30 protein-coding genes (1 of these 30 cut by a window edge) are annotated in these 57,671 nt (G+C 41.9%); all 30 read left to right on the top strand.

The window, feature by feature from the left end; all coding sequences use genetic code 11:
- Window positions 1-297 carry part of the coding region annotated (locus B3139_RS11040; RefSeq protein WP_293882934.1) for a trehalase family glycosidase on the top strand (this coding region is incomplete at its 5' end). Its footprint begins 521 nt before the window's first position, so 297 of the 818 annotated nt are shown.
- Entirely contained in the window at window positions 275-3,463 is a 3,189-nt protein-coding gene (locus tag B3139_RS11035; protein WP_293882932.1) for a glycoside hydrolase family 2 TIM barrel-domain containing protein, read from the top strand. The genes B3139_RS11040 and B3139_RS11035, both read left to right, overlap by 23 nt.
- Window positions 3,464-3,616: 153 nt before the next feature.
- A complete protein-coding gene (locus B3139_RS11030) occupies window positions 3,617-7,018 on the top strand; it encodes a glycosyl hydrolase (RefSeq protein ID WP_293882930.1) in 3,402 nt (1,133 codons plus the stop codon).
- Between the two features lie 7 nt (window positions 7,019-7,025).
- Window positions 7,026-9,044, top strand: coding sequence for an aceric acid hydrolase (locus tag B3139_RS11025; RefSeq protein WP_293882928.1), 2,019 nt, complete (start codon window positions 7,026-7,028; stop codon window positions 9,042-9,044).
- A 19-nt stretch (window positions 9,045-9,063) separates the two neighbouring features.
- Window positions 9,064-10,485 (top strand): sialate O-acetylesterase, encoded by a 1,422-nt coding sequence (locus tag B3139_RS11020; protein ID WP_293882925.1) that lies wholly within the window; start codon window positions 9,064-9,066, stop codon window positions 10,483-10,485.
- A gap of 6 nt (window positions 10,486-10,491) precedes the next feature.
- Window positions 10,492-12,816: a DUF5703 domain-containing protein gene (locus B3139_RS11015; RefSeq protein WP_293882922.1), complete on the top strand. Its 2,325-nt coding sequence runs from the start codon at window positions 10,492-10,494 to the stop codon at window positions 12,814-12,816.
- Between the two features lie 271 nt (window positions 12,817-13,087).
- The gene (rhaT, locus tag B3139_RS11010) at window positions 13,088-14,164 is read left to right on the top strand and encodes an L-rhamnose/proton symporter RhaT (protein WP_209578225.1); all 1,077 of its coding nucleotides are present in this window, start codon (window positions 13,088-13,090) and stop codon (window positions 14,162-14,164) included.
- Between the two features lie 18 nt (window positions 14,165-14,182).
- A complete protein-coding gene (locus B3139_RS11005) occupies window positions 14,183-16,291 on the top strand; it encodes a bifunctional aldolase/short-chain dehydrogenase (RefSeq protein ID WP_293882917.1) in 2,109 nt (702 codons plus the stop codon).
- Between the two features lie 80 nt (window positions 16,292-16,371).
- On the top strand, window positions 16,372-17,646 hold the full coding sequence (locus tag B3139_RS11000) for a TIM barrel protein (RefSeq protein WP_293882914.1): 1,275 nt from the start codon (window positions 16,372-16,374) through the stop codon (window positions 17,644-17,646).
- A 13-nt stretch (window positions 17,647-17,659) separates the two neighbouring features.
- On the top strand, window positions 17,660-19,030 hold the full coding sequence (locus B3139_RS10995; RefSeq protein WP_293882938.1) for an FGGY-family carbohydrate kinase: 1,371 nt from the start codon (window positions 17,660-17,662) through the stop codon (window positions 19,028-19,030).
- A gap of 239 nt (window positions 19,031-19,269) precedes the next feature.
- On the top strand, window positions 19,270-20,574 hold the full coding sequence (locus B3139_RS10990; protein ID WP_293882910.1) for a rhamnogalacturonan acetylesterase: 1,305 nt from the start codon (window positions 19,270-19,272) through the stop codon (window positions 20,572-20,574).
- A 242-nt stretch (window positions 20,575-20,816) separates the two neighbouring features.
- Complete coding sequence (locus B3139_RS10985) at window positions 20,817-23,030, top strand: fasciclin domain-containing protein (protein ID WP_293882907.1); 2,214 nt, start codon at window positions 20,817-20,819, stop codon at window positions 23,028-23,030.
- A gap of 13 nt (window positions 23,031-23,043) precedes the next feature.
- Complete coding sequence (locus B3139_RS10980) at window positions 23,044-26,304, top strand: SusC/RagA family TonB-linked outer membrane protein (RefSeq protein ID WP_293882904.1); 3,261 nt, start codon at window positions 23,044-23,046, stop codon at window positions 26,302-26,304.
- Between the two features lie 9 nt (window positions 26,305-26,313).
- Complete coding sequence (locus tag B3139_RS10975; RefSeq protein WP_293882901.1) at window positions 26,314-27,771, top strand: RagB/SusD family nutrient uptake outer membrane protein; 1,458 nt, start codon at window positions 26,314-26,316, stop codon at window positions 27,769-27,771.
- A gap of 3 nt (window positions 27,772-27,774) precedes the next feature.
- On the top strand, window positions 27,775-29,583 hold the full coding sequence (locus B3139_RS10970) for a fasciclin domain-containing protein (protein ID WP_293882898.1): 1,809 nt from the start codon (window positions 27,775-27,777) through the stop codon (window positions 29,581-29,583).
- An 11-nt stretch (window positions 29,584-29,594) separates the two neighbouring features.
- Complete coding sequence (locus B3139_RS10965; protein WP_293882895.1) at window positions 29,595-31,064, top strand: fasciclin domain-containing protein; 1,470 nt, start codon at window positions 29,595-29,597, stop codon at window positions 31,062-31,064.
- 14 nt (window positions 31,065-31,078) lie between these two features.
- A complete protein-coding gene (locus tag B3139_RS10960; protein WP_293882892.1) occupies window positions 31,079-34,264 on the top strand; it encodes a SusC/RagA family TonB-linked outer membrane protein in 3,186 nt (1,061 codons plus the stop codon).
- Window positions 34,265-34,278: 14 nt separating this feature from the next.
- Window positions 34,279-36,114 (top strand): RagB/SusD family nutrient uptake outer membrane protein, encoded by a 1,836-nt coding sequence (locus B3139_RS10955; RefSeq protein ID WP_293882890.1) that lies wholly within the window; start codon window positions 34,279-34,281, stop codon window positions 36,112-36,114.
- A 196-nt stretch (window positions 36,115-36,310) separates the two neighbouring features.
- Window positions 36,311-38,839 (top strand): alpha-L-arabinofuranosidase C-terminal domain-containing protein, encoded by a 2,529-nt coding sequence (locus B3139_RS10950; protein WP_293882888.1) that lies wholly within the window; start codon window positions 36,311-36,313, stop codon window positions 38,837-38,839.
- Window positions 38,840-38,916: 77 nt separating this feature from the next.
- A complete protein-coding gene (locus B3139_RS10945; protein WP_293882886.1) occupies window positions 38,917-39,858 on the top strand; it encodes a glycoside hydrolase family 43 protein in 942 nt (313 codons plus the stop codon).
- 408 nt (window positions 39,859-40,266) lie between these two features.
- On the top strand, window positions 40,267-43,086 hold the full coding sequence (locus B3139_RS10940; RefSeq protein ID WP_293882883.1) for a glycoside hydrolase family 2 protein: 2,820 nt from the start codon (window positions 40,267-40,269) through the stop codon (window positions 43,084-43,086).
- A gap of 745 nt (window positions 43,087-43,831) precedes the next feature.
- Window positions 43,832-45,154 (top strand): rhamnogalacturonidase, encoded by a 1,323-nt coding sequence (locus tag B3139_RS10935; protein WP_293882880.1) that lies wholly within the window; start codon window positions 43,832-43,834, stop codon window positions 45,152-45,154.
- Window positions 45,155-45,192: 38 nt separating this feature from the next.
- Window positions 45,193-47,043, top strand: coding sequence for a rhamnogalacturonan lyase (locus B3139_RS10930; RefSeq protein WP_293882877.1), 1,851 nt, complete (start codon window positions 45,193-45,195; stop codon window positions 47,041-47,043).
- A gap of 57 nt (window positions 47,044-47,100) precedes the next feature.
- A complete protein-coding gene (locus B3139_RS10925) occupies window positions 47,101-47,871 on the top strand; it encodes a rhamnogalacturonan acetylesterase (RefSeq protein ID WP_293882874.1) in 771 nt (256 codons plus the stop codon).
- 8 nt (window positions 47,872-47,879) lie between these two features.
- Complete coding sequence (locus B3139_RS10920; RefSeq protein WP_293882872.1) at window positions 47,880-48,659, top strand: rhamnogalacturonan acetylesterase; 780 nt, start codon at window positions 47,880-47,882, stop codon at window positions 48,657-48,659.
- 1 nt (window position 48,660) lies between these two features.
- The gene (locus tag B3139_RS10915) at window positions 48,661-50,271 is read left to right on the top strand and encodes an arylsulfatase (RefSeq protein WP_293882870.1); all 1,611 of its coding nucleotides are present in this window, start codon (window positions 48,661-48,663) and stop codon (window positions 50,269-50,271) included.
- Window positions 50,272-50,290: 19 nt separating this feature from the next.
- The gene (locus tag B3139_RS10910; RefSeq protein WP_293882867.1) at window positions 50,291-51,445 is read left to right on the top strand and encodes a glycoside hydrolase family 88 protein; all 1,155 of its coding nucleotides are present in this window, start codon (window positions 50,291-50,293) and stop codon (window positions 51,443-51,445) included.
- A 1-nt stretch (window position 51,446) separates the two neighbouring features.
- Window positions 51,447-54,404, top strand: coding sequence for a sugar-binding domain-containing protein (locus B3139_RS10905; RefSeq protein ID WP_293882864.1), 2,958 nt, complete (start codon window positions 51,447-51,449; stop codon window positions 54,402-54,404).
- A 41-nt stretch (window positions 54,405-54,445) separates the two neighbouring features.
- Window positions 54,446-54,757, top strand: coding sequence for an L-rhamnose mutarotase (gene rhaM, locus B3139_RS10900; RefSeq protein ID WP_209578238.1), 312 nt, complete (start codon window positions 54,446-54,448; stop codon window positions 54,755-54,757).
- A gap of 12 nt (window positions 54,758-54,769) precedes the next feature.
- A complete protein-coding gene (locus B3139_RS10895) occupies window positions 54,770-57,511 on the top strand; it encodes a glycosyl hydrolase (protein ID WP_293882860.1) in 2,742 nt (913 codons plus the stop codon).
- Window positions 57,512-57,671 lie beyond the last annotated feature (160 nt).

The following is a 57,671-nucleotide window of genomic DNA, read 5'->3' as shown; positions in this document are numbered from 1 at the left end:
AAGTATTATCTTGGTGTACAACCAACGGCTGCGGGTTATTCGCAGTACGAAATCAAGCCCTATTTGGCATCCTTAGCATGGATGGAGGGAAAAATACCAACACCAAAGGGTGAGATTGAACTTTACGTGTCGAAAAACAAGATCAAGGTAAAATCACCTGTTGGAACAGGGACATTAAAACTGCGGAGCAAGGTTGTTCCACGCGTGAAACAAGGTCAAGTAAAACATATCTCAGGAAACGACTATGAACTCGTTTTGGAAAAAGGAATAGCATATGAAGTCGATTACAAATACTAGGTTATATAAAAAAATAGTCGTATCCAAGCTGAGTGTTGCCCTGTTGCTGTCGATGTCTGCGATTTCAGTACAGGCACAAACGGTTGACGGTAAACCGGCGGTCATCCCACCGGTGCCGAATGGTCATATTGCCGCGCCTTGGGAAAATCCGATGATTACTTCCATCAATAGAGACCCCTCACGTGCGACAGGATACTCTTATGCCACGATTGAAGAAGCCTTGAAGAATGAAAGGGTAACAAACAAACGGATGCTTTTTTTGAATGGAGAATGGGATTTTAAATTTGCCTTTAAACCGGCCGATGCACCGCAAGATTTTCATTTATCCGAGGTCAGCGGATGGGACAAAATCCAGGTTCCTTCCAATTGGGAGATGAAAGGTTATGATATTCCCATTTACCGTTCGGCAGTCTATCCATTTAGCCCAATTGATCCGCCGCGCATTCCCAAAGATTACAATGGTGTAGGATCGTATCAAAAGACATTCGAATTGCCCGGATCTTGGGATGGAATGAATATTACCTTACATTTTGGAGGGGTTATCTCTGCCTATCAGTTGTGGATTAATGACAAATACGTAGGTTATGCGGAAGACTCCTGCTTGCCATCTGAATTTAATGCCACACCCTATCTTAAAAAAGGTAAAAATCGCATCTCTATCCAAGTCTTGCGTTGGAGCGATGCTTCCTATCTAGAAGATCAAGATCATTGGCGCATGAGCGGTATTCACCGCGAGGTATTTTTGATGGCCGAGCCAAAAGTTCGTATTGCTGATTTTCATTGGCAGGCAACTTTAGATGCTGATTATCAAGATGCCAAATTCTCGCTTCGTCCAAAAGTTGATAATTTTTCGGGCGACAGCATCAACGGTTTTACNNTCAAAAATCCAAAGAAATGGTCCCCGGAAGAACCTAATCTCTACCGTTTGGTACTGACGCTTTACGACAAAGAAAATCGTTTGCTCGAAGCGAAGACCTGTCAAGTAGGATTTCGGAGCATCGCTTTCTCTCCAAACGATAGCAAACTTCTGATCAATGGTAAAACGACCTACCTCTATGGTGTCAACCGTCATGATCACCATCCTGAACGGGGGAAGGCATTGACACGGGAAGATATGGAAGCGGATATTCGCCAAATCAAACAATTTAATTTTAATGCGATCCGGACTTCTCATTATCCGAATGATCCCTATATCTATGAGCTCTGTGACCGTTATGGTATTATGGTGATGGATGAAGCTAATATGGAGACCCATGGACTTGGTGGAAAACTCATGAACGATCCCTCCTGGCTGGCGGCACTTCAGGAACGTGTCACACGCATGGTGGAACGGGACAAGAATCATCCTTCCATTATCATCTGGTCGTTGGGAAATGAATCTGGAAGAGGTCCGAATACAGCCGCGATGGCTGCCTGGATCCATGATTTCGACATCACACGTCCTGTACATTACGAACCAGCTATGGGGAGCCATCAGTTGCCGGGCTATATTGACCCTTCAGATTCTCGTTATCCAAAATCCAACGATCACGCGCATCGGATTCAAAATGTAAAGGATCAGTATTACGTGAACATGGTCTCTCGATTTTATCCAGGCATTTTCACTCCATCATTACTCTTAAATCAGGACAATGGTGACCATCGCCCGATCCTCTTTGTTGAATATACCCATTCCATGGGCAATTCGACTGGTAACATTCGTGATTTTTGGGATATTTTTCGTGCCCATCCACGTTTGATTGGTGGTTTTATCTGGGACTATAAGGATCAGGCCTTGATTCGCAAAGATTCCGTTTATGGTAAAGTGCTGGCTTATGGTGGCGATTTTGGTGAAAAGGTGCATAATGGAGCTTTTAGCCTGAATGGCATTACCGACGCTTGGGGACGTCCAAAAGCGGCGATGTACGAAAATAAGCGCATCTATCAGCCTGCAGAGGTCACTTTGGTTGATCCAGAAAAGGCCACGGTACAAGTCAAAAATAGATCAGCGGTGCTCAACCTCAACCATTATGATGCTGTCTTATTATTCCGCAGAAATGGGCTGCTGGTAAAAGAAGTGCCGATATCGGCCATGAATCTGGCCGCAGGCGATTCTGCGCAGGTAAGCTTTGCCAAATATTTACCTTTCAAGCGTGCCGCAGATCAGGAATATCAGCTTGATATCCAATTCCGTCTACGCGAAGCGACTGCATGGGCTCCAGTTGGATTTGTGGTCTCTTCATCGCAAGTACGCTTGCAGGAACAATCCAATGTCCTACGACCTTTATCATACAAAGGAGGTCAATTGATCAAAACAGAAACTGCCGATAAGTATCAGATCGCAGGCAAAAACTTTCAGGTTAGCTTTGACAAATCGACTGGAAGTTTGACTGCGTTTAATTACAAGGGACAGGAAATAATCAAAGATGCCATTCGCCCAAACTTTACGCGGCCGGCTACGGACAATGACCGCCGGGGCTGGAAACCGGAGAAAAAACTAAAATACTGGTATGGCACACCAAAAGTAGTGTCGGTAAACGCGCAGGAAAAAGATCAAGGGTATGAAATACAGACACTGTATGCCCTTGCAGCTGATTCTGCACAGGTAAAAGTGATCTATACGGTGAAAAATCCAGGTATTGTGTCAGTAAACTACCAGTTGCAGGTGAAGGCTGGATTACCTAATATCCCAAAAGTTGGGCTCCAAATGGGTATCAATCCGACATTTGACGATATCCAATATTATGGCCTAGGGCCAATGGAAAACTACCCTGATCGTGCTTATGGATTTGATCTTGGTGTTTATCACATGAATATCGATCAATTGATGGAGCACTACCTTTATCCGCAGGAGAATGGAAATCGGATGGATGTACGTTGGATGCACCTCAAAAATAGAAATTCGGGTCTTTTGGTTGTCGGCAAACAGCCATTGCATATGAGTGCATGGCCTTATTCACAAAAAGCGATTGTCGAAGCAAAGCACTGGTTTAAATTGAAAAAGGAAGATAAAATTACCTTAAATGTCGATTTAAAACAGATGGGGGTCGGTGGAAATGATACTTGGACAGATGTGTCGCAACCGTTGGAAAAATATCAGATTCCAGCACAAGACTACAATTATTCCTTTTATTTGATTCCGACAGATTTGAATCAATCGATCGAGGATTTTGTAAAATCTAATTAAATAAATGAAGATTAGCAGGAAGATATCCAGTAAGTAAAGTTAAACCCTGTAGGTGTCGACTAGTTGAAATGACGTGATAAGGGAGATAAATTTAAAAGTGAAAGAAATAGGCTGTCCAACCTTTTTGGATAGCTTTAAAGAACAAGATAAGATATGACGAGGATTAAGTTGCTATTAGGGACAAGTCTTCTTTTTGGCTGTTTGAACAGCAGTGCACAGATTAAAGGTATTCCAACGGCATTAGTTCCTTTGGATCAGCGTTCGTTTGAACAGGCAAAACCTTGGGTGTTTTGGTACTTTATGCATGCCAGTTATTCCAAGGAAGGGATTGCAGCAGATTTGAAAGCGATGGCTGAAAATAAGATCGCAGGAGCCTATCTAGCACCGATCAAGGGCAAAACCAATCCGCCGCTTTTCAATCCGCCAACAGAGTCTTTGACACCCGAATGGTGGGATATGTTTGGATACATCGTTGCCGAGGCAAAAAAATATGGATTAAAGATCGCTTTGTTACCTAATGATGGATTTGCGACCGCTGGTGGACCATGGATTAGTCCAGAAAAATCGATGCAAAAATTGGTTTATGCAGATACCGTAGTCAATAGCAAGGGCGGGCGATCACCTGGTATTCAATTGCCACAACCCCAAACGCAACAAGGCTATTACGAAGATATCGCTTTATTTGCGATGCCATTGACCCACTCGCCGCGAAAGAGCTTTACAGAGCTGGTACAGGTAACCAATAGCTATGGCGAAGATCTAAAACGATTGGCTGAAAGGGGCAACAAACAAAATTTTGCAGCAGCTGCGCCAGGATGGATTCAATATGCTTTTGAGCGGCCCTTCCCTTGCAATTCATTGAAAATTGAATGGACAGCATCCAATTACCAAGCGAATCGTCTGCAAGTTTGGGCCAGCGATGATGGCTTAAATTTTCGGAAGATTACACAATTAGAATCCCCAAGAATGGGCTGGTTGGATTGGGATAATGGTGTAACACATCTGATTCCCTACACCAAAGCGAAATATTTTCGCTTCGTATACGATCCCACAGGAAGTGAGCCCGGAGCCGAAGACCTTGATTCTGGTAAATGGAAGCCTTCCCTAAAATTGAATGGTATCAGTCTGTTTGAAGAAGCGCAGGTTCATCAGATCGAAGGCAAGACAGGTGAAATATGGCGTGTTGGCAAAAAGTCCGACCCAAGCGCTGTTGTGCCGAAAGCTATTATTGGACAGCAACAGCTTATCCGTTTGCCTAAGCCGGATCAAGCGGGTCGTGTCGACCTGACATTACCTGCAGGAAGGTGGAAAATATTACGGGTGGGACATACCTCTACTGGCCATAAAAATGAAACTGCTGGTGCAGGAAAGGGCCTAGAATGTGATAAGTTGGACGCAGCTACTGTCGCTTTTCAATTTGATCAGTGGTTTGGAGCAGCCAAAAAGCATGTAGATCCACACTTGTCTAAAGAAGTTCTCACGGTATTTCATATTGATTCTTGGGAATGTGGTAGTCAAAACTGGACCCGTAGTTTTCCGGATGAGTTTTTAAAACGCCGGGGCTATGACCTGACTAACTATCTCCCGGTTTTAGCAGGTTGTTTTGTGAATAGTGTGGAAGATTCCGAAGCCTTTTTGCAAGATTACAGACAGACCATCAGCGAACTGTTACAAGAGAATGGCTATGCGACATTACGTCGAAAAGCGGATGAATACGGTGTTGAATTTACAGCAGAAGCCACTGCTCCTGTGATGGTCGGTGATGGTTTGGCACATTTTGCTTCAACCGACCGTCCAATGGGCGAATTTTGGTTCCGAAGCCCTTCGCACGATAAACCAGCGGATATCTTGGATGCCATTTCGGGAAGCCATATTTATGGTAAGCGCGTTACCATGTCGGAGGCTTTTACCCAGATCCGTGCACAATGGGATGAACATCCGCGGCTTCTGAAAAGTCTTCAGGACCGAAATTACGCCTTGGGCATCAACAATCTGGTCTACCATGTGTATGTGCATAATCCCTGGATGGACCGTAAACCTGGTATGACCATGGACGGTATCGGAACCTATTTTCAGCGCGATCAAACGTGGTGGAAGCCTGGTAAGGAATGGGTTAATTATGCAATCCGTTCACAGCAGCTACTTCAATATGGAGTACCCGTACGAGATGTGGCTGTGTTTATTGGGGAGGAGATTCCAAGAAGGTCTGTACTCCCAAGTGCTTTGATCGATTTCTTACCCGGTATTATTGGTGAAGCCCGTGTTCATCGGACAGATTCTTTGTTGGCCAATGTCGGCCTACCCTTACAAAAAGTTGCAGGTGTGACTACAGGAGCCAATATGTATAGACCCGAAGATTGGGTCGATCCACTACGCGGCTATGCCTACGATTCCTTCAATCCCGATGCGCTTTGGAATCAGACTAGCGTACAGGACGGTAAGGTGATTTTTGCGAATCATATTGCTTATGCTTTACTTGTGATGCCTGGAGAAACAGCATTAAATCCGAATGGTAGCCAATATTCCCTTCGTACGCTAGAACGCATCAGGAGTCTTGTCAATCAAGGGGCTACGGTGCTCTTCCAAGATATTCCACAGACATGGCGGGGCAAACTGACCGATGACAAAGTACAACAGTATCGCATTTTGCTTGATGAGTTATTCACTGGGCTAGAGCCATTCACAAATACAACATTACAAACGAAGCAGATCGGCAAAGGTCGCGTACTTGTTGGAAACTATAAATCCAAAGATTTTAGTCCTCTCAATATTGCTCCCGATGTGCTGATTAACGAAGGGCACAATCCACATATTTCTTGGAACCATCGCCGTTTCGATGGTGGTGATTTGCTTTTTGTAGCCAATCAAGATAGTTTAGCGCAAAAGGCAACTTTATCTTTACGGACAAAAGAAAAATATGCCTACCGTTACGATCCTGTAAGCGACAAACTAGCGGTTTTACCGTTTAAAGTGATCAACGATAGGACCGTTATCGAACTTTCGTTTGATGCGTATCAATCTAGCTTTGTATTGACCAGCGATAAAAAAATAGATATACCGACCTATCAATACTCCGGAAAAACAGCTTTGACAGGACCCTGGTCATTTACGGCTGATGGGTTATCCGGCAAGCAAGCAATTAAACAGCAAGAGCCTCAGTTTTGGACAGCCAGTGCAGACGATGACATTAAATATCATGCTGGAGCAGGAAGTTATCAAACGACCATTCATATCCAAAAAATAGCTGAAAAGCAACGCGCTCATTTACAATTTTCGGCCATTGAATCTATGGCAGAAATCTTTGTCAATGGACAATATGCTGGGGTTGTCTGGACAAAACCTTATCAGATCGATGTAACTGATTTTATCCGGCAAGGTGATAATAAAGTACAGGTCAAGGTCTATAATATATGGGGGAACCGTTTCCTTTATGAAAAAGAGAATACAACAGTAGAAAAGAAAATACAGACAACAGCGTCAGACAAGTTCCTCAAAGGCTTATTACCTTCCGGATTACAAGGGAAAGTTGACTTACTGTGGTTAGATGCAAAATAAAGAAATCATGAATACGAAGCACAAACTAATGATCCTGGGGCTCTTCTTCGCGACGGCCTGTCAAGTCCAGGCCCAGGAAAAGTCTATTACCAATACGGGGTCGAGTCCCCAAGCTGTTCAAAACGCAGTTGATATGGGCGACGTGAAATGGACGAAAGGCTTTTGGGCGGATCGTACCAAATCGTGTTATGAGCAGATGGTACCGCAACTCTGGCACGTTTATACCGATGCCTCCATTAGCCATGCTTATCGTAATTTTGAAATCGCCGCGGGATTGGAAAAGGGTGAGCATAGCGGACCATCTTTTCATGACGGCGACTTCTACAAAACATTAGAAGCAGTCTGTGCACTATATGCCCAGACAAAAGATAAAAAGCTGCTTCGGATGATAGATGAAGTGACTCCTGTGATCCGAAAAGCACAACGTACTGATGGCTACATCTATACGAAAGCGACAATTGATCAGGAACGTTCGGGAAAAAATATTGAATTTCAAGATCGTTTGAGCTTTGAGTCTTATAATATTGGACATTTAATGACGGCCGGATGCATACATTACCGGACAACGGGACAACGGGAACTATTGGATATTGCAATAAAGGCAGCGGATTATCTGTATGGGTTTTATAAAAAGTCCAATCCAACTTTAGCCCGAAATGCAATCTGTCCCTCTCATTATATGGGGACCGTCGAGCTTTATCGGACGACCAAAGACCCAAAATATTTAGAATTAGCCAAGCATTTAATTGATATTAAAGGTGAAATCGAAGATGGAACGGATGATAACCAAGATCGCATTCCATTCCGTCAGCAACATAAAGCTACGGGACATGCCGTAAGGGCGAGCTATCTTTATGCAGGTGTAGCAGATTTATGCGCTGAAATTGCAGATACAACGTTGAGCAACCGCCTTTTTGAAATTTGGGACGATGTCACGAAGCACAAGATGTACATTACAGGCGGTCTGGGATCGCTGTATGATGGTACCTCACCTGACGGAACTTCCTATAATCCTAGTGAGGTACAGAAAATCCATCAGGCATTTGGGCGGGATTATCAATTGCCCAACTTAACGGCGCATAATGAGAGCTGCGCAAATATTGGCAATATGTTGTGGAATTGGCGCATGGCAAATTTCACGGGCGATGCAAAATACATCGATGTATTGGAACTGGCACTCTATAACAGTGTGCTGTCTGGGATCAGTTTAGATGGTGACAAATTTTTGTACACCAATCCATTGAGTTATTCATCCGATCTCCCTTTCCAGCAGCGCTGGTCCAAAAAGCGAGTTCCTTATATCTCGTTGTCTAATTGTTGTCCACCCAATATCGTTCGTACGATTGCAGAAGTAGCCAACTATGCTTACGGACTATCCAAAGATGCTGTTGCAGTCAACTTGTATGGCGGAAATGAATTGAATACAACATACCAAGGCAAACATATTTACATTGTACAAGAATCCAGCTACCCATGGGAAGGATCCGCCACCTTTATCCTAAAAGAATTTCCTTCCAGTTATACCCTGAAACTCCGGGTGCCGGGTTGGGCTGGGAAGGTTGAAATATGGAAAAACGAAACGAAAATCGAAGCACCGATGGAGAAAGGCTATGCCATATTAGCTGGATTGTGGAAGAAAGGTGATCGCGTTACCGTCAAACTGCCGATGGAGGTTGCTCTGATGGAGTCAAATCCACTTGTTGAGGAAACGCGTAACCAGGTTGCAGTCATGCGTGGACCGATCGTGTATTGCCTAGAGAAGCAGGATGTGGCTGCGGATGTCAATATCTTTGATCTGAAAATGAAACAGGGTGAACAGTTTGTGCCGAAAAATGAAAATATCTTAGGGCAGGATATTGTCTTGTTGGAAGGAAAAGCCTATCGTACAAATAGCACGAAATGGAATTCACTATACCGTAAAACTTCCGATGGAAAGCCTGAAACTATCCCTGTGCGTCTGGTACCCTATTTTGCTTGGGGAAACCGTGCATTTGGTGATATGAGCGTTTGGATGCCAGTATTTTAATGGGATAAATCGTATGAAGATGAAAACTTATTTTTTTATGATCGTATTCCTATTGGCACAATTGGAGAGCCAGGCGGAAGTCCGTTTATCGGCGCTCTTTACCGATGGAATGGTGCTGCAGCAACAAAGCAAAGTCCCTTTTTGGGGCTGGGCAGAACCGCAGGCAACAATAACCGTACAGACCTCCTGGAATGGGCAGAAATATCAAGCGAAAGCAGATAAACTTGGCAAATGGAAAATTGTAGTACAAACACCTGTAGCAGGCGGTTCTTATCAGATCAAGGTCTCAGAAAAGAATAGCATTGAACTCCATGATATTTTAATTGGTGAAGTTTGGTTATGTTCGGGCCAGTCGAACATGGAAATGCCTTTAAAAGGCTATCCAGGGCAACCGATCCTCGGTAGCACCGAAACGATGATGGATTCCAAAGACGATCAACTGCGTATCTATACCGTGCCTCGCAATCCACAGATTCAGCCCGCAGCTGACAGTAAACCAAGTGTTTGGAAGAAAGCTGAACCGCAATCCGTGGTCGGTTTTAGTGCAACGGCCTACTATTTCGGACGGCAATTGCGCAAAACTTTAGGGGTGCCTGTTGGTTTGATTCATAGCAGCTATGGTGGTTCAACTATTGAAGCCTGGATGGAGGCATCCTGGTTGGCAGATCAGAAAGGTCTGCAGATCCCTAAAGAAGAAGAGGGACTGAAAGATAAAAACCGTATTCCGACCATGTTGTACAATGGTATGATCCATCCTATTGCAGGATACGGTATCCGTGGCATGATTTGGTACCAAGGAGAATCTAACTACGATCGTCCAGAGCAATATGAAATACTATTCCCCCGGATGGTTGAAAAATTCCGTGCGTTATGGGGAAATAATAAACTTCCGTTTTATTTTATGCAAATTGCACCATTTGATTATGCTTCATTGCCGCCTTATCATGTTGGGGGAAAATACAATTCGGCCTATCTACGCGATGCACAACGTAAATCTTTGGATAAAATTCCGTATTCTGCAATGGCCGTCACCTTGGATTTGGGCGAACAGAATTGCATCCACCCATCACATAAACAGCAAAGTGGCGAACGATTGGCCTACCTTGCACTGCATGATAGCTATGGTTTTGAGACGTTAAATCTCAAAAGCCCCCTATATGAAACGTTGGAAATTAAAGGCAGTACAGCGATACTTTCTTTTAAGGATGCACCATTGGGGCTAACATCATATGGTAAAAAAGTGGAGACTTTTGAAATTGCGGGTAAAGATCAGGTTTTTTATCCTGCAGAGGCTGTTTTTAAGGGAAAGAGTATTGTGCTCGTGTCGCCAAAAGTTAGTGAACCAGTGGCTGTGCGTTATGGTTTTAAAAATTTCGTTGTCGGAGATGTGTTTGGAGCCAATGGCTTGCCCTTAAGCTCTTTCCGTACGGATGATTGGTAAATAGAAATGATGATTGAAAAACGTATTATAGGCGTCCTATTTCTAGTAGCAACCTTCTTAAATCCAGCCTGGGCGCAGGAGTTCAACTGGAAGGACTACAATGTAACTTGGTCCAGGCAAAGCAAGAATTCATCTGAATCCATGCCTGTAGGAGGTGGAGATATTGGATTGAACGTTTGGATGGAGAACGGTGAACTACTTGTGTATTTAGGGAAGACCGGGGCATTTGACGAGAACAATACCCTGTTGAAGCTTGGCCGTATTCGACTTCGTCTCTATCCCAACCCGTTTTTGGACGGAAAATTTCAACAGGAATTGCAGTTGGAAAAGGGACACATTGTTCTGAAAGGGGAGAACAGAGGAGTGAAGGCTGAAATATTGGTTTGGGTGGATGTTTTCAATCCTAATGTCCATCTTGAAGTGAGCAGCAACCGGAAGGTTAAGGTGGAAGCAGCTTACGAGAGCTGGCGTTTTCAGGATCTGTTTCCTAAGAAGAAGGAAAATAATGCGAATTCTTGGAAGTGGGCACCGCCAAAACCAGTGGTGACGCCTAAAGATCAGATTGTGGCAGAAGCAAACAATATTATTTTCTATCATCAAAATCAAGCGACTACAGCGTTTGACCTTGTCGTCGATCAACAAGGCCTGACAACCATTAAAGATTCGTTATATAATCCCTTGAAAAATAGGATTTCAGGCGGTCTTTTAAAAGGAGAAGATTTTGTATACGCCGGTGAGCGTGCCGGAACCTATATGAATACACCATATCAAGCTTGGGTACTCAAAAGTAAAGCCGCAAAAACCAATCATGCACTTCAAGTTACGCTTCACGTAGGACAGCAAGCAGACCTAAAGCACTGGAAAGCAGAACTGGAAGATCTGGCTACGCCCAAACCTAGCTTTGTGTCGCTCAAACGGGCGACGGAATCCTGGTGGAAATCTTTTTGGGATAGAAGTCATATCGTTATCCAGCCTGGCTTAAAAGATCCCCATAATGAAGCTTGGCAAGTCGGCCGAAACTATCAGTTGTTTCGATTTATGCTAGCTTGTAATGCTTACGGAGATTATCCAACAAAATTTAATGGCGGTTTATTTACCTACGATCCTGTCACGATCGATAGTACGTTTACGTTCACACCGGATTTTCGGAATTGGGGTGGAGGTACCCATACCGCACAAAATCAGCGCTTAGTGTATTGGCCATTATTGAAGAGCGGTGATTTTGATCTAATGCCGGCGCAGTTTAAGTTTTATCAACGCCTTTTGAAGAATGCCGAATGGCGATCCAAATTTTATTGGGGGCACGCTGGTGCCAGTTTTACAGAACAGATCGAAAATTTTGGTTTACCCAATCCTGCTGAATACAATTGGAAACGGCCCAAAGATTTTGATAAGGGCCTCGAATATAATGCCTGGCTGGAATACGAGTGGGATACGGTGCTGGAGTTCTGCATGATGATACTGGAAACAGAACGTTATAATAAGTCCGATATTCAGACTTATATTCCGTTGATAGAAAGTTGTCTGCGTTTTTTTGATGAGCATTATCAATACCGGGCTCGGCAACGGGGTAGCAAGGTATTGGATGATGCAGGTCATCTTGTACTATATCCTGGCTCTTCTGCGGAAACCTATAAAATGGCCTATAATTCGGCAAGTACAATTGCTGCTTTACAGCAGGTAACCAAGGGATTGCTGGCATTGCCCAAGGGGTATATCAACGCTGAGTCGCGTGGTTATTTTCAGGGGTTTTTAACCAGAATCCCACCTTTGCCACAGCGTGAAATCGGGGGCAAAAAAATGCTGGCTCCAGCGCAGCTATGGGCCCGGATCAACAATACCGAATCCCCGCAGCTCTATCCTGTATATCCTTGGGGAATTTATGGTATCGGTAAAGCAGATATCGATATTGCCCTCAATACGTACACCTATGATCCCGATGTGCTTAAATTCAAAAGCTATGTTGGCTGGAAGCAGCATAATATCTTTGCTGCACGCCTTGGGTTGACCGACGAAGCGAAGCAATTGACCCTCTCGAAACTAAAAAATGCAGAACGGCGATTCCCCACCTTTTGGGGGCCAGGTTTTGATTGGGTTCCGGATCATAACTGGGGTGGTTCGGGCATGATCGGCTTGCAGGAAATGCTTTTGCAGGTAACAGATGATAAAATTTATCTTTTTCCAGCTTGGCCCAAAGATTGGAATGTGGATTTTAAACTACATGCGCCAGGGCAGACTACCGTTGAAGGAAGATTAAAGGACGGTAAATTATTGGAGCTAAAAGTTTTTCCAAAAGAAAGAGAAGCGGCAATTGTCAACCTATTGCAATAGCCGCTTCGAAATTGTTAGCGAAACAACGTCGCGTATTAACCCATTGTAACCATTAAATTGAGCGCTGAAAAACAAGAAAATAGACGTTTGATGCCTTGACTCCTAGGTCAATACACACGATGTCTAAAATATTAATAAAGGGGCTATCCAAGAAGATTGGATAGCCCCTTTTGTTTTTTTTTATACAAAATCGGGTCGTTCATAACAGTGCATAACAGTTCTGAAAAACCAAAGAATTATCTTAGTTGCTAAGAACCTAAATAACGTTTATATGAATGCAGTTTTCGGAGTTATATTTCATTTCATAGGCGGATTCGCTTCTGGAAGTTTTTATGTGCCGTACAAGAAAGTAAAAGGATGGTCCTGGGAATCCATGTGGATTCTAGGCGGACTTTTTTCGTGGATTATTGTTCCGCCCATAGCGGCGATGTTGACGATACCCAATTTTATTGAGATTATTAAAAGTGCGAATAACACGATATTAGGTTACACATTTTTGTTTGGTTTGCTTTGGGGCATCGGCGGTTTAACTTATGGTCTTGGTGTACGCTATCTTGGAGTATCCCTGGGTAGCAGTATTATTTTGGGCCTGAGTATGGTGTTTGGTTCTTTAATGCCCAGCATTTATTATTTTTTTAATAAAGCAGAAGGCAAGCATGGCATAGATTATTTTTTTACAACCCAATCCGGTATTTGTATTCTCCTTGGTCTTTTAGTCTGTGTGCTTGGTGTATATCTATGTGGTAAGGCAGGTGTTTCTAAAGAGAAACATATAACCTCCCTATCCACAGCGAGCAAATCCGATTATAATTTTGGTTTAGGAATTGTAGTAGCTATTGTTTCAGGGATACTAAGTGCTTGTTTCAATTTCGGGATTGAAGCCGGAAAACCCATGGCCGATGTGGCAAATACATTGTGGAAGTCTGTTAATCCAAACCAAGGCGAATTTCTTTACCAGAATAATGTCACCTACATTGTGATACTTTGGGGTGGGTTTACAACAAACTTCCTATGGTGCCTTTATTTGTTGATTAAAAACAAAACGTTTTCGGATTATACGAAATCAAAAGCACCGAGAGGCAAGAATTTCCTTTTATGTGCTTTAGCAGGAACCACCTGGTATTTACAGTTTTTCTTTTACGGTATGGGAGAAAGCCGTCTTGGAAACGGCGCTAGCTCTTGGATCCTACACATGGCCTTTATCATTCTTATTTCCAATGCATGGGGCGTAGTGCTCAAGGAATGGAAAGGTGTCGATCGTTCGACGTATCGTTCAATCATAGGAGGAATTCTAACCATTATCATCTCTATTTGCATTGTAGGGTTTGCGAAGACATTAGAAAATTAATATTTAAATATAGAAGCAGTGAAAACGTACAAACATGTCAATTATTTATGGGACGATGAGAAAGCTCAGGCACTAAGGGGTGATGAAGTAGCTTTGTTATTATATCGTTCAAATATTCTAGGTGCAGATTTAAGAATTACAAATTATGGTGGAGGGAATACATCTTGTAAAGTAGTGGAAAAAGATCCCTTGACGGGAGAAGAAGTAGAGGTGATGTGGATTAAAGGGTCTGGTGGAGATATCGGAACGTTGAAAAAGTCAGGTCTGGCAGCGCTTTATTTACAACGTCTTCGCAATTTGGAAAATGTCTATCGTGGTCTTGAACATGAAGATGAAATGGTTGAGTTATTTAACCATTGTATCTATGATTTAGCATCAAAAGCCCCTTCTATCGATACACCTTTACATGGGTTTCTGCCGTTCAAACATATAGATCACCTCCATCCAGACGCTGCAATTGCGATTGCTGCGGCAAAAGATGGAAAGAAAATAACCCAAGAATTGTTTAATGGAACTATAGGATGGGTGGAGTGGCAACGCCCTGGGTTTGACCTAGGTTTGCAGTTGCGTGCTTGTTTAGAAGAAAACCCAGGTATCCGTGGTATTATGTTGGGCTCACATGGCTTATTTACTTGGGGAGATACGGCTTATGACTGTTATATCAATTCCCTGGACGTCATCGAAGCTTGTGCGGAATATCTTGAGCAAAACTATGGTAAAAAAGCGCCTGTATTCGGGGGGCAGCAAGTAACTAGTCTCAGCAAGGAAGAAAGAAATGCACAAGCAGCCAAACTCGCTCCTATTTTAAGAGGTTTTTGTTCCAGTGAGCGCCACATGATCGGGCATTTTACAGATGATGAGCGCGTATTGGAATTTATCAATTCAAATGATTTAGAACGTTTGGCTCCGCTTGGTACCAGCTGTCCGGATCACTTTTTAAGAACGAAAATTCAGCCGTTGGTATTGAATTTGGATAAATCACAAGATTTAGACAACGTGGAGGAGTTAAAAGCAAAGTTAACGCCCTTATTTGACGAATACCGTGAGATGTACGCGCAATATTATGAAAACTGCAAACATGAAAATAGCCCAGCAGTGCGAGATAAAAATCCGGTAATTGTTCTATACCCTGGAGTAGGAATGTTCGCATTTGCGAAAGACAAACAGACAGCACGCGTAGCAGCAGAGTTCTATACCAATGCAATCAATGTTATGAAAGGAGCAGAAGCAGTGAGTGAGTACACCGCTTTGCCCCGTCAGGAAGCATTCGATATTGAATATTGGTTATTGGAAGAAGCCAAGCTTCAGCGTATGCCAAAGCCAAAAGCTCTGTCAGGGAAAATTGCTTTGGTCACTGGAAGTGGGGGTGGTATCGGTAAAGCGATTGCAAAAAAGATGGCACAAGAGGGGGCTGTTATCGTGTTAAATGATATCAACACAGAACGTTTGGAGTCAAGCAAAGCCGAGTTTGTAGCCGAGTTTGGAAAAGATGCAGTCATCGCTACGAGCCTCGACGTAACCAATGCGAATTCGATCAAAGATGCTTTGAAAGATGCTACGCTAGCATTTGGTGGTATTGATATTGTGGTCAACAACGCCGGATTATCGATTTCGAAAACAATCGAAGATCATACGGAGAACGATTGGGACTTATTATATAACGTACTGGTAAAAGGTCAATTCCTTGTTACTCAAGGAGTGACTTCATTATTAAAAGGCCAAGCAATCGGCGGTGATATCATCAATATTGTCAGTAAAAATGCCTTGGTCAGTGGTCCAAATAATACAGGATATGGAAGTGCAAAAGGCGCACAATTGCATTTAAGCCGTTTATGTGCTGCCGAATTAGGTCCGGCAGGCGTACGCGTGAACGTGGTTAACCCGGACGCCGTTATTTCAGACAGTAATATTTGGGCCGGCGGATGGGCCGAAGGTCGTGCTAAGGCTTATGGTATCACGGTAGCCGAATTGCCGGCCTATTATGCAAAGCGAACTTTATTGAATCAGATCATTCTTCCGGAGGATATTGCGAACGCTTGTTTCGCCTTTGTGGGCGGACTGTTGAGCAAATCTACAGGGAATGTTTTAAACGTTGACGGAGGTGTTGCAATGGCGTTTGTACGCTAATTTTTATATCTTAGGTGTCGCGTTCAGAAAGGGAAATATGGACGCGACACCTCACATTTTTACACAATAACCATTAAATTATGATTCTGGATAAGAAAATTATAGATCAGCACAATAACCAATTATTAGATAAGCATAGAAGGGCATTTGACTACGTGTCGGCAGATATTCCACAGTTAGATGAAATGCTGAATAAACTTCAAAAATTTCAAATTGCCATACCAAGCTGGGCATTAGGTACAGGTGGAACGCGTTTTGGTCGTTTTTCTGGCGCAGGTGAACCCGGTACTTTAGAGCAAAAGCTAGAGGATGTTGGCTTGCTGCATGCGCTCAACAAATCGAGTGGAGCAATTTCGATGCATATTCCCTGGGATATTCCATCAGATGCAGAAAAAATTAAAGCATTGGCATCTTCCCTAGAAATCGGATTTGACGCAGTAAACTCCAATACGTTTCAAGATCAATCAGGTCAGGAGCATAGTTATAAATTTGGTTCATTACATCATGTCGATCCAAGCGTTCGTCAGCAAGCAGTAGATCATAACATCGAAGTTATCAATTATGGTAAAGCTGTCGGTTCTAAAGCCTTAACAGTTTGGTTGGCTGACGGATCATCTTTCCCAGGACAATTGAATTTTAGAGAGGCTTTTCAAAATACCTTATCAAGCCTACAAGAAATATATAAACATCTACCCGAAGACTGGAAACTTTTTGTTGAGTACAAAGCATTTGAACCCCATTTCTACTCCATGACGATTGGCGATTGGGGGCAATCTCTGCTGTTGGCCAATAAGTTAGGTCCCAAAGCATATACACTGGTTGATTTGGGACACCATCTGCCAAATGCAAACATTGAACAAATTGTCTCTTTATTGTTGATGGAAGGCAAATTAGGTGGATTCCATTTCAATGATAGTAAGTATGCAGATGATGACCTGACAGCAGGTAGTATCAAGCCATATCAACTCTTCTTGATCTTTAATGAACTGATCGATGGTATGGATGTGAAAGGTATTGATCATGCCAGCGGATTGGGATGGATGATTGATGCCTCGCATAATCTGAAAGATCCACTGGTAGACCTTTTACAGTCTGTGGAGGCCATTAAGATTGCTTATGCTCAAGCATTGTTGGTCGATCGAAAGGCATTGAAACAGGCGCAGCAAGCAAACGATATCGTGAAGGCACAGGAAATCCTGCAGGATGCATTCCGTACCGATGTCAGACCGCTTGTTGCAGAAGCAAGACGTAGAAGTGGAGCGGCGCTGAATCCCGTTCAATTATTTAATGAAGAAAATTTACGGGCCAAACTTATCGAAGAACGCGGAAAGAATTCCGTCGCTACCGGTTTGTAACGAGGGAAAAGGAATGAGGGGAAAACCAATACCAGTAGTCGCCATATTCGACGTTGGAAAGACCAACAAAAAGTTATTTCTCTTTAATGAGCAGTATCAGATTGTTTTCGAAAGGTCTGCCCGTTTTTTAGAAACTACTGATGAAGATGGTGATAGTTGCGAAAACCTGGAGAGTTTACGTTTGTCCGTTTTCGATTCCTTGCACGAGGTATTTCGAAAAGGCGAGTTTGAAATTAAAGCGATTAATTTTACGTCCTATGGCGCAAGTTTCGTCTATATTGATAAAGATGGTCGGCCTTTAACGCCATTATATAACTATTTGAAAGAATATCCAAAGAAATTGTTGGATTCTTTTTATGCACAGTATGGCGGCAAAGATACCTTAGCGTTGGAAACCTCGTCTCCGAGTTTGGGAAGTCTAAATTCTGGATTGCAGATCTATCGTATATTTAAATTAAAGCCGGCAATATATAAGGAGGTGAAATGGGCATTGCATCTTCCGCAATACCTGAGTTATTTGATTTCAGGCCAAGCATATTCTGATATGACAAGTATAGGTTGTCATACCGCACTTTGGGATTTTAACCAAAATAATTACCATCAATGGGTGCTTGATACAGGCATTATTCAAAAAATGGCACCTATTGTGCAGGGTGACCAATTGTTCAGGGCAACATTTCCTGGCAGTGGTTATCTTGTAGGCAGTGGGCTGCATGATAGTTCTTCGGCTCTCATCCCATACTTGTTGAATTTTCATGAACCTTTTGTGTTGATTTCAACGGGTACCTGGTGCATTTCATTCAACCCATTTAACGAACAACCGTTGACTAAAGAAGAGCTGAATGAAGACTGCTTACAATATATGACTTACACCGGTAAACCAGTTAAAGCATCACGCCTATTTGCGGGTTATGAACATGAAGAACAAGTCAAACGTATTGCAAATTTCTTTCAGGTTTCAACGGGCAAGTTCAAGCAAATTGGGCTGCAATGGAATATTATAGAAAAATATCAAGCGTTAGATATATCGGATGAGCTGTCGGCTTTTTCATCCATTGATTTGAGCCATTTTAATGATTATACCGAAGCTTATCATGTTTTTATGATGCATTTGGTAAAAGCACAGATCAAAGCAACCTCTTTGGTGTTACAGAACAACGGTGTTCAACGCATATTCGTTGATGGCGGATTTAGTAAAAATATAATATACATGACGCTATTGGCCCAAGCTTTTCCAAATAGTGAGGTTTTTGGAGCGTCAATGGCACAGGCTACGGCACTAGGAGCTGCCTTGGTCATTCATGAGCATTGGAATACGCAGGCTATGCCAAATGACATGATCGAGTTGCGCTATTTTAGGGCCAAACAGCAAACGCATATATAAAAGGTAGTTTGTGCAAATAAGAATCTAGTTTTTTTTATTGGTTATCGTGAAAGGTCAGGCACTTTGTTGTCTGGCCTACTTTTTATTTTCTAGCGTATGAGCAAATAACCAGTAAGAGTTTATCGCCACTTTAACAATATTAAAAAGGGATTCCAAACGGGGAGTAAAGTCCTGAACAGTTGGCGAGCAGGAAGAACTGGGAAAATTAAATTTGAGATTCCAAATTATAAAATTTAAAGATGAAGAAAGTTGCAACGGTTGTTTTTTTTGTCCTGTTCTGCCGGGGCTTGTTCGCCGAACAGATTGTGAAGGAATTTAGCTTTGGTGATACTAAAAAACAGCGGGCTGTAGTTGCGCTAAAGGAAGCCCTCCCGTATACGGAGGCCAAAGGGTATGGCTTTGAATTTTTTACAGAAAAAAATGTAAGAATCGATCGAAAGAGTAAACATCTTTTTAGCGATAAACCATTCTACTTTTCTGTGAAAGTTCCTGAAGGGAATTACAAAATTACGATTAGTTACGATGGCTTAAGCGATAAACCCTACCAGAGCACGGTGCGGTCAGAATCGCGTCGCTTACAAATAGAAAATCAGGAAGTAGTGCCAAATAAATGCGTACAGAAAACGTTCATCGTACATCTCAAAGATCCCAAGATCTCATCAGGCGGAAGGGTGGAATTGAAGAAGCCCCGGGAGCAGCAAAAGTTAGACTGGGATGATAAGTTGACTTTGGAGTTTCAGCAAACGAATTGTATTTCGGCTATTCGCATTGAAGCGATGAGCAATGTCACAACGGTCTTTTTAGCAGGAAATTCTACGGTCGTGAATCAAGAAGATGAGCCATGGGCTTCTTGGGGACAGATGATTCCCCGCTTTTTCGATGCAGGCGTTGCTATTGCTAATCATGCCGAATCTGGGTTAGCATTAAGTTCGTTTTTATCCTCAAGAAGATTGGAGAAAATTTTATCTGTAGCCAAAAAGGGAGATTATCTATTTATCGAATTTGGGCACAATGATCAAAAGCAAAAGGGAGAAGCTGCTGGAGCATATAAAGGTTACAGTGAACGATTGCGTTATTTTGTCAATGAATTTAGAGCAAAGGGTGGTATTCCCGTTATTCTCACTTCGACAGCACGACGTTTATTTGATCAACAGGGAAATTTAGTTCATACTTTAGGAGACTTTCCAGATGCTGCACGTAAAGTTGCGGCAGAACTTCAAGTCCCTTTGATCGACCTTAATAACAAGACCAGTATATTTTATGAAGCATTGGGCGTTGAAGGTTCCAAGAAAGCATTTGTTCACTATCCCGCTTCTACTTTCCCAAATCAGGAAAATGCATTGGCTGATAATACCCATTTTAACCCGTATGGTGCTTATGAGATTGCAAAAATGGTATTAATGGGAATTAAAGAAAATAAGCTTGTTATTTCCGGTAATATGGTAGATTTTAACGGGTTTGATCCATACCACCCCGATGATTTTAAGACTTGGTATTGGCCTCCAAGTTTGATCAATAGTGTTATAAAGCCAGATGGCAATTAGGTTTCTATAATATCGTATTAAAGCCGAACAACATATTTGTTCGGCTTTTTTAATGGCAGAATGACGTATCCAAGCAGGATAGAGCAGGTTGGCAAAAATTTGTTTTAGATATATATTTGTTACACCAATTATGAACCGCAAAAAGACAAACTTTCGCGTCATAAAACTTATTGTTTGAGCTCTCTGATCTAGAATTTGCCGTAATTCGTTATTAACCCAATTGCTGACCTAATACATTTGCTATGTTATCATCCAAATTTAACCTGTTTTGGATTGCACTATTGACGACGATAGTTTCGTGTCGGAAAGAAGCCTTTGACGCCTATTATGGAAGACCAGATTGGCTTGCAAGCCCAATTTACCAACAGCTCGATTCGATGGGCGATTTTAAAACGTATTTGAGCTGTATTGAATTGTCAGGTTATAAGAATACACTTGGAACTGCAGGATCATGGACGGTTTTTGCTCCCACAGATCAAGCTTTTGATCAGTTTATGCAGGAAAATGGTATTAGTAATGTATCAAAGATTGATGCACAACTGGCCGAGAAGATTGTGCGTTCTTCGATGATTTATGATGGTGAGCGGCTGGAGAAGTTGAACGATTATTTTTCAGCAAAAGGCTGGCAACAGGGTTTTGCTTTCCGACGCCGGTCTGTGTACTATGACTTTGTCGAGAAAGAAGATGTAGGGAACGGAAAAATTAGACGGTTTATCTCAACAAATCGTGGCCCTAATATAGCTTATGCCATTTCCGACAACAATAATAAACATATTAGTTATTTTTTTAAGGATTACATGAGCCAACGTGGTTTAGGAGCTATGGATTACCAATCATTTTATCCAACGAGTGTTTACACGGGATTGAATATCGGAGCTGCTCAAATTGATCCTAAACGAAGTAATATCTCTGCAGAGAACGGCTATATCCATGTCGTCGATAAAGTTTTGGTCGCCGACAAAAGTATCGATCAGTACCTTCGTGACAATAAGAGTTATTCAGCCTTTAAATCAATTCTAGATTTCTTCAGCACCTATACGTACAATGCAGAGATTACGCGAAAAAATGAGGTCCTAACAGGCGAAAAAGATTCTGTATTTGTTAAGAGTTATACTGGAATTGGCTTGGCAGTCAACAATGAAAATTATGCGAAGGAAGATCCCAACGACGCACAAACCAATAATATTTCGATCACAGTGCCGAACAATGAGGCGGTTAGTAATTATGCTAAACGTGTATTATTAAAATATTACCCTCAAGGAACAACATTAAAAGATCTTTTTTATACCAATCCTACTGTCTTGACGGAATTTGTAAATTCTCATTTGTACAATACACAGGTTTGGCCATCCCAATTTGCTCAAGCACAAAACTTTGTCGGTGAATTTTCTAAAGTGACAACCGCAAATATCAAAGAAATGAAAATGTTGAGTAATGGGACATTTTACGGTACAGATGCCTGTCAGGCCGCCAATGTTTTCCATTCCGTATATGGCAATGTGTTATTGGATCCTAAGTATAGTTTTATGCGTCGCGCATTGGAGCGTATGAGCATGAATCTAACGCTGAAAATCCCAACGATCCGTTATATGCTGATCTTAGTATCAGATAAGAAGTTATATGAAATGGGGTTTGACTATGATTCTTATAATACCTCAGATCCAATTCGGTTTAATGGTGGAAATGGTACTCCAGAAATGCGGGAGGTGCTGATGTCTCATATTATTCCCTTAGGAAATGATCCTATCCCTGATTTGTCTGGAAACGGAATCCTGGAAAGTTATGCAGGCGAATATGTGAAATTTTCACAGATGAAGATGTCCTCCAGCGGAACAATGGATATCGAATCCGGACCACAGCAAATTCCTGTGGACTCCATTAATATAGGAAATCAACTCTCAGGACCATTAAATGGAGTTGCAGTCTATCTCAATGGAGGATTGACTTCTTCTAATACCAATATCGGCTTCTTTCTCAAAAAGTTGGGAGCTGATCAAGCCGCCTCTCCATTTAATTCATTCTATAAATATCTAACTGCAAATGCTCTGTATTCTGCCACGGATGGCGTTATAAAAGGAGTGGAACTAGGGTTAAACTATACCATGTTAATCCCGAATAATGCAGCAATAGCCAGTGCCGTTGCAAATGGTGATTTACCAAGTTCAATAGCCCCAACGGCGCAAGCAGACATTGACAAAGTAACGCGATTTATTCAATACCATATTACACGCAATTCATTTGCTATCGACGGTAAAAAAACAGGGTACTTCCAGTCGCTTTGTAAAAATGTTGAAGGTGACGCGCAGTCCATGCAGGTGTCTGTCAATCAAATAAATAAGTTGCAGGTGGTCGATAATCTAAACCGTACCATCGATGCTGATGTCGACCAAAGCAATCAGCTGGGGCAGCGCGTATTGATTCATTCTCTCAAAGGGTATTTAAAGCATGGCCTGTAATCTAAACGAATTGATGATGAAACAGATAACGAATTTAATATTAATAGGCTGTATGGCGTTGTTGCTTTTCTGTAGCCGAAAGACATATGCGCAGACAAATGGGGTTCTGCTGACCGGTAAGGTGACGGAAAAAGGAACTAAACAGCCGATCGTGGGTGCAACAGTTGTGTTAAAAGATAATGATAACCGCACAATTGTAGGAACGACTACAGATGTTGAGGGTAACTATAGTCTTAGAGCTAGGACGCAAGGCTTGAAACTAGCGGTTTCATACACGGGGTATAAATCTTCAGGCACTATCACCGTAGGGGATAGAAAAACGATCAATGTGCAGATGGAATCGACAAATAATGTGATTGATGAGGTTGTTATCTCGAAGTCCAAACCTGTCAATGACGGAACTGGCATGGGGATTTCGAAAGAACGAAATACAGCTGCAATTTCAACCATCAGTATGGATGAGCTGTCCGAAATGCAATCTGTATCTGTCGATCAAGCCTTGCAGGGAAGGCTGCCGGGTGTGGATATCACAACGGTATCAGGAGATCCCGGAGCTGGGATGCAGATCCGCATCCGAGGTACATCTTCTTTAAACGGAGCAACAGATCCATTAATTGTGGTTGATGGAATGCCTTATGACATAACTATTCCAGACGATTTTAACTTCGCAACCTCTGATGATAATGCGTATGGGCAACTTTTAAATATAGCCCCATCTGATATTCAGGATATCTCGGTATTGAAAGATGCTGCCGCAACTGCTGTTTGGGGATCGCGTGGAGCAAATGGAGTATTGGTTATTACAACTAAACGCGGTACTGTAAGCGCTCCAACATTGGGATATACCTTCAAAGGATCTGTTTCAAAGCAACCCGAATCGATTCCGTTATTGAATGGTGATCAGTACTCGACCTTATTATCCGAAGAATTCTACAACGCAGGTAAGGTTTTTTCTACGACAGACAATGCCCAGCAGTTCCAGTATGATCCAAACAATACCTATATCTATCACAACTACAGTAATAATTCCAACTGGGTAGATGTCATTACTCAATTGGGCTATTTTCAAGATCATAATCTCCAGGTGCGTGGGGGGGGCGAAAAGGCACGTTATTTGGCCTCAATAGGTTACTTTAATCAAGAAGGAACAACGATTGCTACAGGTTTAAACCGTCTATCTGCCCGGATCAATCTAGATTATGTCGTTTCTGAGCGAATCGGCTTTCAGGCGGACGTCTCTTATAGTCACGTTGACAACGATAATCTATATCATTCCAATGTGCGGGATATTGCCTATCGCAAAATGCCCAATCAAGCCATTTGGGAATATGATGAGTACGGTAATCCAACAGGTAATCTTTTTAATCCCTCTACCTCGGCCCAAGGTTATTATCCTGGCACCTATAATCCCCTATCCATGGTTAACAATTCGATCGCCAAACAATTGGGAGATATCTTACAAACGCGGTTTAATGTGGATTATAAGTTAATACCGAATACTTTACGCTTTGTGAGTACGCTAGCTTTGAATATTAAAAACAACAAGACCAAACTCTTTCTACCTCAGTTGGCAACAGGTCGGCCGTTTACAGAAAATACGGTGAATAGGGCATCGGACTCGGATTTGGACGAATTTTCACTCAGCACAAATACCCGACTTCTATTTACGCCCGTACTAGGTGAAAACCACCAGCTCACGGCCAATCTATCTTTCCTGACTTCAGATTATCGCTATACAATACAAGGACTTAGCTCGACAAATACGGCATCGTCTTATCTGCAGGATCCAAGTGTACCGTCGCGGACTCTGACAGGATATGCCCAATCAGTTTCGTCGCAATCGCGTTCAGTCGGAGCTTTGATGCAGGCGAACTATATGCTCAACAAGAAATATGTTTTCGCCGCAAGTCTGCGTGGTGATGGCAACTCAAAATTTGGCCCTGATAATCGGTATGGACTATTTCCTGCATTCTCGGCCGCTTGGCAGATCGGAAGGGAAAATTTCTTGAAAGATGTTAAAGCCATCAAAGATATCAAGCTAAGGGCGAGCTGGGGACGCAGCGGCAATGCTCCTCGCCGTGATTATACTTATATCAATGTATACAGCACCAATGACTATGCCTATTTGAATGAGAACGGGGTCTATTCGAAAAATATAGAATTGTCGGATTTGAAATGGGAAACCGTGACACAGCAGAATTTGGGTATGGATGTAGAGCTGTTCGACTACCGTTTGATGTTTGGCGGGGAGATTTATAAAAATAGAACCACAGATCTGATGATGGACAATATCCAGATTCCGACCTACACTGGGTACAGTGGGTTGTCAATGAATGTAGGGACGATGGACAATGACGGTTGGGAGGCAAATCTCACCGTGGTGCCCATTCGTAGTAAAAAGTGGGATGTGAGTTTTACTTTTAATATAGCACATAATCAGAATGTGATCCGGGAGATATCACCGCTTTATCCCCGCGAAAATGCCAAATCATCATTAAGGAATAAAGCGTTTTTCACCTATTTCCAGGAGAATAATCCGTATGGATCTTTCTATGGCTTCCGCTATTTGGGCGTTTACAAGGATCAAGACGCAACCATTGCAAAAGATGCACAAGGGAATGCCATTTCGAGTCCCGATGGAGAGACAATTTATATGCGTTTTAATTACCCTACGGTCGATTATGTATTCCAGGCAGGAGATGCTATGTATGAAGACATCAACCATGATGGTGTAATTGACCAAAAGGATATTGTCTATTTGGGCAATAGCAATCCGAAGCTTACGGGCGGATTTGGATTTAATGTGGGATATAATAAACGATTGAAATTAAGCGCTTTTTTTAACTATCGACAAGGGTCTCAAATTATTAATGGAACTAAAATGAATACGACAGATATGCTTGGGTATAACAACCAAAGTACAGCTGTATTGCGCAGATGGCGTAAAGAGGGTGACGTAACCGATATTCCGCGAGCTTTGTTTGGCACTGGATATAATTCTTTAGGATCAAGCCGATATGTCGAAGACGCCTCATTTTTACGGCTTCGCACAGTCACTCTGAAATATGATTTTGCGAAAGAATTCTTACAACGGTTTCATATCGAGGGGCTGGGAGCTTATGTGACAGTAGAAAATATTTTTACGTTAACGAAGTATACCGGTCAAGATCCTGATGTGGCCGTAAAGTTAAAGGATGCATTCACTGTCTTAATGGATAATTCAATGACACCACCATTAAAAACAATTACACTAGGCATTACAGCACGTTTTTAAAACAAGGTTATGAAAGCAACAATCTTATGGAGTTTAATTGCTGCAGGTAGCATTTTACTCAATTCTTGTAATAAATGGCTGGATTTACAGCCGCAGGATGGAATCACCAGGGCAGAATTTTGGAAAACAAAGGAAGATGTCCATGCCGCCTTAATTGGGATTTATTCTTCCCTTAATTCGGGTGCTGTGGAACAGCAGTTGTTTACTTGGGGCGAACTGCGTGCCGATCTGGTAGCCTTGACGACTTATGCAAGCGATGACAACCGTTTAGTAAAAAATTATAATATTTTAAGCACCAATGTGATTGCAGATTGGAGTGCTGTCTATACGGCGATAAACAATTGTAATCTTTTGATCGATTACGCAGGTCAGGCAAAACAGGCAGATCCTACTTTTTCAGATGCCGAATACAATACCGACTTGGGAGAAGCATTGGCTGTTCGCAGTTTTTTGTATTTCTATTTAGTACGTACTTTCCGGGATATCCCATTAAAACTAAAAGGCACGGCAAAAGATACAGATGTTGTTTCTGTAGGACAATCCAGTGCAGATGAGGTACTCAAACAAATCGAGAAAGATCTCTTGCAGGCATTAGACTGGGTCCCCGAATACCATGTAAGCAGTACCGTTTATAATGCAACAAATGCGGGCCGGGTGACCAGGCCGGCTGTACGGGCAATGTTGGCTGATCTCTATCTATGGATGGAGAAATACGATAAAGTTGAAGAACAAACGTCAAAAATTTTGGAAACCGGTCGATACAATTTAATTGGAGCTGCTCTTCCCGAGCTCTTTGATGGAGGTACGATGGAAACCATCTTGGAGCTGAGTCATAAAAACTCGAAAGAAAATCTTCTGTATAATCTTGGTGCGATTGCGCGCCGCCCCTATACCGCCAATGTCGATATCCTGAATAACGAAATTTTTCCGGCAAATGAGACCGTTGATATCGATTTGTCTGACAGCCGTGGTGAAGGGATTCTATATGGAGTATCAGGAGATATGCGAAAATACGGTACAGAATCACCTAGTTACTATAATTTTCAACTCTATCGGATATCCGATGTCATGTTGATGCGCGCTGAAGCATTGGCTGAATTGGGTCGCGGTGTAGAAGCATTGACACTTATTGAGGATTTGCGAACTAAACGTAAAGCCCTACAAGCTACGAATCCGAATATCGAAGCGACCGATTTGGACGGAATTATTTTGTTTGTCTTTGCTGAACGTGCTCGGGAACTGACATTCGAAGGTAAACGTTGGTTTGACCTTTTACGCCTGGCCAAAAAGGATAATTACGCCAATATCAATGTGCTCGTGGATCTGGTGACTAAAGTTGTTGATGCTAACGTTCGTCAATCTGCTATTAATAAAGTACGCGATGTAGATAGCCATTATCTTCCCATCCTAGAGACCGAACTCTTCAAAGATCCACGGTTGAAGCAAAACCCATTTTACCTAAAATAGATCATGATGAAAAGAAATTTTAGAAAACAGTATTGGCTGATCGGGACATGGTTTGTCTTGGTTATAGCGGTTACATTTGCCTGTCAAAAAGAAAAATATCGAATTTCTACCTCAGATGAAGTTAATATTACGGGCTATTTGGAGGCAAATGAAACTGATTTTTCCTTATTGACCGAAATATTATACCGTTCGAAAACAGCTGGTTATCTTGGCGCCTACGGTACTTACACACTTTTTGCGCCCAATAATGAAAGTATCAACACTTGGATCAAGGCGAATGGAAAAGCAGCATTGAGTGATTTTACCGATGAGCAGCTATTGGATTTTGTCAAATACCATGTGGTTCGAGATACGGTAGGCAGTACGCGGTTTACCGATGGTAAAATAAAAACAGCAAGTTTACTGGGTGAATTTTTATACACAGATGTGCAAAATGGAGTCTATCGAATTAATAAATCGGCCAGAATTATCAGATCCAATATTAGCTGTGGTAACGGTATCATCCACTCCATTGATAAGGTATTAGTTCCACCAGCACAGAGCCTTGCTGAATTGATAGGAACAAATCCCCGTTATTCCATTTTCGCCGAGGCTTTAAAAGAGACGGGTTTTTATGATACGTTATCTTATCAACGAGGAGAATCTGTGGCGGATGGAAAGCGTTTTCAGACCGCAATTGTGGAGTCGGACTCTGTTCTGCGGTTACAAGGGATCACAAGCTATGCGGAAATGAAATCGGCTTATTCGCAAACTGGTGATGTGAAAAACCATAAAGATAGTTTGTGGCTATATGTAGCCTATCATTTAAGCAACGACATCAAGTTTTTGGAAGATATCGTTGCTGCAAATACAATTTATACTTTGGCTCCAAAAGAAATTATCTCGACAAAATTAGTAGGTGCGCAAATTTTATTGAATGACGATGTATTTAATGGCGTTCATGAAGCCGGCGCCGAAATCAACAGGGTACAGAGTGATGTGCTGGCGTCCAATGGCGTCCTGCATGAAGCAAAACAAACCTTTAAGATCAAAGTTCGTCAACAGGTGCCTGTTTATTTTGATATTGCCACTTCTCCAGAGTTAACAAATGCATTGGGAAGTACCTATTTGAATAGCAATAAGGCATTGGTAGCCAATGGTGCAACGATAGCCAATTCTTTTGCCTTTAATAGTTTAACGGTTTCAACCATTGGTACGAACGGATATTACTATTACAAAGCTTTAGAAACGAAGCGTCCCTATGCAAATGGTGACCTTTTGAGTCTTTCGCTATGTGCAAACAATAGTGCGCGGGCAAAATGGATAGAATTTAAGACGCCATATCTCGTAAAAGGCCGCTATAAAGTGTGGATTTGTTATGCCCAGCATGGGGATGCACCTGAGATTCAGGCGACATTCAATCCTGGAAAGGGGGATGAACAGATCCTTCCCAATACGATCATATTGAATCAAAGTCTCACCGCATCAGGTGTAAGCGACCTCGCGAATGCAAACGCGGATAATCTGATGCTGGCACAAGGGTATAAGCGTTACATGGCAACTGTAGGCGATTTTAATCCAAATAATATTACCGGCGGACTCAAAGCAAAATCTGGCGGCGAAGCTCCTTTGAACGTGGGGCGTTTGGCTGGTATTATCAATGTGGAGACTACTGATCGACATATCATCCGTTTTGAAGCGATCAAAGATAAAAAATGTGCTAATAATACGGTCTATCTGGACATGATCCAATTTATCCCTGCTGATGATCTCGAGCAAAATTATCCGAGATTCCATCAGCTTACAGGCGAGCTTTTTTATAGACCAAAATAATAAGATACACCATGATTAAAGCTATAATTTACAAAATTTATCTAGCCTTATTGGCTTTATTTTTACTGACTTCTTGTTCCAAAAATTGGGAGAATCATTTTGGTGGAAAAGATGCCGATGCGCAAAGAAACTTGTATGAAATTGTTGCACACCATCCTGAGTTTTCAACTTTTATGAACCTACTCAACAAATCAGGTTACGGTGAATCGTTGAAAGCATCGAAAAATTACACCTTGATTGTGCCGACGAATGAAGCAATTGCAGCAATACAGGATCAATACAATTTTTCTGATACAGCGGTGATCAAGAGTTTTGTTGGCTACCATATTATCAATTCGGTTTATAATGTGCATTCAGGAGCCGATACTGTAAAGGCATTAAACTTCCGAAATAAATATGTGGAGTTTACACATGGTACATTTGACGGTGTCGAACCGCTCCAGAGCAATCTAGTGGCGAGCAATGGACTATACCATGTGGTAGGTCGTCCCTTAAAACCTCTTCAGAATATTTTTAATCTTGTACACACTTTTTTTGCAGACACCAAACAAATTGAGGCCTTGAATTCCTTTGATACAGTGTCTACCGAAGGTGATATCCTATATTATAGGTACAGTCCGGTCTGGTACACGGAGGTACGTCGCAATATGACGACTGAAAATAGAAAACATACCTATTTCGTAGTGGACGATGAAAATTTTGAGACCGAGTATGCCAAGCTAAGACTATTCTATGCGACAGCTTATGAGGAGGGGAATACACACCGCCCCGACAGTACCACGGCTTTCTTTGCCAAAAAGGCACTATTACGCGATTTTATTGTAGAGGGAGAGTTGGGGATGGATCAATTGACAAATAATCTTATTTCGATAGCTGGAACAAAATTTAGCCTTGATCCTGCCCATATCATCTCGAGGACAAAGGCCAGTAATGGGGTCGTTTATCGTGTGAAGCGACTCGAGTTTGCACTAGCGGATCAGATCAAAGAGATCAAAGTATTGGGGACTAGGCCGATCGGTTACAAGCAAGCTGATAAGCGCTCAAATACATTTTTCAGGGACAAACGTGATAATGAGGGAAACCTTTACAATGATATTGAGGTGTATGATCATAAAGTAACTTCCTTTTATGTAAAGTATCGCGCTACAGGTATGAATGTAGCTAAATATAAAGTATACGGACGAGCAATTATGGGATTGGCTGGTGATCCGCAAACAGCAGCGTTTATCCAATATGTCTACTTTTTTGATCCAAAACTTATCTCGGTTAATGAGGCCGATGTATACAAACGCTCAGTCGTCAATAACTTGGGAGCAAACGATACGCGAATGACATTTGATGTACAGCCGCTTAATCACGGAGAAGTTTATTTAGGTGTGGTGACGCAAGACCAATATGGGAATCTGCCTTTGCTTGTGATGAGCAATGGTACTGGCCCTATTATTTTAGAATATCTCCGATTCGTCCCGATTATTCAATAACAAAGCAAAACGAAATGAGTTCGATCAAAATATATTATAAATTGGGTATTATCTTGTTTATTTCCACGTTGGGAGCGCACAGCACTTGGGCGCAACAAGATACTGCCGCCCGCAATATACAACCACAAGGTCAGGGTACCGCTGCTTATTCTGTTAAAGGTACGGTTTATGACAGCCAAACCAATAAACCTATTGCAGGTGCCCGTATCACTTATGGTATTAGCGTAGCGAAATTGACAGATAGTAAAGGGAATTTCCGTTTGGAACTACCGGTTTCCAATGCAATCGTTGAAGTCTCGTTGGATGGATATATCGCCAAACAGGTACCAGTGCTGCTAGATGGAACCATGAAGGTGGTATTATACCCTGAGGGGTACCGTTCTTTCTATAAAAAAACAGAGACAGTATTTGGTGATAATGGAGTTTTAAACAATACTGGCGCAGTCGATAAATTGGAACTCAATGCCTGGGAACAGAATTCTGAGACGGTCAATAGCTACCTGCAGGGTAAGCTGGCCGGAGTGCAAGTAACGCGACATTCAGGAACACCATCAATTGGTGGAAATCTCCATATTAGAGGGCTGCAATCATTATATTCCAATAATCAGCCCTTGTATATTGTTGATGGTATTGTATATCATGCGGAACATTTGAGTCCTTCTATAACCACAGGACATCTCAATAATGCCTTGCAGCATATTGACGTGCGTGATATTCAAGATGTCACGGTGTTGAAGGACGCAGTCTCCGCTAATATTTATGGCGCCAGATCCTCCAATGGAGTCGTGGTCATTAACACCAACCATTCAAAAGAGTTGGCCACACAGATTGATTTGCAGGCAACAACAAGCTATAATTTCCGTCCGAAAACTATTCCTGTCATGAAATCTTATGCCTATCGAAGTTATTTGAATGACTTGTTGGCAACGAGTACGTACAGTGGTGAGGAAATTGCCAATATGCCTTTCAATAATGATAACCCAAAATTCGATGAATATGCAAAGTATCATAACGAAACGGATTGGCAAAAAGAAGTGCTTAATAATACGGTCGACCAAAATTATTTTCTTCGCGTGACAGGCGGAGATAACATTGCACGCTATGCCTTGTCAGTAGGTTACAATAATGAACAAGGTGTTTTAGACAATACAAAGCAAAGTCGCTACACGGCACGTTTTAATGGCGACATGAACTTGACCAGGAAATTTACTGCTCAGACGAATATCTCCATAGGTTATGGGCAGCAAAACTTGAAGGATCAGGGGTTATCACCGAAGACCAACCCGCTGTTTCTTTCATTGATTAAGTCTCCATTTCTAAATAAGCATGATATTGCTCCAGATGGTAGCATCTCACCGAATTATGCCGAAGCTGATTATTTCGGCTATTCTAATCCGATGCAACTTACACAAAATGGGATTAACAATAAAAAGGCATATCGATTTTTGGGCTCTTTGGTGTTCAACTATGCGTTCAATTCAAATTTTAAGTTAAGTAATTTGTCTACTGTAACCTATGACAAAGCGCAAGAGGATTTCTTTATTCCTAAAAAAGGAGTCGCGAAGGATACGATAAATAATATGGAAGTTTACAGTCGCCTGGGCGCGCAGGTGGCTCGTTACTATTCAATTTCAAATGATTTGCGTCTACAATACAATCAGGATTGGGGAACTCAAGGCCGTTTGGAAGCTAGTGGTGGATTCCGGTACCATAAGCATGATTCGGAACAAGATTATGCATTAGGCTATAATTCGGCCACCGATCAGCTGGTCAGTATTGGTAATTCGACACCGGCATCCCGGGTCTATGGCGGACATATTGGTAAATGGGCAAATATGACGGCCTATGCTTTAGGTAATTTTAGCTGGAAAAATACCTATATCTTAAATGCATCCATATCAATGGATGGATCTTCCCGCTTTGGAGATAAAGCAAAAGGAGGCTTGAAGCTTGCAGATAAGGTGTATGCAGTGTTTCCGGCCGTTGGAGCTGCCTGGTTATTGTCCAATGAGGATTTTTTGAAAGAAAATAGTACGGTGTCATTATGGAAACTTCGGGCGAGTTATGGAATTACAGGCAACGATGATATTGGCAATTATGACGCGCGGCAGAATTACATTTCCCAGAACTTCTTAGGTGTCCAGGGGCTTGTGCGCGATGGTGTAGCCAATCCTTATCTAAAATGGGAGAAAGTTGAAAAAATAAATGTTGGGACAGATCTTTCGTTGTTGAATGAACGCATCAATTTAGGCGTAGATATCTACCAAAACAAGACAAGTGATATGCTAGCCTATAATTCGGGGAATACTGTGTCTGGAATTAGTTACTACCTCTATAATAATGGCGCAATGCGTACACGCGGTATTGATTTTACGTTATTTGGACGTATGCTGACGGGTCCGGTCAAATGGGATGCATCATTGACACTAAGTCACTATAAAAGCACGATCACAGATCTTCCCGAAACATCCTATACACAATATGCCGGTGGAACTTTTGTGAGCGAGAAAGGCGGCGCACCAAATGCCTTTTATGGGTACCAGTTCAACGGTATTTACCGTACCAGTGCTGAAGCTGCCGCTTCCGGACTGGCGATTTTAGATGCAACAGGCAATAAAATACCTTTCCAGGCAGGAGATGCTCGATTTACCGACCGTAACGGTGATAAGATCATTGATGATCGTGATCGAATGATCTTAGGTGATCCTAATCCAGATCTGGTGGGCGGATTGAATAACAGCCTGACCTATAAAAACTGGAAATTCGGTGCATTGGTGACGTTCAGCTTAGGCAATGATATTTATAACTATACACGGGCGCAACTAGAGTCGGGAAGTACATTTTACAATCAGACAGGACTATTACAAAATAGATGGCGGGCGGAGGGCCAGGAAACCGATGTACCTCGTGTCGCGCTCAACGATCCAATGGGAAATAGTCGATTTTCAAACCGATGGATAGAAGACGGCTCATATGTTCGGCTTCGTCAACTTTCCGTTGAGTACGGTATTCCAGTCAATAAACGTATCATCAAATACGTCCGTCTATATGGTACTGCCAATAACGTGTTGACTTTAAGTAAATATTTGGGTTATGATCCTGAATTCGCGCAGTCTGCTGATGTGTTTCATCAAGGGGTTGATGTGACGCTGGAACCCATCGTTCGCTCTGTGCAGCTGGGATTGAGAATCGGTCTATAAAAATTTAATATACTATGTTTATCACATACAGAAAATATTCGAAATATTCGCTTTGGGCCATATTGGCCTGTAGCCTTTCTTTTACATCTTGTAAGAAAGCATTGGATTTCTCTCCCGAAGATAAATTGGACAGTTCAAAAATGTACAATACGCTTGCCGATGCTGATGCGGTGGTGCTCGGGATTTATGGACAAGTAGCTGGGCTAGGTGAACGTTATATTGTCCTGAACGAATTAAGGGCCGATCTCATAGATGTAACACAAAATGCAAATCCCTATTTGCAGCAAGTTTCCAATCATGAAGTAGCGGAAGATAATCCTTATGCCGATCCATCTGCTTTTTATAAAATTATCTTCAATTGCAATGATGCCTTGAAGAACTTCAAGGTGATGGAGCGGCAGGGTAAGCTGAGCAATACCGAATTTAATCAGCGTTATTCTGACCTCGCGATGCTGCGTGCATGGTTGTATTTACAATTAGGGATCCACTTTGGAGATGTTCCCTATATCAAAAATACAATAGAAAGTGTTGACGAGATTAAAAGTTTGGAGAACTATCCGAAAACAACTTTTGATCATTTGGTCGATTCTCTGATCAATGACACAAAAGATTTGCCATATCAAGACCCTTATGCCTATCCGACAGGCAGCACATTGGTTTTTACGACAGATGGCGCGAGCACACAGAAGGTGTTCATCAGTAAGGCTCATGTCCTCGGCGAACTCTATCTTTGGAAAGGAAACTATTATGAAGCGGCAAGGAGTTACAAGAGATTACTCTCTGCTGAAGACAATAACAGCAATATTGATTACCTATTCAACTTCAACCGTATTGGCTGGAGCTACTTTAATGTGAGTTTTGCAAGAGCCCAGGAGGGTTCATCTTTGGTCAATTCCCTAACAGCCGGGTGGCGAAGTATGTTTGCGCTATCGAACACGGTACGGGAATGGAATTCCGAATGGAACTGGTCTATTCCATACCATAACTCTTTTGCTCCTGGAAATCCTTTTATAGAGCTATTTGCTAAGTCAGGAAAATATGCGCTTAAGCCCTCCCAAAAGGTGATCGATTTATGGAATTCACAGACCAATAATGCGGGTATTCCCTGGGATCCCCGGAGTAAGCTATCTTATGAAGTTGTTGCAAATGGTGATCCTGTGATTACAAAATTTACTGACAATTCAGGAGATGTATTGGGCTTGCTGAATAAGGGCGGTCGTTGGAATATCAATCGAGCCGCAGGGGCGCATCTTCGCTTTGCAGAAGCTGCTAATCGTGATGGTCAGGGCCGTTTGGCCTATGCATTGGCAAACTGGGGGCTAATCAGTACCTTCTATTATGGCGCTTTTACGAAAGACGGTGGTATTATACCTGGCAATTTTTTTGAATTGGAGTCGGAGATAACCCATGAAGGATTTGGGACGAATAGGACCACTTTTGCCGAATCCTCGCCCTATTATTTTGATGCACGCGACAATGCGAGTATCGTACGTGGGGTGTGGTATCGGAATTCGGGAATCCGTGGACGGGCTACCATGCCGCGTTGGCAATTCGCAGGCATTGAATATGGGCCAGGTACAGTAAGTGGTTACGGAAGCGTGATGACCGCTTTTAATGTGCCGCAAGCTGATCTGGAAGATAAGATTATCGAAGAATCTGCTCTTGAGTTAGCCTTCGAAGGCGAACGTTGGTCCGATCTGATGCGTATAGCAAAACGCCGTCATGATCCAGCTTTCCTAGCCGATAAAGTCTATGAGAAATTGCTGAAAGCAAATAACCCGAAAGCTGGAGCAGTACGCAGCAAGCTGATGGATATGAATAATTGGTATTTGCCATTTAAATTGCGGTAAGCCCGGCATAGATTTGGATTATTGATTTAAACGTTAAGGGTCTGCTTTGTGCAGGCCTTTTTCTTTATTTTTTGCGGATTGCGAGAAGCCGATATCATCGTAACATGTCAATGACAGATCGATCATTTGACCATTCGATTTGTGTTTTATAAATGTAATATTTACATTTATAATTATTTCTGATTAATTATAACCAATGGAACGAGCTATTTTCACATTAAGAGCCTGCTATTTTTTTCTTGCACAAGCAATTTGCTTTTTTTGTCTGTTTTGGATTTTCATTACGCCCGCATATGCCTATAGCAGCACGATTTCTGAACCGGATTCAGCCTATCTCTTTGCTTATGCAAAAGATAAGAATGCTGGTAGAGAAGGGTTATTATATGCCTGGAGTTTGGACGGGAAACAATGGGACGCTATTGGAACAGAACTCGCATTTGTAAAATCAGATTATGGACGTTGGGGATCAGAAAAACGGATGATAAATCCGGTGTTGTTTCCTCGAAATGGCGGGGGGTGGTCCTGTGCGTGGCAATTAAGTCCTGAAAATAATGGGCCATATGCCTATACTTTTACAACTGATTTTTTTAATTGGGGCAGGCAAGACTATTATGTCGAATTAAATGATTTGGATAAATCAATGGTTTCGCTTGTAAAAAACAGTTTGTTGGACCGTGAGATTATTTCCATTAATGGCGAAAGTTTACGTGGAACGAAGCTGAAAGTTACATGGTCTATAATTAAAGAATTGATTAAACACTATGATCTTGCTCTGCTTAAGCAAAAGCAATGGTCCGAACGAAGTGTTGACGATGATGTACGCTTTGCAGGCTTAAAACCCTTGGATGTTAAGTTAACCCCAAAGATCGGACAAAGCAAGTCCATCAGCGATATGTTGGTAGGTGTATTTTTTGAAGATATTAATTATGCAGCAGACGGAGGTCTCTATGCGGAATTGATTCAAAATAGAGATTTTGAATATAAATTGAGCGATAAACAAGGGCATGACAAAAATTGGAACGAGAAAACAGCTTGGAGTATGGATGGATCGGGACAATTTCATATCGACAGTATCAATCCCATTCATCCCAATAATAAGCATTATGCGAGGTTACAAGGCGCGGGTATACTAAGAAATATAGGCTACGATGGGATTGCTCTGCATAAAAACGAACGCTATGATCTTTCATTTTTTGGACGGGGCACTGCGGGTAAAGGGCGTCAACTAAAAATCCGGATAAGTACACAAGATGGAAAGATCCTTGATGAAAAATCCCTTGTTGTTGACAGCAAAAACTGGAAAAAATATCAATTGGTATTGACAGCCAATGCGACCTGTAAGGATGCCGTATTGGAATTTGTATTTACAGATCGACAACAATTGGATTTGGACCTGATTTCCTTATTCCCTCAAAACACCTTCAAAGGACGCAAAAATGGATTACGTAAAGATTTAGCCGAGGCTATTGCAGCTTTGAATCCACGTTTTGTTCGTTTTCCGGGAGGCTGTTTAGCACATGGCGATGGTATCGAAAATATCTACCATTGGTCCAATACTGTAGGACCTTTAGAAAGCCGTGTGCCACAACGCAATATGTGGGGATATCACCAAACTGTTGGTTTAGGATATTATGAGTATTTTCAATTTTGTGAAGATATAGGTGCCTATGCTGTCCCGGTAGTGGCGGCTGGGGTACCCTGTCAAAATTCGGGCGCTCACGGTCATCCATTGGGCGGGCAACAATGTGGTATTCCAATGGAAGATATGGATGACTATATCCAGGAAGTGCTCAATCTGATTGAATGGGCCAATGGGGATAAAAATAGCACCTGGGGAAAGGTACGTGCAGCAGCTGGACATCCAGAACCATTTCATCTCAAATATATTGGCGTGGGTAACGAAGATTTAATATCGAATGTTTTTGAGGAGCGTTTTACGATGATTTACAATGCTATCCGTGAAAAATATCCCGATATACAGGTTATTGGAACGGCGGGGCCATTTTTTGAGGGAACCGACTATGTTGAGGGCTGGAAAATCGCCGATAAATTAAACGTACCTATTATGGACGAACACTATTACCAGACACCCGGATGGTTTATTCATAATCAAGATTTCTACGATAAATACGATCGGAATAAAGCGCAGGTTTATTTGGGCGAATATGCCGCTCATATCGAAGGACGTGCAAGTACCTTGGAAGTGGCATTAGCCGAAGCCGCATATCTCACTGCATTGGAAAGAAATGGTGATATCGTTAAGATGGCTTCCTATGCACCGCTGTTAGCCAAAGATAGCTATACACAATGGCGCCCCGATCTTATTTATTTCAACAATACCGATGTGAATTTAACGCCATCCTATTATGTACAGCAATTATTCGGTCGTAATAATGGAACGGAATATGTTCCTGTGGAAGCCAGCTATTCTAATGCTGCCGTTGAGGTACAGAAGCGCGTGGCATTTTCTATTGTTAAGGATCCTAAAGATCAATCAATCATTATAAAAATGGTCAATGTTTTGCCTGTTGCCGTCAACATGGAATTGGAACTAGATAAATTCAACCTAAAAACTGAGCCTGCTGTTGTCGCGCAGCTCACAGGAGAGTTGAAGAGTACAACAGCGAAGCCCGAACAAAAGAGCGTGCCAGTGGAAAAGCTTAAAAACCAGCAATTGCCACCTTATTCGTTAACCATCATTCGAATTCCATCGCGTGCAAAATAGCCCAATTCAACTCCTATGAAACCACTAGTTGTGCAGAAAAGTATATGTTAGTTTTTATTCATCTCTATTTGGCAAAAATGAAAAAAAAATTTCTAGTTACCCTATTCGTTCTTTTAACTTACCTGGTTAAGGCGCAATCTCCCGTATACCTTTTTTCGTATTTTGTAGATAATGGCGCTGATGGATTACATCTAGCTTATAGTTTGGATGGTTTGAAATGGGAGCCATTGAATCAGGGAAAACCCTTCTTAACACCAACAGTAGGAAAAGATAGACTGATGCGCGACCCCAGTATTTGTCAGGGTCCCGATGGTACCTTTCATCTGGTATGGACAACAGGTTGGTGGGACAAAATTATCGGATATTCCTCTTCCATAGACTTGATGCATTGGACCCAACAAAAAGCAATACCAGTCATGGTAGATGAACCAGATGCAAAAAATGCATGGGCTCCCGAACTTTTTTACGACAATGCGACGAAAGAATATTATATCATTTGGGCCACGACAATTCCTGGTCGCCACAAAGAGGTACCGACTAGTGCTAGTGAAAAAGGATTAAACCACCGGATGTATAGTGTGACGACGAAAGATTTTAAAACTTTTTCAAAAACTAAGTTATTTTTTGATCCCGAATTTAGTGTGATCGACGCGGCCATTATACAACAAGCCAATAAGGAATATATGATGGTGCTGAAAAACGAAAACTCTAATCCACCGGAAAAAAATATTCGAATCACGGCAACAAAGAATTTAGCCAAAGGATTTCCCACTACTGTCTCTAAACCAATCACAGGCGATTATTGGGCGGAGGGCCCTGCGCCGCTGCAAGTAGGGGAGTATATATATGTATATTTCGATAAATACCGCGATCATAAATATGGTGCTGTTCGTAGTAAAGATGGTATCAACTGGGAAGATGTCTCTGATCTGGTGAGCTTCCCTAAAGGCGTTCGTCATGGAACAGCTTTTACGGTAAATCCAACCGTTTTATCCAATCTATTATCATTGAAAAGATAGTTGAGAATAACCGTTGTCATCTTAATTATAGCGATTGTAATAAAAAAGGTTTTCAAACGGGGAGAATGAAAACCTTTAAAATAACCAATTAATCCTAAATTTATGATAAAAAATATGATGCTTTGCTATAGGCTTTCCTTTGATTTAAACCATCTCATCTAAATCATAACATACGTACAGGCCAATTAAATTGAAAAGCTACCGATTCAATACAGCAAGTTTACGTAAACCAAATGAACTTGTCATCCTGTGCTGTACTGTTCCAAAAGTATGGGGTTAGATCTGAAACCATTCAGGTAAGTTCAGGACACTGGTGCGTCCTGAATTTTTTATTTTAGGAGTTTGCTAACCCAAATGAATAGACCGATGCTTAAAATTCGAATTACGCTCTTTGCTTTAATATACGTTATGATGGCACATATCGCCTCAGCGCAGATTGGGAAAGAAATACAGTATCTTTCGGGAACTGACAACGTTCATACCGTTAATTGGGATTTTTGGGTGACGGGGGGGCGTAAAGCCGGGAAATGGGATAAGATCGCTGTGCCTAGCCATTGGGAACAACAAGGTTTCGGGGCATACAACTATGGACGGGATTATGTGACTTATGGCAAGAATTTTACCTTCCATGATGAGAAAGGTCTTTATCGGCATCAATTTACTGTCCCAAAGAATTGGAAAGGGAAAAAAATAAACCTTGTTTTTGAAGGTTCAATGACCGATACTGAAGTCAAGATCAACGGGAAGCTAGCCGGAGATATCCATCAGGGTGCTTTTTATCAGTTTAAATACGATGTTACCGACAAGATCACCTTTGGCAAGGCCAATATATTGGAGGCTACTGTGTCAAAAATGTCTTCCGATAAATCTGTTAACAATGCGGAGCGCCTTGCGGATTATTGGATTTTAGGCGGTATTTATAGGCCCGTATACCTTGAAGCGACAGCACAGGAACACATCAGCTGGACGGCTATCGATGCAAAGGCAGACGGAGCTTTTCGAAGCAATGTGCACTTAGAGGGGCTCTCTAAGGCTAATAAACTATCGGTAGAGATCAAAGATCTGAAGGGTAATGTGATCGCGATTCAACAGTTTCCAATTACTGCGAAAGACTCAGTGAAATTGGTCGAAATGAAAGTTGAAAACCCTTTATTATGGACCGCCGAGACACCAAACCTATATCAGGTCACGTACACCCTATGGAACGGGAAGAATAAAGAATATCAATATCAAGATCGCTTTGGTTTCAGAACAATTGAAGTTCGTGAGGGAGACGGCATTTATGTCAATGGTGTAAAAGTAAAGATGAAAGGTGTTAATCGTCATGTATGGTGGCCCGAAACCGGACGGTCGGTAAACGCGCAATTGGATCTGAACGATGTTAAATTGATCAAAGAAATGAATATGAATGCGGTCCGCTGTTCGCATTATCCGCCAGATAGATCTTTTTTGGCATATTGCGATTCATTGGGCTTATATGTTTTGGATGAATTGGCTGGCTGGCAAAAGGCATACAGTACCGTTGTGGGTAAAAAGTTGGTGCGAGAAATGGTTATTCGGGATGCTAACCATCCTTCCATTATACTTTGGAGCAACGGCAATGAAGGTGGACATAATAAAGAACTTGTAGACGAGTACAAGAAATATGATCTTTCGGCGAGAACAGTCATTCATGCACATCATAGACCGGGAAATGCAATCAATGGAATCGACTGTAACCATTATGAAGATTTTTATTCGACAAAAAAAATTCTGGAAGGACCAAATATTTATATGCCAACCGAATTTCTCCACGCACAGGATGATGGCGGTGCTGCGGCAGGATTGGCGGATATATGGGAGCTGCACTGGAATGCCAAATTAGGTGCCGGCGGATTTATCTGGGATTTTGCAGATGAAGGTATTGTGCGTACAGATTTCAATAATGCGATTGATGTCAACCGCGTAAATGCCCCTGATGGAATTCTTGGGCCACATCGCGAAAAGGAGGGCAGTTTCTATGCCATTCGTGAGATTTATGCACCTGTACATATTACGATGAAGAAATTACCTGTTGACTTCAACGGAACGATTTCCGTGGAAAATCGTTATCATTTTACTGATCTCAAAAACTGTCGATTTGAGGGTAAACTGATTACCTATCAACAACCCTATGCGGACGAATCAGGTGTGGATTCAGTGCTACATCTACACGTCGACAGTCCCATATTGCCTCCAACACAAAAGGGAAACTTGCAATTGAATTTACCGAGCGACTGGAAACAATATGATGCGCTGATATTGACTGCGATTGATCCACATGGGGAGGAAATTTATACTTGGACCTGGCGTGTAAAATCCAATCAAATGCTTACTGCGGAAATTTTGCCTTTGAAATCTTCTACCGATGTTGAAGTGAAAGAAGACAGTGCGAATTATATCCTTAAGGCAAACGGAATAACAGCTATGATTTCCAAAAAAACAGGATTATTGGTTGATCTGGCCAATGATTATAGCATGAAATTGGCTTTCAATAATGGTCCGGTGCTTATCGACGGACAGTCGGAGCTGAAAAGTGCTAAACGTTGGAAAGACGGAAAAAGTGAAGCTGTTGAGTTTATGTTTGATGGTAAACTAAGTTTTATCCGTTGGACGATGCGCCCAGACGGGTGGTTAAAACTTGATTATGCTTATCATATGGGCAAAGCAGTACCCTATGCTGGAGTGAGCTTTAATTTTCCTGAAAACTATATTATTGGGGCCAAATGGCTTGGTAATGGCCCTTATCGCGTATGGAAGAATAGGATGCAAGGTGTCACACTAAATACATGGGAAAAAATGTATAATGACGGAAAAGCAGGTATTGGGCCGTGGACATTTCCTGAGTTTAAAGGCTACTTCTCGGATGTTAGTTGGATACAATTCAATACAGTGCAAGGGAAGTTTTTGGTTGCAACAGATCAGGAAGATTTATTTGTGCGATTATTCGAGTTCTACGGAATTTCCGGTCCCAAAGGTTATCCGCAGTTGCCGACGGGGGATATTTCCTTTTTGGATGCTATTCCTCCTATTGGAACAAAACTGGCGTTGGGAATCAATGGAAATGCTGCGGTGAATGGACCCGCAGGTGAGCTTAATCAAATGGATAAAAAGATTAATCGGACACTCTATTTTTACTTTGGTACCCCGAAGGGCGAAAAAGAAAATACACAATTTGTGATGCCTAAAGTAAATGTATTGACAGATTAAAAGAATAATGCATAAAAAAGGGCTTTTATTTTTTAGAAAAGCCCTTTTTTATGGTATACCCCTAATAGTATGTATTCTTTTCAATAATGCTTATTTAGGTTTCTTGAACCTAAAAAGGTTGTGCTTTATTCACTTTTATCGCTATTCGTGAAGGAAAAATCATTGACGTATTTATTTTGAATAGCAGTTGATGTTGTTTTTTTAAGATGTACATCCTTCAATTGTACGGTCTGAATTGGAAGTTCGGGATTGCCATTGATCTTCTAATTTTACCAAGCAGGACAGTGCAAGGTGGTTTTGGATAGGCTATCTTAAGGATAAGTTATGACCAAATCCATACCAACTCCTAACTGCAAGCGGATTGTTAAAAAGGTAAAAGCATAGTGAATGCACCATAAAAGGTAGACTCAACGTGGACTCACTGTGGACTCACAGTGGTTACAGTTAGGAGTTGGTGTTAAGTTGGTATGGAGTTGGTGTTGGGAATTCTATAACAAATATATTACGAATAGCTTTGAATCCTTGTTATTGGGTTTATTATCAATGAAAATGAAGATGTGTTGACTGTGTAATTGAGCTTGTTCAGGATACTACAGGACGGCTCTTGTTAAAAATGTTGATACTTTTAAAACTAGCTACTTATTTAGGCATCCTTAAATACGCTGATCAATTTGACGGTATTGTCTGCACGTTTTAATTAAGCTGTAGACAAGCGGGAAAAGAAGACTTAATAAAACTTAATATTATGAAAAAATTCTTTCGATTTTTACATCTGCTTACATCAATTGCGATTTTGTCCAATGTACATGCGCAAGGAAAGTTTCCGGACGGAACGGTAATTTCAACATGGTTCGAGACTGTAAAATCGACTGAGATCGAAACGCTCGGAAAGAAATTTCTCATCACAGATTTTGGTGTTGCGTCAGATAGCACCATCGTGCAAACGGCCAAAATTCAACAGGCTATTGATAAGGCCTATACCAGCGGTGGAGGTGTAGTCATAGTGCCTAAAGGTGTCTACCTGAGTGGATCCTTATTTTTTAAACCGAATACACATTTACACCTCGAAGAAGGCGCTGTACTGAAAGGAAGTGATGATATTGCGGATTTTGTGCTAGCGGAAACTCGGATGGAAGGGCAAACAGTGAAGTATTTTTTGGCGCTTGTCAATGCAGACCAGGTGGATGGATTTACAATTTCGGGTAAAGGTACACTCGATGGAAACGGGTTACGCTACTGGCGATCCTTCTGGCTTAGGAGACAGTTTAATCCACAATGCACAAATATGGACGAGATGCGTCCACGTTTACTTTATGTGTCCAACAGCAAGGATGTACAGGTTTCAGGCATTCGCTTGATCAATTCACCTTTTTGGACCTCGCATTATTATAAATGTGAAAATCTCAAATTGATCGGTTTACATATTTCAGCACCAAAGGAACCTGTGAAAGCACCTAGTTCCGATGCGATCGATTTGGATGTCTGCCGTAATGTATTGATTAAAGATTGTTACTTATCCGTTAACGATGATGCCATTGCACTAAAAGGCGGTAAAGGGCCTAAGTCCGACAAAGATCCTAACAACGGCCCCAATTCAAATATTATTATTGAAAATTGTTTTTTTGGATTTTGTCATAGCGCACTCACTTGCGGCAGTGAATCTATTCATAGCTACAATGTGATTTTTAGGAACAATACCTTAGATAAAGCACGTAAGCTACTGCAATTAAAAATGCGTCCCGATACACCCCAGGAATATGAAAACATTCTGATCGAAAACATCAAGGGAAATGTCAATAGCATGTTGTTTATTAAACCTTGGACCCAATTTTTTGATTTGAAGGGCGAGAAAGATATTAAAATGTCGTATGCAAGAAATATTGTTTTGCGCAATATTGACCTAGATTGCGACATCGTATTTGATGTACTCAACTCGGAGCAATATGTACTGTCAGATTTTACTTTTCAAAATCTGCATGTCCGCGCCGCCAAAGATCCCGTGATTCATAAGGAATATGTTAAAAACTTTGTCCTGAATCAGGTGACTGTTAACAATAAAAAGCAATAATATGCTTTACCAGCATGTTTTTGTGAATTAGGCCTACGATGATGAAGACAAAACTTATTCTTTTAATAGGAGCGCTGATCGGTTCTCTTGCTGTTTCAGGTCAACGCAAAATGGAGTTTTTGGATCGAGGAATGATCGGCCTAAAAACGACCGATAATTCTGTTTTCTTAAGCTGGCGTTTGCTTGGTACTGACGATTTTGATACAGCCTTCGCAATTTATAGAAAGGAAAGGAATGGTCAGCTGAAAAAACTGAACCCTTCACCTTTAGTGAAGGGAACTAACTTCGTGGACGATCATATCGATTTGAATCAAGATGTAACGTATATTCTCAATATAGTCGCTGGAGGAAAAGAGAAAGAAGTGGCTAAACTGACCTTACCAAAAGATCAAAAAGTACAGCAATACTTGGATATTCCTTTACGCACTCCTAAAGGCTATATGCCTGGGGATGTTTCCGTCGGCGATTTGGATGGTGATGGGACGTATGAACTTATTGTTCATCAGACTGGTGTTGGACACGACAATGCGCACAATGGCATAACTTCCGAACCTATATTGCAAGCATACAAACTGGACGGTACTTTTTTATGGGAAATTAATTTAGGTAAAAATATCCGTGAAGGGGCACATTACACCCAATTTATGGTTTATGACCTCGATAGTGATGGCCGTGCGGAGTTAGTCTGTAAAACGGCCGACGGTACTAAAGATGGACTGGGAAATTTTATTGGTGATGCACAGGCCGATTGGCGTGATACCGTATTAAATTCGCAGACAGTTGGTCGTATATTGAAAGGTCCTGAATACTTAACGGTATTTGATGGATTGACGGGAAAAGCCCTGAGTACGGTTGATTATCTGCCACAACGTGGAGAGCTAAGTTCATGGGGGGATACCAATGCCAATCGCAGTGATCGATTTTTAGCTTGTGTAGCCTATTTGGATGGCGTAAACCCGAGTGTTGTCATGACGAGAGGATATTACGAACGTACGGCCTTGGCAGCATGGGATTTTAAAGATAAAAAACTGATAAGCCGTTGGGTATTCGACAGCAAAGTTCGTAAAGATCCTTATTCTGGTCAGGGATATCACAATCTCACGGTTGCGGATGTAGACCAAGATGGCAAAGATGAAATTGTCTTTGGTTCGATGGTTATTGATGATCATGGAAAAGGTCTATATAGTACAGGGCTTGGGCATGGTGATGCTTTGCATGTCAGTGATTTGGATCCGGATAGACCCGGCCTAGAGATTTTTGGAATCCATGAACTGAAAGGTGGGCGGAAAGGGACTGGTGTGGCTTTATTGGATGCCAAAACCGGGGCAATTTTGTTTAAAAGTGCAATAGACCAAGATATTCCTCGCGGTGTTGCTGCAAATATAGATCCCGATCATAAAGGGGCGTATCTGTGGTGGCTGGGATCTAGAGATATGTACGATACCAAAGGTAATCGTGTAGGACCGGCTCCGAGATCGACCAATTTTCTGATTTGGTGGGATGCTGATTTGAGCCGTGAACTTTTAAACAGCAACTATATTGAAAAATATAAAAATGGAAAAACAGAACGAATCTTTACGGCGGTGGGAGCATCATCGATTAATGGAACTAAAAGTACGCCCAACCTGAGCGCGGATATCTTCGGTGATTGGCGGGAAGAATTGATCCTACGTTCAGATGATAATCAATATCTGCGTATCTATACAACAACGATCCCGACGGAAAAGCGTGTTTATACACTCATGCATGATCCACAATATCGCTTGAGTATAGCATGGCAGAATGTAGCCTATAATCAACCGCCACATACGGGGTATTACCTTGGTGTAAGTATGGATCGTCCGGTCAAACCGAATATTCAGTTGGTGAAGCCTGCCCGCACAAAATAGAAATTTAGACGCGTACGATTGGAATTGTTTGATTAAAAAAAATAGATAAGTTAGCAAATGAAGCATACAATAAAATGGATAGGGATGGCATTGGTAGCGGTTGTTTTAATATCCTTTGCAAAGCAGCAAAATAGACCCACGATTTATCTTATCGGTGATTCGACAGTTAAGAACAGCAATAAGGAATATTGGGGCTGGGGTACCTTGCTTCCTGAATTACTGGATACGACACGAGTCCGTGTGGACAATCATGCGATGGCGGGTCGGAGTACACGTACATTTGTTAAAGAGGGAAGATGGAGAAAAGTTGATTCTTTGTTCAAGCCTGGAGATTTTTTATTGATTCAGTTTGGTCATAACGAGGGAAGTAAACCTGATACCAGCAAACAAGGCTATCGAGGTGTGCTAAGGGGTATCGGTAAAGATTCTGTTGTTTTAGATTGGGGAAATGGGAAGAGGGAAACCGTGCACACTTATGGTGAAAACCTGCGTCTCTTTGTAATTGGAGCAAAGAAAAAGGGGGTAACACCGATTTTGTTATCCATGATTCCGCGCAACCAATGGGATGATCAAGGTAAAGTGAAGCGGGCCGACAAAGACTTTGGCTTGTGGGCTAAGCAGATTGCCGAAGAACAAGGCGTTCCTTTTCTGGATCTGAATAGTATTACCGCAGATAAATATGATCGCCTTGGACCAGAACTGGTAAAAACCAGTTTTTTTCCCGGTGACCATACACATACGAATAAAGACGGAGCGCGAGAAAATGCATGGTCTGTTATCGAAGGATTCCGTAGGATTAAAAGTCAGTTAGTACAATATATTAAATAGTAACGAAGATGAAATTGAAATTGTTGCCTTGGGCTGCGGTCCTTTTCGCTGTAATTAGCATGTCTTTTTTGGAAAAGCAGCACAAACCGAACTTGTTTATTATTGGTGACTCTACAGTAAAAAACGGACAGGGAAATGGCTCGAACGGACAGTGGGGCTGGGGAAGTTTTATAGGGGAGTATTTTAAATCCGATAAAATTAATGTCAAGAATCGTGCACTCGGGGGAACAAGCACAAGAACATTTTATAATAATCCAAAACTCTGGCAAAAAGTACTGGATAGCATTCAGCCTGGTGACTTTGTACTTATCCAGTTTGGGCATAATGATTCAAGTCCCATTGTGGACACGTTACGCGCTCGAGGAACGATAAAGGGAAATGGTGATGATTACCAAGAAGTGTATAATCCATTGCTGAAACAGCATGAAGTAGTCTATAGCTATGGTTTTTACTTGCGTAGGTTTGTAAAGAATATTCAGGATAAGGGAGCGATAGCAATTATCTGTTCACCCATTCCACGCAATGCTTGGGATGGAAATCAGGTTCGTAAATCGGATTATGCAATATGGGCTGAGGAAGCTGCCCAGCAGAGTGGTGCTTTCTTTATACCATTGCAGGATCTCGTGATTGCCCAGTATGAAACATTGGGAAAAAAGAAAGTAGAAACGGAATTTTTTGATCCTAAAGATGCGACCCATACAATAAAAGCCGGTGCTTTGCTGAATGCTAAACTCGTTGCTGAGCAATTGAAAAAACAAACCAAAATCGGATTAAAGAAATTTATGTAGTATGAAGAAATCTACCTTTCCTGTGGCGATCTTTTTTCTGTTGACACTACTTAAAGTGCATGCACAGCAACGGCCCAATATTGTGTTGATTCTGGCCGATGATATGGGCTATTCCGATTTGGGTTGCTTTGGTTCTGAAATTCAGACTCCAAATCTGGATAAAATGGCAAAGGAAGGGATTAAGATGACTAATTTTTATAATGCTTCGCGTTGTTGTCCATCGCGTGCTTCCCTATTGACCGGATTATATCCGCATCAGGCGGGAGTCGGCGATATGATGAACAAGCGTCCTTTTCCAGCCTATCAGGGTTATTTGAACAGAAATTCGGTCACATTGGCCGAACTATTGAAAAGCGCAGGTTATGGAACCTATATGGCTGGGAAGTGGCATGTTGGACAGGAAAAGGAAAATTGGCCCCGGCAGCGTGGATTTCAGCGCTACTATGGGCTAATTGATGGAGCAAACAGCTACTTTGAAAACCGGCCTTATCGCCCCAATCAAACATTAACGATAGCCTTGGACAATGAGGCGATCGTTCCGCCAAAAGATTACTATAGCTCGGATGCCTATACAGATTATGCAATGACTTTCATTGGTGAGCATTTAGAAACTAAAAAAGAGAATCCTTTTTTTCTATACCTCGCTTTTCAGGCTCCCCACTGGCCTATACATGCCAAACCTCAGGATATTGCAAAGTATCGGGGTAAATATATGGAAGGATGGGAGGCTATTCGTGAAAAGCGTTTTCAAAAACAGCAGCAGTTAGGGATATTGCCGCCTACGACCAAATTGTCACCAATTGATACAACATTGCGAAATTGGAATGATTGCAGTTGGGAAGAAAAAGTCAAATGGGACGAAAAGATGGCTGTCTACGCGGCGATGGTAGACGAATTGGATCAGAATGTTGGCAGACTGGTTGATTTCCTCCGATCGAAGGGGCAATTGGACAACACTGTTTTTATCTTTCTCTCTGATAACGGCGCGAGTAATGAAACGATAAGCAATGCTGGATTTACAGCAGAAATTAGAGCGGCTAACGAATTTCCTGCCAGTCACCCACGCTCTTTTACAGCTTATGGAGTTGAAGGTGCTGCAGTGAGCAATACGCCTTTCAAAAAGTTCAAGCATTGGGAGTTTGAGGGTGGGAATGCCACCGGATTTATCGCTTATGGACCGAAATTCCTGCCAGTAGGAAAACAGTTTGATAGGCCAGCCCATTTGATCGATATCATGCCAACCTTGGCGCAATGGTCAGGAGCAAGCTATCCTAAAACCTATGCAGGTAATACGATTAAACCGATGGAAGGATTGTCCTTGCTTCCACTATGGACAGCACAAAAAGGGGATGTTAATAGGGAAATTTGTTTTGAGCATGAGGGCAACAAAGCTGTGCGCAAAGGAAAATGGAAACTTGTGTCTTCCTATCCTGAACACAGCTGGTATCTGTATGATTTAGAAAACGATCGGAGCGAAACGGTAGACTTGTCCACCACTTTTCCGAAAATATATCATGAAATGATTCAGGTCTATGAAAATTGGGCTAAAAGAGTCGGAGTGATACCATACGAAAAACTTGTACAAAAAAAGGGAAATTCTCCTGATAAATAAATTATAAAGCAAACAAAGCATGAAACTATTTAATATTTATACGGCCACTTTGATGATTGCGTTTTTCCTTTCAGCATGTTCATCGACGAAGAAAGTTGTCGAACAGAAGCAGGAATTAACCGCTGTAGATGTACTTCAGTCGTTGCAGCTGACCAATCGTTATTTCATGAACAAATGGACAGATACCGGTAAACCGATCTATACCAACCGTTGGCGGCCGAGCAATATCTGGACCCGGGCCGTTTATTACGAAGGGCTCATGGCACTTTATCAGATTGATAAAAATAACGAATACTACAATTATGCTGTGGATTGGGGAAATAAACATGACTGGGGTATGCGCAACGGTTTGGAAACTCGAAATGCCGATGACCAAGCTTGTGGGCAGACCTACCTGGATCTCTATGAAATTGAAGCGAAGCCTGAGCGTATCCAAAAGATTAAAGCCAATATTGATTACATTATCAAATCTGGAAAAGTAGACGATTGGACCTGGATTGATGCTATACAAATGGCCATGCCAATTTATGCTAAACTTGGGGTAATGACGAAGGATCAAACTTACTTTGATTACATGTATAAAATGTATCATCATTCAAAAACGCAAGAAGGTGGAGGCCTGTATAACAAGGCCGATAAACTTTGGTGGCGCGATAAGGATTTTGTTCCTCCTTACAAGGAGCCGAATGGTGAGGATTGCTATTGGTCACGTGGCAATGGATGGGTTGTGGCAGCTTTGGTTAGGGTACTCTCTTTGATTCCGGAGAACGAAGCACATCGTGCCGAGTACTTGTCGGATTATAAAGCTATGATGGAAGCACTTGTTCCTATTCAAAGACCGGATGGATTCTGGAATGTCAGTCTACACGATCCGACAAATTTTGGTGGGCGTGAAACTTCAGGCACTGCACTGTTTGTCTATGGTATGGCCTGGGGCATCAATAATGGTTTCCTAGATGCTAAAATATATCGACCTGTTGTAGAAAAGGCGTGGAAAGCAATGACAGCAGAAGCGGTACACCCTTCTGGTTTTTTGGGCTATTTACAAGGAACGGGAAAGGAACCTAAGGATGGTCAGCCGGTCAGTTTTTCAAGTCAACCGGATTTTGAAGATTACGGTTTGGGTTGTTTCTTATTAGGTGGAACAGAAGTCTATAAAATGTTGGCAAGATAAGATGAAAAGGTTATTCTTTATCTTTTGTTGCCTGCTGCTTTCATTCGGTACCTATGCTCAAGCAGGGAGAACGACTTTTAGTTTTAACGCTGACTGGCGTTATCACATCGGCGATATAAGCGATGCCTCTGCTGTAGGCTTCGATGATCGTACATGGCAACAGGTTGCCTTGCCTCAAGCTTGGAATGAAGATGAAGCTTTCGCAAAAGCGATACATGACCTTTCGGCAACTATTGTTTGGTATCGAAAAAAGTTTACTATTCCCAAGGGAGTTACTTCTGATAAGGTCTTTTTGGAATTTGAGGGGATTCGCTTCGGTGGAGAATTTTATCTTAACGGGAAATTTATAGGGCGTCATGAAAATGGCGTCATGGCCGCCGGATTTGATTTATCAGATCTGATGAATAGAGATGGCGAAAATATTTTGGCCATACGTATAGACAATAGTTGGAGCTATCGTGAAAAGGCAACAAATAGCACTTATCAATGGAACGATAAAAACTTTAATGCAAACTATGGCGGAATTCCCAAAAATGTGTGGATCCACTTTGCTTCCAAAATTTATCAGACCCTACCATTGTATTCCAATTTAAAGACTACGGGTGTTTACGTCTATGCAAAAAATATAAACATCCCTAAAAAGACATTGGATCTTTTCGTTTCTTCCGAGGTGAAAAATGAAACCGATAGATCGAGCGTGGTAGATTTTGTTGCCGAAGTACGTAATGCTGAAGGAAAATTGGTAAAAACGTTTTCAAAAACGTTCAATCTTCCTGCCAATCAAACCCAGCAATTGACCATGAACTCAGCCATGAATCATGTTAATTTTTGGAGCTGGGGCTACGGCTATCTTTATACGGTTACGACAAAAATTGTACAGGACAACAAAACTATAGACGCTGTACAAACGAAAACAGGGTTTCGAAAAACGGCTTTTAAAGATGGGATGGTATATCTGAATGATCAGGTATTGATGATGAAGGGCTATGCACAGCGTACAAGTAATGAATGGCCTGCTGTTGGTTTGTCTGTAGCGCCTTGGTTAAGTGATTTTAGCAATGGGCTGATGGTCAGAAGCAATGCCAATTTGGTTCGTTGGATGCACGTAACACCTTGGAAACAGGATGTTGAATCCTGTGATCGTGTGGGATTGATGCAAATGCTACCCGCAGGAGATGCCGAAAAAGATACACAAGGTAGACGTTGGGAGCAGCGAACGGAGCTGATGCGTGATGCAATTATTTATTATAGGAACAATCCCAGTGTTCTGTTTTATGAATGTGGAAACGAGTCTATTTCGGAAGAGCATATGGCTGAGATGAAAGCTATCCGCGATCAATACGATCCAGCTGGTGGGCGCGCCATTGGCTCTCGCGAAATGTTGGATAGTAAGATTGCTGAATATGGCGGTGAAATGCTATATATCAATAAAAGTGCACGCCACCCCACGATTGCAACCGAATATATGCGGGACGAAGCCTTACGTAAATATTGGGATGAATTGAGTTATCCATTTCACAAGGATGGTGAAGGGCCACTTTATAAAGGCGTAGATGCCAGTGATTATAATAGGAATCAAGATAGTTATGTCATTGAAGCTGTACATCGTTGGTGGGAATATTGGAAGATGCGTCCCGGTACTGGTGATCGCGTAAATTCAGGCGGCGTCAATATTATCTTTTCGGATTCCAATACTCATTTTAGAGGAAAGGAGAACTACAGAAGAAGTGGCGAAGTAGATGCCATGCGTATTCCCAAAGACGCTTACTATGCTCATCAGGTTATGTGGGATGGCTGGATTGCTCCAGATCCAAAAGGATTGTATCTGGTAGGGCACTGGAACTATGCTCCTGGAACGAAAAAAGATGTATTGGTCGTTTCTGCAGCTGATCGGGTCGAATTAGCTGTAAACGGTAAGGTACAGGGAAAAGCCGAAAAGCTATATAATTTCCTATACCGTTTTCCAGCTGTTGATTTTGAGGCTGGGGTCTTGTCTGCGAAATCATTCACCAAAGAAGGGAAATTATTGAATACAAAGGAGCTTAGAACCGCAGGTGAACCGTATAAAATCCGTTTAACGGCACAACATGGTAAAAATGGCCTATTTGCGGATGGAAATGATATGGTATTAGCAGAAGTTGAAGTGCTTGACAAGAATGGGGTACGCTGCCCATTGGCATCAAACAGAATAGATTTCAACTTAGATGGACCGATGGATTGGCGCGGTGGTATTGCTCAGGGACCTGATAATTATATTTTAGTTCGATCGCTGCCGGTAGAGGCGGGGATAAATCGCGTATTACTTCGTACGCAGTACGATAAATCTGGGCGGGTGGTGTTGAAGGCGATATCTAATGGACTTTTATCAGATTCAGCCGTGTGGACGGTGCAACCTATCAAAACGTTGGGGAATTATTTTGTAAAAGAATCTAATGAAAATTTACCATCATTCTTAGAACGGGGGCCGAGTCCAGCGAAAGCTACTTTGGTCCAGCTGAAAAAGAGCCTCAAAATCCGCACAGCGACAGCTGGAGCTAACCTAGATAAAGTGGGACAATCCTACGATGATAATGAGCTGTCGGATTGGGTCAATGATGGCCAGCTAGGTACCGCATGGATTACATATACTTTACAGGAAAAATCTGATATTGATGAGATTGATTTGAAATTGAACAATTTTAGGTCGAGATCCTATCCGCTACAGGTTTTCGTAGACGACAAACTTGTTTTTGAGGGAAATACAGATATTACGCTAGGTTACTGCACACTTTCTTTCCCACGTACAAAGGGTGAAAGGGTAACTATAAAGCTTAAAAATGCACCTTTTACTGCGAAAGAAAATAATCAGGTAGAAGTGGGCGGTAAGAAACTTGATGATGGCATCGCACGCAATGACGCCAAGGCGAAAGGTACCTTGAGCATTATCGAAGCTGACATACATCAGGTATTGGCTAATTAAGAATATTTGGCGATTATAAAATAGTTCAGTACATAAACGAAATGGAGAAAATAGCGTTTAAAATGAAATTGAAACCGGGCATGTCTGCGGAATACAAGCGGAGACATGATGCGATCTGGCCAGAATTAATAACCCTATTGCGCGAAAACGGGGTGTCTGATTATAGCATTTTTTTGGATGAGGAGACGGATACTTTATTTGCGGTTCAGTATTTAGCAGGACATTCGTCACAAGAGCTGGGTAAGGAAGTTATTGTTCAGCAATGGTGGGATTATATGCATGATATCATGGACGTAAATCCCGACCACTCCCCAGTGTCGATAAATTTGAAAAAGGTGTTTCACATGGATTAGGTTAATTTTAACATGAAGAAAATCTATATATCATTAGTGCTTGCCTGTAATCTTTTGGCTGTCGGTCGAACGATAGCGCAGGATCTATGGCCAGCAGTTACCAAAGAAATGAGACCTTGGACACGTTGGTGGTGGCTGGGTTCAGCTGTGGACCGGCCTAATCTCGAACGTGAATTAACCTTATTTGACAAAAGCGGATTTGGTGGCGTCGAGGTAACACCGATTTATGGTGCTAAAGGATTTGAATCCAACTACCTGAACTTTCTTTCACCACAATGGATGAATATGTTGGGTGTAACAACGGATAAGGCCAATGCCTTGGGAATGGGGGTAGACATTAATTTGGGTACGGGGTGGCCATTCGGGGGACCTCAAATCAAAGAAAAGGATGCCGCTACCAAATTAATCCTGGATGAATTTGAACTGAAAAAAGGTGAAAGGATCACGTTTCCCCTAAAACCTAAGGATCCTAAACAGCATTATTTCTTTCTGCAGGCTTTACGGGCATTTAGAGCCGACAATAGTGAGATTAAACTGGATGATTATATTTCAAAGACCACTGGAACATGGGAAGCACCTGCCGATATTCGTCTATTAGCGGTATTTTCTGGGAGAACGGGGCAGAAAGTCAAACGTGCCGCACCGGGGGGAGCGGGGTATACGCTCGATCACCTTGGGCAGCAATCTGTCGTATCTTATTTCAATAGATTTACCGAAGCTTTTAAGGATAAACCATTGCATGTGCGTGCTTTTTTTAACGATAGCTACGAAGTATATGGGGCAAATTGGACGGATGAGTTTTTGCAATCATTCGAACGGATAAAAGGATACAAACTTCAAGATAACCTGCTAGATTTTGTGGGTAAAGGTAAGGATGAAGCTAAAACAGCAGGCCTTAAATCGGATTATCGTGAAGTTGTGAATGCACTGCTTGCCCAGAATTTCTTGATCCCATTTACGGATTTTGCCCATCGCTATCGTGCGATTTCAAAAAATCAAGCCCATGGATCTCCAGGAAATCTGATTGACTTGTATGCGGATACAGATATTGCGGAGTGTGAAACCTTTGGATCCAGTAGTTTCAATCTTCCCGGATTAAGACGGGATACTGCTGATATCCGTAATGTGGACCCGGATCCCATGATGGCAAAATTTGCGACATCGGCGACAAATGTATACGGTAAAAAATATACTTCTTCGGAAACATTCACGTGGCTTACGGAACATTTTAAAACCTCCTTGTCACAAACGAAACCTGAAGTCGAACAACTATTCCTCGCTGGGGTGAATCATGTATTCTATCACGGGACAACCTATTCGCCAGAAAATGTACCTTTTCCGGGATGGTTGTTCTATGCTTCCGTTAATTTTGTTCCGCAAAACTCGTTCTGGGATCACCTTACTGGTTTGAATCAATATATTACGCGTGTGCAATCCATCCTTCAATCCAGCCGGGCCGACAATGAACTGCTGGTATATTGGCCCATTTATGATATTTGGAATAATGCCAAAGGAATGGATAAGGCACTAAAGGTTCATGATGTTGACGAGTGGTTACATCCAACGCAATTTTATAAACAAAGTGTTCAGCTGCAGAAACGGGGGTATAGCTTTGATTTTGCAACTGATAAAATTTTGGCGGGAACTACAGTAAACGACCGGAAATTACAAACATCAAAGGATGCGATCCCGTATCGAGCAATTTATATACCTGCCTGTCATTATTTTTCTGAAGTGACCCTGCAGAAAATACTGGAAATGGCCAACCAGGGAGCAACTATTATTTTCCAAGAATTACCACTGACCGTGCCTGGCTACGGCCAATTAGAACAACGCCGCACGCTGTTCAATAAATTAATTGCATCACTAGGGTTCGATAAAGATAAAGCGAATCAGTATACAGCATTTGGAAAAGGAAAAATCTATTTGACTACAAATATTAATTCAGCCCTGGAAACCGAACAGATATTACCTGAACGGATTAATCAAACCGGGCTAAAGTTTTCAAGAAGAGTTGCCGGTAAGGATACCTATTATTATTTAGTCAATCACAGCGGACAGACCGTGGATCGCTATATCGCGCTGAATGTACAAGCGAAATATTATTCTTTATTGGATCCCCAGACTGGGCGGACCTATCAGTTGCCATCATCTGATGGAAAGATACGGGCGCAGATTCCATCGGGTTATTCTTGGATTGTCTTGGCCTCGGAGCAACAAGCCAGCGAACCTTTCCGCTATCAGGATGAGTTACACCAAGTGGCTCAATTGGACCGCGACTGGAAAGTGAATTTTATTGCCGGAGGACCTGTTTTACCAAAGGCTAAAAAGCTTGATCAGCTCTCTTCGTGGACCGAATGGGGCGATAAAGATGCCGTTAATTTTTCGGGTACAGCAAACTACGAGAAAACATTCTCTATCCATAAAGACTTGTCAAAATCATATCTACTCAAGCTTGGGCGTGTTGCGGAAAGTGCCAGAGTATATATTAACGGAAAGGACGCGGGTGTGTTATGGTCAATTCCTTTTCAACAGGATATTACCCCATTATTGGTAAATGGCGAAAACAAGATTCGTATTGAAGTCGCCAACTTAATGGCAAACCGGATTAGTTATTTGGACCGCAAAAAAGTTACCTGGCGAAATTATCACGAAATCAATTTCGTCAATATCAATTATAAAGATTTTGATGCCAGCAAATGGGCGCCCATGGAAAGTGGGCTGATTGGGCCCGTAACCATTTGGAGTTATTAAATGAAAAACGATTGGATGTGTTCGTGCGAGCTTGTCTTTATCTGATTGATTTTTTGCGAGCATAAAAAGTGGTCAGTAGCTTTAGTGCGGATAGAAAGAGAACAAGTTGTTACAATAATAGGCCTGTATAACTACAAGAAGCCCCTTAAATGGGGCTTTT

Origin of the sequence: Sphingobacterium sp. UBA1498, assembly GCF_002325125.1 — a bacterium.
Taxonomy (GTDB): Bacteria; Bacteroidota; Bacteroidia; order Sphingobacteriales; family Sphingobacteriaceae; genus Sphingobacterium.
The sequence above is the reverse complement of the archived record's forward strand: the minus strand, read 5'-3'. Positions and strand labels throughout refer to the sequence as shown.

Bases quoted from the DNA above. Each gene is read 5' to 3' on its own strand.
- B3139_RS11030 (WP_293882930.1), top strand. From the start codon at position 3,617: ATGACGAGGATTAAGTTGCTATTAGGGACAAGTCTTCTTTTTGGCTGT.
- B3139_RS11025 (WP_293882928.1), top strand. From the start codon at position 7,026: ATGAATACGAAGCACAAACTAATGATCCTGGGGCTCTTCTTCGCGACG.
- B3139_RS11020 (WP_293882925.1), top strand. From the start codon at position 9,064: ATGAAAACTTATTTTTTTATGATCGTATTCCTATTGGCACAATTGGAG.
- B3139_RS11015 (WP_293882922.1), top strand. From the start codon at position 10,492: ATGATGATTGAAAAACGTATTATAGGCGTCCTATTTCTAGTAGCAACC.
- rhaT (WP_209578225.1), top strand. From the start codon at position 13,088: ATGAATGCAGTTTTCGGAGTTATATTTCATTTCATAGGCGGATTCGCT.
- B3139_RS11000 (WP_293882914.1), top strand. From the start codon at position 16,372: ATGATTCTGGATAAGAAAATTATAGATCAGCACAATAACCAATTATTA.
- B3139_RS10995 (WP_293882938.1), top strand. From the start codon at position 17,660: ATGAGGGGAAAACCAATACCAGTAGTCGCCATATTCGACGTTGGAAAG.
- B3139_RS10990 (WP_293882910.1), top strand. From the start codon at position 19,270: ATGAAGAAAGTTGCAACGGTTGTTTTTTTTGTCCTGTTCTGCCGGGGC.
- B3139_RS10985 (WP_293882907.1), top strand. From the start codon at position 20,817: ATGTTATCATCCAAATTTAACCTGTTTTGGATTGCACTATTGACGACG.
- B3139_RS10980 (WP_293882904.1), top strand. From the start codon at position 23,044: ATGATGAAACAGATAACGAATTTAATATTAATAGGCTGTATGGCGTTG.
- B3139_RS10975 (WP_293882901.1), top strand. From the start codon at position 26,314: ATGAAAGCAACAATCTTATGGAGTTTAATTGCTGCAGGTAGCATTTTA.
- B3139_RS10970 (WP_293882898.1), top strand. From the start codon at position 27,775: ATGATGAAAAGAAATTTTAGAAAACAGTATTGGCTGATCGGGACATGG.
- B3139_RS10965 (WP_293882895.1), top strand. From the start codon at position 29,595: ATGATTAAAGCTATAATTTACAAAATTTATCTAGCCTTATTGGCTTTA.
- B3139_RS10960 (WP_293882892.1), top strand. From the start codon at position 31,079: ATGAGTTCGATCAAAATATATTATAAATTGGGTATTATCTTGTTTATT.
- B3139_RS10955 (WP_293882890.1), top strand. From the start codon at position 34,279: ATGTTTATCACATACAGAAAATATTCGAAATATTCGCTTTGGGCCATA.
- B3139_RS10950 (WP_293882888.1), top strand. From the start codon at position 36,311: ATGGAACGAGCTATTTTCACATTAAGAGCCTGCTATTTTTTTCTTGCA.
- B3139_RS10945 (WP_293882886.1), top strand. From the start codon at position 38,917: ATGAAAAAAAAATTTCTAGTTACCCTATTCGTTCTTTTAACTTACCTG.
- B3139_RS10940 (WP_293882883.1), top strand. From the start codon at position 40,267: ATGATGGCACATATCGCCTCAGCGCAGATTGGGAAAGAAATACAGTAT.
- B3139_RS10935 (WP_293882880.1), top strand. From the start codon at position 43,832: ATGAAAAAATTCTTTCGATTTTTACATCTGCTTACATCAATTGCGATT.
- B3139_RS10930 (WP_293882877.1), top strand. From the start codon at position 45,193: ATGATGAAGACAAAACTTATTCTTTTAATAGGAGCGCTGATCGGTTCT.
- B3139_RS10925 (WP_293882874.1), top strand. From the start codon at position 47,101: ATGAAGCATACAATAAAATGGATAGGGATGGCATTGGTAGCGGTTGTT.
- B3139_RS10920 (WP_293882872.1), top strand. From the start codon at position 47,880: ATGAAATTGAAATTGTTGCCTTGGGCTGCGGTCCTTTTCGCTGTAATT.
- B3139_RS10915 (WP_293882870.1), top strand. From the start codon at position 48,661: ATGAAGAAATCTACCTTTCCTGTGGCGATCTTTTTTCTGTTGACACTA.
- B3139_RS10910 (WP_293882867.1), top strand. From the start codon at position 50,291: ATGAAACTATTTAATATTTATACGGCCACTTTGATGATTGCGTTTTTC.
- B3139_RS10905 (WP_293882864.1), top strand. From the start codon at position 51,447: ATGAAAAGGTTATTCTTTATCTTTTGTTGCCTGCTGCTTTCATTCGGT.
- rhaM (WP_209578238.1), top strand. From the start codon at position 54,446: ATGGAGAAAATAGCGTTTAAAATGAAATTGAAACCGGGCATGTCTGCG.
- B3139_RS10895 (WP_293882860.1), top strand. From the start codon at position 54,770: ATGAAGAAAATCTATATATCATTAGTGCTTGCCTGTAATCTTTTGGCT.